Below are 55,798 nucleotides of genomic sequence, written 5' to 3'. Positions count from 1 at the left end.
AGGGCGATCTGGATCACGCCCGCGTGTGTCCTGGCGAACGAGAACATTATCGCTAATGCGGTAAGCGCCATGATCGACATCCAGTTAGCGCTGAGCCGCGGCTTGATGCCCTCGTGCAACAGTGATGCGGTCAAGATGCCACAAAAAAAAGCGGCAGGAAGGCACCACAGGTCAGACTGCGTTGTGAGAATCAGGGCGAACGACGCGGCCAGACCGACGACCGCAAAAGTCAGGTGCATTCTCAGCTGAATAAATATTGCAGTGATGATCAGTGAGAAGTAAAACCACCATTCATATTTGATACTCCATGTGACTCCCATCAGGATGAATATAGTCCACGGGAATCCATTAATCGGTTTCATATCGTCGTTCAGGCCGAGCGCGAACCACCGGCCCAGATTCGAGACCATTGAATCCAACGGTTCTCGCAGTTCAAAGCCGGTTCGCCAGAATACGATGAGAGTCATTGCCAGAATGGAAAAGACGTAAAGCGGGCCGATCCTGAAAAGACGACCGATATAAAGTCCTTTCCAGTCCGGTCGGCCGTCACGCTTCAATAGGCGCGTCCAGAACAGGTAGGCTGTGATCATGAAAAAGAGCATCACCGCGACGCCGCCGAGCGGTCTGTAGAAAAGGGAGTCGCTCGCGATCCATTGGCCATTCGCCTGGTAGTTATAGCTGATCAGGCCGTGGTAGATCATGACGGACAGAGCCAGGAATCCGCGCAAGCCGTCGATGGTGACGACTCTCCCGGAGTCTCCACCGACAGTGTCCACAAACCTGAATATGGGCAGCGCAAACAGGCAGCACAACGCCGCCATGACGACAAAGTACGGCGCGATATTGTAGAGGCCCATGTCCCATATCTTTCTTAGGATCGGTGCGGACGAGTCTACATGAATTGGTAAGGATTTCAGCGGCTCGAGCGCAGGCATGGCGCGGCCGCCCGGTCCGGCTTCTTGCAGAAATTACGATTGAGTTCGGGTCGTTTGCGAGCCCCGTAGCGACCCGAAGAATTTCAGCGGTAAGCTTCAGTAGGCATTTGCAAGCGGCGTCGTGAGAAACCACAACGCCGCTTTTGTTCTACCGCACGGATCGCGGCAACCATCGTCGCATGAACTGCGAGCCTCAATGACTCCGCCCGCCATGCCCGCCGCCACCACTCCACGAGCTGCCGCCGCGCGATCCACCATAACCGCCGCCATGCCAGCCGCCACCGCCGTGGCCGCCATGCCAATCACCGCCTCGCCAGTGCCCGCCGCCGCCGTGGTAGCAGCAGGAGCCACCCCAGCCGCCCCAGATCCCGACCGTGCCATACACCGGCGCATACGGTGCGTATGGCGCGCCGTACGCATAACCATAGTCCGGGTAATAGGGTTGCGCGTAGCCGTAGTCATAGCCGGGCGCGACCGCGCATCCGCTCACGCCCGCTGCAATCGCCAGCCATGCCATCGATGCAAAGAGTCTGCTCACGATCGTCTCCCGTCCCCATACGTCCTCACTAAAGAGTCAGAAAGATCGCGCGCCCGGGAGTTCAGCCGTATTTGTGTCCTCGCGTTACAGCGCGGCCCGCGCCGTTAGCGCTTGCGCAAAGGCTCGATCAGCGACGACAAACCGTTGTGGTCGATCTCATGCATCAATGCAAGCAGCCGTCCGATCTCGCCGGGCGGAAAGCCCTGACTCGCGAACCAGTTGAGGTAATGGCCGGGCAGGTCGGCGATCAGGCGGCCCTTGTACTTGCCGTAGGGCATGACGCGCGTGACCAGCAACTCGAGGTGTTCGGGATTCATCGTGATTCGATCGACGCAAGGAAGGTTGAGCGCGGCGCATCTTCAGCCGCCCGCGACGACGGCATTTTAGCTGTGCTGCAGGCATCGCGCGGGCGTGGTAACGTCAGCGGTTTATGTTCATACAACCGATAGGACAGGTTCAATGGAATACCGCAGACTCGGCGATTCGGATGTACAGGTCAGCCTGATCGGGCTCGGCACGATGACGTGGGGCGAGCAGAACACCGAGCAGGAGGCGCACGCGCAGATCGACTACGCGCTCGATCACGGCGTCAACCTGATCGATACGGCGGAGATGTATCCGGTGCCGCCGCGCGCGGAAACGCAAGGCTCCACCGAGCGCTTTATCGGCACCTGGCTCGCGCAGCATCGCAGCGCACGCGAGAAGATCGTGCTGGGCACCAAGATCGCCGGACCCGCGCGTCAGCCGCACAATCCGCGTCATATCCGCGGCGAAACCAATCAGTTCGACCGCAAGAATCTCACCGAGGCGCTCAACGACAGCCTTAAGCGCCTGCAAACCGATTACGTCGATCTGTACCAGTTGCATTGGCCCGACCGCAACACGATGACGTTCGGCCGCCCGGCCTATCCGTGGGTCGACGACGAATACACGGTGCCTATCGAGGAAACGCTCTCCGTGCTCGCCGATTTCGTGAAGGCGGGCAAGGTGCGCCATGTCGGCGTCTCCAACGAAACGCCGTGGGGCGTCGCGCAGTTCCTGCGCGCGTCGGAGAAGCTCGGCTTGCCGCGCATCGTGAGTATTCAGAATCCGTACAGTCTGCTCAATCGCACTTACGAAGTCGGGCTCTCCGAGTACGCGCATCGCGACAACATCGGCTTGCTCGCGTATTCGCCGCTCGCGTTCGGCTGGCTGTCGGGCAAGTATGAAGGCGGCGCGCGTCCGGCAGGCGCGCGCATTTCGCTGTTCGAGCGCTTCCAGCGCTACAGCAAGCCGCAAGCGGTTCAGGCCACCACGCGCTACGTCGAGCTGGCGAAGCGGCATGGTCTCTCGCCCGCGCAGTTCGCGCTCGCGTTCGTCAACAGCCGGCCGTTCGTGACGAGCAATCTGATCGGCGCGACGTCGCTCGATCAGTTGAAGGAGAACATTGCGAGCGTCGACGTCAAGCTCTCGCAAGACGTGCTCGATGAAATCGACGCGTTGCATCAGTTGCAGCCGAACCCGGCGCCCTGAGTTCGCACGGACATGCAACGAAAGGCAAATGTGCCTGCCTGTCGGCAAATCACGACCTAAACTGTGGTGAGCAGTACGGGCTTGTCCTTCTTATCCGGCACGTCGTAAGTTAACGGCGCGCGCGAATAATGCGACTCGGCCCGTGAATCGGCAGCCGCGGCGGTTGTTCCGCCGCGCTGCACAAAACACAGCACCAGGACCAGGACATCGAATGGCTCAACAAAAAACAAACCCAAAACTCGAGCAGGCGCTGACGCGCGGGGATCTTGCAATCCGTCAGGCGAATTCGGCGCGGGCGACTGCGTTGCTGCGCGCGCTGGCCAAGATGATCGTCGAGGCGTCGGCGACCATCGGCGTGGAAGCGTTCACGCTGATCCCGGACGGCGACAAGATTTACGATCCCGCCGACGGCCTGTGGCCGCAAGAGCTGCAAATCTCGCTCGACGGTCCCGTGGAAGACGCCGATCCCGACGAGATCCGCACCGTGCGCCTGATCGCCGACGACCCCGGCACCGTGTTTCGCGTGGAGTGGCAGCGTGCCGATGGCAAGATCGGCCGGCACGAAGGCGGCCCGTTCGCGACGGTCGCGTTTATCTCGGACGTCGACATTCCGTGGACCGACGACGAAGACTGAGTCCGCGGCATCGCGATCATCGTCATGCACGTTCATTCGCGGGCGCCGGCTCCTTTGGAGGAACGCGCGCGAAGCCGTCCGCTACTTCATCATCCTGCGCCGGAACAGCACCGCCGACACAATAAAGCCGCCTACCGCATAAACCGTCAGCACGACGACATGCGATAACGCGTTATCGAGCGGGCGCGCCAGCATCGCCGGGCGGAGCAGATCGACGGCGTGCGCCAAAGGCAGCACTTGCGCCGCGCCGCGCGCCGCCGCGGGCAACTGCGAGATCGGGAAGAACACGCCCGAAAGCAGCAGCATCGGCGTCAACACCAGCGTCTGATAAAACATGAAGAAGTCATACGACGGGGCGAGCGCGGTCACCACCATCGCGACACTCGCGAACGCCAGTCCCGTCAGTACGATGACGGGCAGCGCCAGCAGCATCGACGGAAAATTGGCGTAGCCGAGCGCGCCCGCCACGAGCATGATGGCCACGCCCGATAGCACCGACTTGCTGGCCGCCCAGATCACTTCGCCGAGCACGATGTCGCCGAGCGTCAACGGCGTGTGCATGATCGCTTCCCACGTGCGCTGCACGTGCATGCGCGAGAAGCCGGAGTACATCGACTCGAAGCTCGCCGACATCATCACGCTCGACGCGACCGTGCCCGCGGCGAGGAACGCGATATACGACACGCCGTCCACGCGGCCGACCATCAATCCGAGACCGAAGCCGAGGCCGAACAGGTAGATCATCGGATCGGCGAGATTGCCGAACATCGACGCGAGCGCGAGCTTTTTCCACACGAGGTAGTTGCGGCGCCACACGGCGATCCAGTTGACCGCGTTGGCGGGCAGTGCGGCGAGCAGCGCCTGGCTCGGCGGCTTCGCTTCGTTGCTTCGGTAGGTGCGTGCATCCATTGCGTGTCTCGTGCGGGGTTTGGTGCCGTGATTCTCTAGTGTCTCTTTCGGTGTCTCGTGTCGGATCGACGAAAGTCAGTCCTGCATCTCGCGGCCCGTGAGCCGCAGGAACACATCCTCCAGATTCGCCGGACGATGCAGATAGCGCAGATCCGCGCGCTGCTTGAGCCGCGCGTGCACCGGCGCCGCGTCGTTCACATAACAGAAAAGCGTCTCGCCGCTGATTTCCGTGCGCTGCGCGAGCGGCGCGAGCTCGTCGCGCAACGCGAGCGGATCGGGGCCGAAAATCTCGATCACGTCGCAACCGATTTCCGATTCGATCAGCGCCCTCGGCGCGCCTTCCGCGATCTTGCGTCCTTCTTCGATCACGCACAGCCGGTCGCATAACCGCTCGGCTTCCTCCATGAAATGCGTGGTCAGCAGGATCGTCTTGCCGCGCGCGAGCAGCGAGCGCAGCCGCTCCCAGATCAGATGCCGCGCCTGCGGGTCGAGGCCGGTGGTCGGCTCGTCCATGATCAGCACGTCGGGATCGTTGACGAGCGCCCGCGCGAGCGTCAGGCGCCGCTTCATGCCGCCCGACAGCTCGCTCACGCGCGCGTCGGCCTTGCTTTCCAGACGCGCGAATTCGAGCAGCGACGGCACCATCGCGCGGCATTGCGCGCCGCTCAGGCCAAAGTAGCGGCCGAAGACCAGCAGGTTCTCGCGGACGGTGAAGTCCGGATCGAGGTTATCGAACTGCGGCACGACGCCGACGCGTGCCCGCGCTACGCGCGCGCGGCCAGGAATCGGCTCGCCGCACAGATGGATTGCACCGGCGTCCGGCGCGGCGATGCCGAGCAGCATGCGCAACGTGGTCGTCTTGCCCGCGCCATTTGGTCCGAGCAGGCCAAAACATTCGCCGGTGTCGACGTGAAACGACAGTCCGTCGACAACCTTCTTTTCGCCGTAGCTTTTTTCAACCTGGTCGAACTGGATGGCGGTATCGGGCATGAATGAGATCGACGTCACGGAAAAGGCGCGAATGGCCGGGAAGGCTGCTCATTCTAGGCCATCGGCTGCGAACGGGTGGCCGCTGCGGCGCGCGGTCGGAGCCGCTTCTTGCACCGCCGCATGAACGCCGCCGACGCTGTCGCAACGGCGCGAAGCTCGTATGCACAAGGCAGGGGCACGCACGAGTTGCACTTAGCGTTTTCCATCCCTTGCAAGCTGAATTGCGGCGCACCATGATTAACTCAGACCGCGCTTTTGCGGAAAGGGGAAATACCATGGCGAGCTACCAGAAAATCCTGCTGTGCTACGACGGCTCGCGTGAAGGCCGCAAAGCGCTGCGCTGCGGCGCCGATCTTGCGCTGGACCTCAAAGCGGAAACGCATCTGCTCTCGGTCGTGGACATGCGCTCGAGCATCGCGCAAAGCGCGGGCCTGCTGACCGACATCGCGTGCGGCAGCTTCGAAAAGACCGCGCGGGACATCCTGCAAGAAGGCGTGGACTGGCTGACGGAGCGCGGCGTGCGGGCTCAAGGGCACTTTGCGTTCGGCCATCCGATCGACGAGATCGCCAATCTCGCCAATGAACTGCATGTCGACCTCGTAGTGGTCGGCCACCGCTGCCGCACCGGCTTGTCCCGATGGTGGATGGGCGCGGGCAACACGCCGCTGCTCGACCGCGTGTCGTGCAGTATCCTGGTGGCGTGTTCATCGGCGCAGGAGCAGCAGCAAGAGGCGGCCTGAGCACACGGCTCGCGCTTGCGAGCTTCGCGGTGCGAGTGCGGCTGTCGAATTCGCGAACTCCAACGCCCAAGCGCCGCGCTCCCGCTCACTCGTTCAGATTGACCGCGGCCAGCTTCCATGTGAACAGGCCTTCGCGCAGGAAGATCGCGGAGTAACGCGCGTCGCCGGCGCCGTGCTGGTATGTAACGACGAATTCGTTGATGCCGCGATAGCCGGCCGTGGTTTCTGGCGGCTGCGGCTGCGGCGGCGTGGCGCCATGCGCCGCGTTCCCTTCTCCACCGGAGTTAGCGCCACTGCCGGCTCTTTGATCCGCGCCGCTTTGATCCGCGCTATTAGCGCTGCCCGGCGCTCCCGGCGCAGGTCCATTTGCCGCAGCCGGATTGCTCGCAGCCGGCGGCGCCGGCGGCCGTTCGCCCGGTACGCCGCGCGGCGGCATGCCGTTGAGCAACGCGGCCACGCCGTCGGGCGTCGCATACGCATCGACTAGTGGGCCGATCAATGCGACGCCGATCATCGCGCCGATCGCGGCCAACGGGTTGCCGTTTCCGCGCGAGTCGAGCCGCCGCGTCAGCAAACCCGTCACCTGCTGCTTGAGGCTTTCGCGCAACGCCGGGAAATCGACGTACTGATTCACCGTCTGCGCGTCGCGCGCGTCGGCGGCGCGTTTGAGGTTGTTGAGTGCGATATACGGCGATGCATAGCCAAAGCCCAAGCCGGCGATTATCGCGATGACGATCAGCGCGACGACAAGCGGACGAGCACCGCGCTTCTTGCGTATTGATACTGCTGCCATGGGCCGGGATTCTCCATCAGGTGTGATCGAACGTGGACCGGCGTTGCGCCGAAACGATCCCCACTCATGATTCCCGTTCGATGCGACGAACGACGTTTCCCGCAACGCGCCCGCACACCTTACCGCACATCAGGACTCGAACACCGCGCCCTGGACGTTGGTTTCGTCGGCGATGCAACGGTCGATCATTCTGCACACCGCGTCCATGGTGCCGACCATGATGAGCCGCGACGGCCCGTGATAAACCCGCACCGGCGCCCGGCGCGCCGGCTCCGCGGTATTGAGCCCGGAATTCAGCGACACCCGCGCGAACGCCGGCAACGACGACGGCAACAAAGACGCCTGTAAGGATGACGAAGCGGCATGCGCACCGGAGCCGTTCACCGGCGAGTCGAACAGCGACGCAGTGGCGGCCGTGGATGCTTCAATCAGTGAGCAGGGCACCAGCTTGCGCAGATGGCGCAAACGGCCGAACTGGCGAAACGGCAACAGGCGGGCAAGGCGTTCCATGAGGCTCTCCGGGCGATTCAACGTGTGTGCTGCGGTAGTGAGTGGCAGGCGAGGGTTGATCCGCCTGTGTACGGTGTACTGACAGGCGACCAACCCGGCAGGCGCGATCAGAACTCGCCGGGGCGAATCAGACCGACAGCAATGCCTTCCAGCGCGAAGTCCGCACTGCCTGTCTCGACAAAGATGTTCTCGTAATCAGGGTTCTCGGCGATCAGCTCGATACCGTTGGGCCGGCGCTTCAGGCGCTTGACCGTGACGTCGTCGCCGAGGCGGGCAATGATGATCTGGCCGTCTTTCGCCTCGCTTCTTTTCTGCACGGCGAGCAGGTCGCCGTCGAAGATGCCCGCGTCGCGCATGGACAGGCCGCGCACCTTCAGCAGGTAGTCGGGCTTGCTTGAGAACAGCGCCGGGTCGCACGCATAGTGCTGCGCGATATGTTCCTGCGCGAGGATCGGGCTACCGGCCGCGACCCGCCCGATGAGCGGCAGCGACAGTTGCATGATGCTCGGATGCGGCAGCGTGAACTGATGCTGTGTGCCGTCCTGACCAAAGTCCTGGCTGGGCAGCAGACGGATGCCGCGCGACGCGCCGGCGGCGAGTTCGATCACGCCCTTGCGGGCAAGCGCCCGCAAATGCTCTTCGGCCGAATTGGCAGAGCTGAAGCCCAGCTCGGCGGCGATCTCCGCGCGGGTGGGCGGAAAGCCGGTGCGTTCGATCGCCCGGCGGATCAGATCGAAAACCTGCTGCTGTCGTGCGGTGAGTTTTGTCATGGCGCCACTGTATGTATGAACAGGTGACTGTATTTTTATACAGTATTCGGCGCAATTCAAGCTTTACTTTAAGTTCGCGCTCAAGCACCGCGCTGCAACGTCGTCAATCGACGTCCAAACATCGGTTTGCATGCCGCAACGCCTTGTCTGGCTGTCATTACCACTTTTGCGTATTAAAAAATGAGGAAACATTATTTTTAATGATGAAAGCCCTTCGATAGACTGGCCTCCAGTCGCGCTCATGTGCACGTGACCCGACGCAAAACAACACCACTCGCAGCTTTAGCGGACCAACACGCGGAGAACAGGACATGAATCATCGCAACACGGGGCGGGCACGGACAACCCATAAGGCGCGCACGCTCATCGCCGCGCTCGCATTCGGCGCGGCGGCCGCGCTCGGCGTAATTGGCACAATCGGCCAGGCGCAAGCCGCCGACAGCACGCTGCTGAACGTTTCCTACGACCCGACCCGCGAGCTCTATCAGGACGTGAACCAGGCGTTCGGCAAGGAGTGGAAGGCGAAGACCGGCGAAACGATCACGTTCAAGCAGTCGCATGGCGGCTCGGGCGCGCAGGCTCGCTCGGTGCTCGACGGCCTGCAGGCCGACGTCGTGACGCTTGCGCTCGCCTACGACATCGACGCGCTCGCCAACAAGGGCTTGATCGACAAGAACTGGCAGAAGCGCCTGCCCGACAACGCGTCGCCTTATACGTCGACGATCGTGTTCCTGGTGCGCAAGGGCAACCCCAAGCACATTAAGGATTGGGACGATCTGACGAAGCCGGGCGTGTCGATCGTGACGCCGAATCCGAAGACCTCGGGCGGCGCGCGCTGGAACTACCTGGCCGCGTGGGCGTATGCCGCGCATCAGCCGGGTGGCAACGACCAGAAGGCCAAGGAATTCGTCGGCAAGCTCTACAAGAACGCGGGCGTGCTCGATTCGGGCGCGCGCGGCGCGACCACCAGCTTCGTGCAACGCGGGATCGGCGACGTGCTGATCGCGTGGGAAAACGAGGCGTTCCTGTCGATCAAGGAATTCGGCACGGACAAGTTCGAAATCGTCGTGCCGTCGGTGAGTATTCTGGCCGAGCCGCCGGTCGCGGTGGTGGACAAGGTCGTCGACAAGCACGGCACGCGCAAGCTCGCCGAGGCGTATCTAAACTTCCTGTACAGCCAGGAAGGCCAGGAAATCGCCGCGAAGAACTTCTACCGTCCGCGTTCGAACAAGGTGCCGGCCGAGTTGACCGCGAAGTTTCCGAAGCTGAAGCTCTACACGGTCGACGATTCGTTCGGCGGCTGGACCAACGCGCAAAAGACGCACTTTGCCGACGGCGGCGTGTTCGATTCGATCTATCAGCCGCAGTAAGTAGCATCGTCCAGGTCCGCGCCGCAACCCGGCGCGGACAGGGCAAACGCGACGCGCCGTCAGGCGTCGTGAAGGAGCGCGCCGCGGGCGCGCTTTTGGCCGATCGGGACGCCGAGGCCTGCAACACGAGCATCAACTGAAAGAGTACGAGCATGACGACGTTGACCTTCCGAAAGCCGAGCGCGTTGCCCGGTTTTGGCCTGACCCTCGGCATCACGGTGGCTTATCTGAGCCTCGTGGTGCTCATTCCGCTCGCGGCGACATTTCTGAAAACGGCGACCCTCGACTGGAGCCAGTTCGTGCGCGCGGTCAGCTCGCCGCGCGTGCTTGCTTCATACCGGCTGACGTTTTTTTCCGCGCTCGGCGGCGCGCTGATCAACGCGGTGTTCGGCTTTCTGGTCGCGTGGGTGCTGGTGCGCTACACGTTTCCGTTCAAGCGCATCGTCGACGCGGTGGTCGATCTGCCGTTCGCGCTGCCGACGTCGGTGGCCGGCATTTCGCTCGCGGCCGTTTATGCGGGCAACGGCTGGATCGGACAGTTTCTCGAGCCGCTCGGCCTGAAGGTGGCCTTTACGCCGGTGGGCGTGCTGGTTGCGCTGACGTTCATCGGCTTGCCGTTCGTCGTGCGCACGGTGCAGCCGGTGCTCGAGGAGTTCGAGCGCGAACAGGAAGAGGCCGCCGCCTGCCTCGGCGCGTCGCGCTGGCTGACGTTTCGCCGCGTCGTGCTCCCGGCGGTTTTCCCGGCGTTGCTGACGGGCTTCGCGCTCGCGTTCGCGCGGGCGCTCGGCGAATACGGCTCGGTCATCTTCATCGCCGGGAATGTGCCGATGAAGTCGGAGATCACGTCGCTTCTGATCATCACGAAGCTCGAGCAGTACGACTATGCAGGCGCGACCGCGCTTGCCGTGGTGATGCTCGTCGTCTCATTCCTGATGCTGCTTTTCATCAACACGTTGCAGTGGTACTTGCAGCGGCGCACGAGCCGCGGCGGTTCCGGTCCCGCGCCCGCAGCGAGCGTGACGAGCGTCGCGGCGATCGGCGGAGGTGTGCAATGAGCCGCCAGTCTGTCGATAGCCTCAAGCCTGGCGACGGCGCCAACAGCATTGACGCGCATGCCGTGCCCGCACGCGCGCCGCTGACTGCCGCGCGCCGGCCCGACCCCGTGACGGAGCCGCCCGTGGTGCGCTGGATTCTCATTGGCATCGCGCTACTGTTTCTCGCGCTCTTTCTCGTCGTGCCGCTCGTCGCGGTGTTTTATCAGGCGTTGAGCAAGGGGCTCGGCTTCTATCTGGAGTCGCTCGCGGACCCGGATGCGCTCGCCGCCATCAAGCTCACGGCGATCACCGCGGCGATCGCGGTGCCGCTCAATCTCGTGTTCGGCCTCGCGGCCTCGTGGTGCATCGCGAAGTTCGAGTTTCGCGGCAAGGCGCTGCTGACCACGCTGATCGATTTGCCGTTTTCCGTTTCGCCGGTGATCTCGGGTCTCATCTACGTGTTGATGTTCGGCGCGCAGGGATGGTTCGGTCCGTGGCTGCAGGCGCACAACATACAGATTATTTTCGCGGTGCCGGGCATCGTGCTCGCGACGATCTTCGTCACGTTCCCGTTCGTCGCGCGCGAATTGATTCCGCTGATGCAGGCGCAAGGCAACGACGAGGAAGAAGCCGCGCACGTGCTCGGCGCATCCGGCTGGCAGATTTTCCGCCGCGTTACGCTGCCCAATGTGAAATGGGGCCTGCTGTACGGCGTGATTCTGTGCAACGCGCGGGCGATGGGCGAATTCGGCGCGGTGTCGGTGGTGTCGGGCCACATTCGCGGGCAGACCGACACGATGCCGCTGCACGTCGAAATTCTCTACAACGAATACAACTTCTCGGCGGCGTTTGCCGTGGCGTCGGTGCTGGCGTTGCTCGCGCTCGTGACGCTGGCGCTTAAGCTGCTGGCCGAGCGTCATATGTCGGCGGAATTGTCGGACGTGCGCGACGTGCCCGCACATGCTGGTCCTGTCACGCTGCCGTCGGCGGTGTCCGCGTCGTCGTCCGCAGCGTCGGCGGCCTCGTCGTCTGGCTCCAGGCCGCTCAAAACATCAGTCTCGCAGCAACACCCGCTCAAGCAAGGAGAGCTGTAATGGGTATCACCGTACGTAACCTGCAAAAGCGCTTCGGCGATTTCGTCGCGCTCGATAACGTGTCGCTCGATTTTCCGCCGGGCGAACTGGTTGCGCTGCTCGGGCCCTCGGGTTGTGGCAAGACCACCTTGCTGCGGGTGATCGCCGGCCTCGAATACGCGGATGGCGGCCAGGTCGAACTGCAAGGTCAGGACGTCGCCAGGGTCGGCGCGCGCGAGCGCGAAGTGGGCTTCGTGTTCCAGCATTACGCGCTGTTCCGTCATATGACGGTGTTCGAGAACGTGGCGTTCGGGCTGCGCGTGAAGCCGAGGAAAGAGCGGCCGTCGGAAGCGGTGATCCGCGAAAAGGTGCATGAGCTGCTGAAGCTCGTGCAACTGGACTGGCTCGCGCAACGCTATCCGTCGGAGCTGTCGGGCGGGCAGCGGCAGCGCATCGCGCTTGCTCGCGCACTTGCCGTCGAACCGAAAGTGCTGCTGCTCGACGAACCGTTCGGCGCGCTCGATGCAAAAGTGCGCAAGGAACTGCGTAGCTGGCTGCGGCGTTTGCACGACGACCTGCATATCTCCACGATCTTCGTCACGCACGATCAGGAAGAGGCGCTCGAAGTGGCGGACCGCATCGTCGTGCTGAATCATGGACACGTGGAGCAGGTCGGCAGTCCGCAAGACGTGTACGACCATCCGCAAACGTCGTTCGTCTATGAGTTTCTCGGCGCGGCCAACCGGCTGCACGGCAAGGTCGACGCAAGGGGTTTCGTGGTGGACGGCGCGGCGTTGCCGGTTGCGATCAGCACCGACTTCAGCGGCCCGGCTTTCGCCTATGTGCGTCCGCACGATCTGCAGTTGTATCCGCAGTCGGCGGGGCACCGCGAAGGTATCGTCGTCGATGTGCGGCGTGTCGTGACGCTGGGCGGCTCGGTGCGAGTGGAACTCGCGGGCCGCGAAGGCAATCTGCTCGAAGCCGAACTCGATCGCGAATCATGGCGCGAGCTGCAACTCGCGGTCGGCGACGGCGTGACGGCCGTGCCGCGCGCGCTGCGCGTGTTTCCGGCGCAATGAGCGGCTCAGCACGCATGCGCAACCCGATTCGATCCAACGCGACCCACTCCAATAATTCAACTTTCGCTGAACCGGACACTTCAACATGAACTTCCAGCAACTGCGCTTCGTGCGCGAGGCCGTGCGTCAGAACATGAACCTGACCGAAGTGGCGAACGTGCTGTACACGTCGCAGTCGGGCGTATCGAAACAGATCAAGGATCTGGAAGACGAACTCGGCGTCGACATTTTCATTCGACGCGGCAAGCGGCTTACCGGCCTGACGGAACCTGGCAAGGCGGTGCATCAACTGATCGAGCGGATGCTGCTCGACGCGGAAAATCTGCGCCGCGTGGCGCGCCAGTTCGCGGATCAGGACAGCGGCCACCTCGTGGTCGCGACCACCCACACGCAGGCGCGCTACGCGTTGCCGAAAGTGATTCGCCAGTTCACCGAGGTCTTTCCGAAGGTGCATCTCGCGCTGCGTCAGGGCAGCCCGCAGCAGATCGCGCAGATGATCATCAACGGCGAGGCGGACATCGGCATCTCGACCGAGGCGCTCGACCGTTTCCCGGACATCGTCACGTTCCCGTGCTATTCGTGGCATCACGTCGTGGTCGTGCCGAAGGATCATCCGCTCGTCGGCCGCCCGAATCTGACGCTCGACGAAATCGCCGAATTCCCGATCGTCACGTATGACCAGGACTTCACGGGCCGCTCGCATATCGACCAGGCGTTCGCGAAAGCGGGCGCGCTGCCCGACGTGGTGCTGACCGCGATCGACGCCGACGTGATCAAGACCTACGTCGAACTCGGCATGGGCATCGGCGTGGTGGCCGCAATGGCCTATGACCCGAAGCGCGACACGGAACTGGTCGCGCTCGACACGCAGCATCTGTTCGAAGCGAGCACGACGCGCGTCGGCTTGCGCAAGGGCGCGTTCCTGCGCGCGTACGCGTATCGGCTGATCGAGATGTTCGCGCCGCAATTGACGGAGGCGGAAATCGCCGTGCAATTGCGCGAGGCGGTGTGAGCGCGCGATTGTTTAAGCGATCTGCTTAAACGATCCGCTTAAGCGATCAAAGGGTTTGTGAGGACTTCAACGGCGCGAGAGGACGGCGCATCATCGCTTACAATCGCCGCCATGAACACACTGACTTCCTCCTCTTCATCAAGCGCTGCGGCGCCGCTGCCGCGCATCGCCGTGCTGGCGACCGGCGGCACGATTGCAGGCGCCGCCGCGGACGCCACCAACACTTCCGGCTATCAGGCCGGCGTGGTCGGCGTCGAACAATTGCTCTCCGTGGTGCCGGCGTTGTCGACGGTGGCGCGCATCGCGCCCGAGCAGATTGCGAGCATCGACAGCAAGGACATGGCGATGCCGCTATGGACCACGCTCGCGCAACGCATCAACACGCTGCTTGCCGCCGACGACATCGACGGCGTCGTCATCACGCACGGCACGGACACGCTCGAGGAAACGGCCTATCTGCTGCATCTGACCGTCAAGTCAGATAAGCCGGTCGTGCTGACCGCCGCGATGCGTCCGGCGTCCGCGTTGTCGGCGGATGGTCCGTTGAATCTGCTGAATGCGGTCACCGTTGCAGCGAATGCCGCGGCGCGCGGGCAGGGCGTGCTGGTTGCGTTCAACAACAGGATTCACAGCGCGCGCGACGTGGTCAAGACGAGCACCTATGCCGTCGATGCGTTCCAGTCGCCGGAAATAGGCGCGCTGGGCTGGGTGCAGGACGGGCGCGTCGAGTTTCAGCGCAGCGTAGTGCGTCCGCATACGCGCGCGACCGAGTTCGTGATCGGCGCGAACTGGCCGCATGTGGAGATCGTCGCGAGCTATGCGGGCGTATCGCGTATCGCCGTCGATGCATTCGTGACAGCCGGCGTGCGCGGCATCGTGGTGGCGGGCACGGGCAACGGTTCGATTCACGCGTCGCTTGCGCAGGCACTCGCCGATGCAGCGTCGCAGGGCGTCGCCGTCGTGCGTTCGTCGCGCGTGGGTTCGGGGCATGTGATGCGCAACGGCGCAGCCGCCGACGATGCACTCGGTTTCGTCAGCGCCGGCTCGCTCAATCCGTACAAGGCGCGCGTGCTGTTGATGCTCGCGTTGGCCGCGGGCGGCGCGGGGCCGGTTGCACTGCAAAAGGCGTTCGATACGTACTGATCGATCTCGCGCGAGCGGCCCGATTCAAAGTCGGAAACGTGTCCCGCAGATGAACGTCAAATGACAACGCGGCGCTCAGGTCATCGACCTGGCGCCGCGTTATCGTTTGAGCTTGACGTTTGTCGCGATGGACGTCAGTCCGCCAGATCCGCGGGCAACTTGCCGCCGTTCGCCGCCAGCGCTTGCATTACCTGCTTGTGCAGCCAGACATTCATGCTCGCCGAATCGTTCGTGTCGCCGCTGTACTTCAGTTCGCGTGCGAGTTCCTTGCGATGCTCGAGGCTGCTGTCCACGCCGAGCGCCTTCAGCGTGTCGACGATCGACGTGCGCCAGTTCAACGTTTGGCCGCTCTCGCTGACGAACTGGTCCATCACGGCAGCGACGTCCACATCGGCCAGCGGCGCGGGCGCCGGTGCAGCCTGCGGTGCGGCAGCTTGCGCCGTTGCCGGGTCCGGTGTCGGCTCGACTGCCGGTGCGGGCTGGTCGGGCTTCGCTTTGCCGAAGAGCTTGTTCACGATGTCACCAAAGATGCTCATTCTGAATCCTTTGCAGATGGGTTACCGGCGCAAGCACATACCGCTCACGGGTTGAACACTGGTTGCGAGTCGTTGCAAGTCGTTTCGACTCGGGCGAACGAAGCAGGGCACATGCGCTGCAATGATCGGCAAGCCGTACGTGATCGCCGATACGCTGCAACCAGACTCAGGGAGTGTAGGAGAAAAGCGCGGACCGAAGTGTCAAAAAAGGTCGTGCCGCGGACGCGGAGTTGCAAGCAAATGCAAGCGGACTTGCGAGCCAACGTGCGAGGGAATCTGCAAAGACAGGCGCTGGCAGGCGGCGCGCATGGCGCACCTGCTGCGAGAGATTGGCGGAAAGCGCATAACGATGAATCCGACAGCCGGACACCCGACGACGACGTCTGACCGACCAAGGCTTCCCCGGCGCCGCCGGGTGCCGCTGCGGACCCCACTTTGCCGCTCTCAGCCCAGAGCGGCTCGATTTGCCCGCTCCGCCGCGATGCCGCGCGACGGAACAGGCGCCCCACATTGGATTGCCGTGACGTGCCGAAGGAAGCGGCGTCGGCGGCAATCGGTGTTACTACGCTGCTCCGCAAGCCGCGAAGCAACCTTGCGACATCAGGCCGCTTTCGCCTCGCTATCCGGCGCCTGCGCGACTTCGTAGTTGGCCATGATCTCGAGCGCGCGAACCATCGCCGAGTGATCCCACGCCTTGCCGCCGTTCGCCGCGCACACGCTGAACAGTTGCTGCGCGCTTGCGGTATGCGGCAGCGCGATGCCGAGCTTGCGTGCGCCGTCGAGTGCGAGGTTCAGATCCTTTTGATGCAGTTCAATCCTGAAGCCCGGATTGAACGTGCGCTTCGTCATCCGCTCGCCATGTACTTCGAGAATGCGCGACGAAGCGAAGCCGCCCATCAATGCCTTGCGTACACGTTCCGGGTCGGCGCCCGAGCGCGACGCAAACAGCAGCGCTTCGGCCACGGCCTCGATGTTCAACGCGACGATGATCTGGTTCGCGACCTTGCACGTTTGACCCGCGCCGTTATCGCCGATCAGCGAGATGTTCTTGCCCATCAGTTCAAACAGCGGCTTGGCCTGCGCGAACGCTTTTTCAGGGCCGCCAACCATGATCGTGAGCGTGGCCTCGCGTGCGCCGACCTCGCCGCCGGACACCGGCGCATCCAGATAGTCGACGCCGAGCGCATTGATCTTCTTCGCGAACGCCTGCGTGTCGAGCGGCGAGATCGAGCTCATGTCGATCACGAGCTTGCCCGCTGTCAGACCGGCGGCGACGCCGTCGTCGGCGAACAGCACGTTGGCCACGTCAGGCGTGTCGGGCACCATGATGATGACGATGTCGGCGGCTTGCGCGACGGCGGTGGAATCGGCCACCACGTTCGTGCTCTTGCCCAGGTCTTCCGGTACCGGATACGCGCCGTTCACGAACAGCGTGTGACCGCCCTTGAGAAGGTTGCGCGCCATATGCGCGCCCATGATGCCGAGCCCGATGAAACCGATCTTTGCCATGTGTCTGAATCTCCAGTGTTTCCAGTGTTGTTTGCGCGCCCGCGAGGGGACGTGCTTCAAAGGCGCGCTGCGCCCGGTTCGAGCAATGCGATGAAGATGAATCGCGCCTGGCTCACGCTGCCGCGTGCGCGGCGCCGCGCGTTTGCCCGGCCACGCTCTGCACCCAGACGAGGCCGGCCGTGGTGGTGGTGCGCGGCTTGTATTCGCAGCCGATCCAGCCGTCGTAGCCGATCGAGTCGAGCAGATCGAACAGGAACGGGTAGTTGATTTCGCCGGTGCCGGGTTCGTTGCGCCCCGGGTTGTCGGCGAGCTGGATGTGCGCGATGTGCGGCAGATTCTTTTTGATCGTGGCCGCGAGTTCGCCTTCCATCCGTTGCATGTGATAGATGTCGTATTGCAGGAACAGGTTGTCCGAGCCGACCGCGCGGATCACGTCAAGACCTTCGCCCGAGCGGTTTAGCGCGAAGCCCGGAATGTCGTACGAGTTGCACGGTTCGACGAGCAGCCGGATGCCCGCTTTCTTCAGTTCGCCGGCCGCAAAACGCAGGTTATCGACGATGGTGGAGCGCGCCTTGTCGGCATCGACGCCCGCGCCGGGAATCCCGACGAGGCAGTTCAGTTGCGGCACCTTCAGCGCGCTCGCATATTCGATCGCGCGGCCCACGCCTTCCTGGAATTCGCTCACGCGATCGGGCAGGCACGCAATGCCGCGCTCGCCGGCTTCCCAGTTGCCCGCAGGCAGGTTGTGCAGCACGAGCTTGAGCCGGTTCTGCTGAAGACGCTCGCTCAGCTCGGCGATCGCATACGGATACGGAAACAGGAATTCGACGGCGTGAAAGCCCGCGTCCGCCGCCGCCGCAAAGCGGTCGAGGAACGGCACTTCGTTGAAAAGCATCGTGAGATTCGCTGCGAATTTCGGCATGGTGCGTAGGTCTCGCTGGTCGGTCAGTGGAGTGGATCGTCATGCAGGCGCAACGCGGCCGCGCATCGCGCCCGCATGATCGAACCGGTGATGTCTTGCGATGTCAGTCGGCGATGCTGATCGCGGTGGGCGCGTCCTCGCGCGTCGTGGCCAGTTCCTCGAACTCGTTGATCGCGTCGATTTCGGCGCCCATCGAAATATTGGTCACGCGTTCGAGAATCACTTCGACGATGACCGGCACGTTGAACTCGGAGAGCATCGACTGCGCTTTTTGCAGCGCCGGCTTGAGTTCTTCCGGCTTGAACACGCGAATCGCCTTGCAGCCGAGACCTTCGGCCACCGCGACGTGATCCACGCCGTAGCCGTTCATTTCCGGCGAGTTGATGTTCTCGAAGCCGAGCTGCACGCAGAAGTCCATGTCGAACGCGCGCTGGGCCTGGCGGATCAGGCCGAGGTACGAGTTGTTCACGACCACATGCACGTACGGCAGCTTGAACTGCGCGCCGGCCGCGAGTTCTTCGATCATGAACTGGAAGTCGTAGTCGCCGGAGAGCGCGACGATCGGCCGTTGCGGATCGGCTGCGCGCACGCCGAGGGCAGCCGGAATCGTCCAGCCGAGCGGGCCCGCCTGGCCGCAGTTGATCCAGTTGCGCGCCTTGTAGACGTGCAGGAATTGTGCGCCGGCGATCTGCGAGAGACCGATCGTGCTCACGTAGCAGGTGTCCCGGCCGAACACCTGGTTCATCTCTTCGTAGACGCGCTGCGGCTTCATCGGCACGTTGTCGAAGTGCGTCTTGCGATGCATGGTCTGCTTACGCTGCTGGCAATCGGCGACCCACGCGCTGCGGTCCTTCAGCTTGCCCGCGGCTTTCCATTCGCTGGCCACTTCGACGAACAGTTCGAGCGCCGCTTTCGCATCCGACACGATGCCGAGGTCCGGACCGAACACGCGGCCGATTTGCGTCGGCTCGATATCGACGTGCACGAACTTGCGGCCCTTCGTGTAGACCTCGATGCTGCCCGTGTGACGGTTCGCCCAGCGGTTGCCGATGCCAAGCACGAAGTCGGACGCGAGCATCGTCGCGTTGCCGTAGCGGTGCGAGGTTTGCAGACCAACCATGCCGGCCATCAGCGGATGGTCGTCGGGAATCGCGCCCCACGACATCAGCGTCGGGATCACCGGCACGCCGACGGTTTCCGCGAACTTGACGAGCAGGTCCTCGGCGGCTGCGTTCAGCACGCCGCCGCCGGAGACGATCAGCGGCTTCTCGGAATCGTTGAGCAGCCTGAGCGCGGCCTCGATCTGCTTGCGCGTCGCCTTCGGCTTGTAGACCGGCAGCGGTTCGTAGGTGTCGATATCGAATTCGATTTCGGCGAGCTGCACGTCGATCGGCAGATCGACCAGCACCGGACCGGGGCGGCCCGAGCGCATCAGATGGAACGCCTGCTGGAACACGCGCGGCACGAGCGCCGGCTCGCGCACCGTCACCGCCCACTTGGTGACGGGCTTGGCGATCGACTCGATGTCGACGGCCTGGAAGTCTTCCTTGTAGAGACGCGCGCGCGGCGCCTGGCCCGTGATGGCCAGAATAGGAATCGAGTCGGCCTGGGCGGAGTAGAGACCGGTGATCATGTCGGTGCCGGCGGGACCGGACGTGCCGATACACACGCCGATGTTGCCGGGCTGCGCCCGCGTATAGCCTTCGGCCATGTGCGACGCGCCCTCCACGTGACGCGCGAGCACGTGGCTGATGTTGCCGGCCTTGCGCATCGCCGAGTAGAACGGGTTGATGGCGGCGCCCGGCACGCCGAACGCGGTGTCGATACCTTCTTTTTCGAGCACCAGCACGGCGGCGTCGACGGCTCTCATCTTGGCCATGAATATCTCCTGAATGTCTTGGGAATTGGCGATTAAGGCTGTTGAACGCACTTTAGGCTCGACCTAAAGGTTTGATAAGATCAGTCCGCGTCGCTTATTTCGAAACAAAAAGTATGGAATGCCGGAGGGCGGGGCGACGCGGGCAAAAAAGCGTGAGGAGACAGACATGGACCGCTTCAAGCAGATCGAAACGTTTGTGCGTGTCGCGGACGCAGGCAGCCTCGCGGCCGCCGCGCTGGAAGAGGGCGTGTCGCCGGTGATTCTCGGGCGGCGCATCGACGCGCTCGAAAAGCGCCTCGGCGTGAAGCTGATGTACCGCTCGACGCGGCGGCTCGTCGTCAGCGAAGACGGCGCCGCGTTTCTCGAGCGCTGCCGCGGTCTTCTGACCGAGTGGGATCAGGCGGAAAACGAACTGAGCGCGGGGCGGCGGGCGGTGAACGGCCACCTGATCGTGTCGGCGCCGGCCGCGTTCGGCCGCAAGCACGTGGCGCCGCTCGCGCCCGCGTTTGTCGCGGACAAGCCGGAATTGCAGGTGTCGTTCAACCTGACCGACCGTGTGGTGGACCTGGTGCGCGAGGGTTACGACCTGTCGATCCGCATCGGCGGCGCGGTCGACCCGAACTTCGTCGCGGTGAAACTGGCGTCGAACCGGCGCGTGGTCTGCGGCACGCCCGAGTATTTCCGCCAGCACGGCAAGCCGAAAACGCTCGAAGATCTGCCGCGCCACAACTGCCTCGCGTTCAATCTGCAAGGCGGGCAGAACCGCGGCTGGTATTTCCGCCGCAACGGCAAGCTCGTCACGGTGCGCGTGGGCGGCACGCTCGACTGCAACGACGGCGAACTGCTGCACCGCTGGGTGTCCGAAGGACTCGGCCTCGGCTGGCGTTCCACGTGGGAAATCCAGCAGCAGCTCGCGCGCGGCGAACTCGAAACGGTGCTCGACGAATTCGCGCTGCCCGACTACGACATCCTCGCGGTCTACCCGCAACAGCGCTACGTGCCGGCCAAGGTGCGCTATTTCATCGATTATCTGAAGGAGATTTACGCGAGCGACGATTACTGGAACCGGCCCGCGTATTAGCGCTATTTCAGGTTCTGCCGCGGTTTTTTGTCAGCGGCGCGCCGCGGCGGGAATAAACTCGGCGCATGGCCGGTTATGCGATGTGAAGCTTGACGACGAACCGCACCGTATAGCCGCACATGCCCTGGAGGGCCGAGGTGGTCCAGATCGATTCAGACGCCGATTCAGACGCTGACCGCGCGAACGGCGAGACCGATGCCGCGCGCAGCCGCCGTTTCCAGCAGCTCGCGCTGCCGCATCTGGACGCCGCGTACAACCTCGCGCGCTGGCTGTGCGGCAATCCGAACGATGCCGACGACGTCGTGCAGGAAGCCTTCATGCGCGCGTTCCGCTTTTTCGACACGTTTCGCGGCGATTCGGCGCGGCCGTGGCTGCTCGCGATCGTGCGCCGTACCTGGTACACCGAGTGGCGGCGGCGCGCGTCGTCGCATGAAACAGTGGAGTTCGACGACACGATGGACGACGCCACCTTCGAGGGGTGGAGCGCGGGCGGCGCCGATCCACAGGCGCTCCTGATCCGCGACGAGGACGCGAAGCGCGTGCACGAGGCGCTCGCGCTGCTGCCCGTCGAGTATCGCGAGGTGCTGATTTTGCGCGAACTGGAAGAGATGGGTTATCGCGAGATCGCTCAGGTCGCCGATGTGCCGATCGGCACGGTGATGTCGCGGCTGGCACGCGGGCGGCGCAAGCTCGCGGCGCTCCTCGGCGAACCGCGCGACGGGGCCGGCGCGCCGAGCGCGTCGGTGACCCCGCTTCGGGCCGTGGCCAACGGCAGATCGCTCAACAACCGCGGCGGCGCGTCCGCCGGCAACGCTCAGGAGACGCCAGATGGACTGTAACGAAGCGCGGCCGCTCCTCGATGCGAACGCCGATCGCGAATTGCCCGCGCCGGACGCACGGCGCGTCCAGCAGCATATCGAGAGCTGCGAGGCTTGCCGGCGCGAAAGCGAGAACCTCCGGACGATGAGCCACGCGCTGCGCACGGCGCCTTATCATCGCGCGCCGCAGTCGTTGCGCTCGCGCATTCTGGCGGGCTTGCCGGAGACGCAAAGCGCGGCGGAAGACGCTGGAGCGCGGGGTGCGGGCGCTGAGGCGGAGCAGGCGGGGCGCGCGCCGGCGCCGCAGCCGTTGGGCGGCGAGCGGCCGCGCAGGCTAGGCGATGGTTTGCGCGATCGGATCGACAGATGGTTCGGCGGGCGTTCCGCCGAGGGTGGACATGGCGCATGGGGCGCGGCGAGCCGCCCGGCGACGCCTCGTGGCGTGGCAGCGCCGTTCGCGTCCGGCTGGCTCCTGCCGCTCGTCGTCGCCTTCGGCGCGCTGGCCGTCACAGTGACGCTCAACCTGCGCCGTCCCGCGGACTTCGCGCCATTCGCCGACGAACTCGTGGCGAGCCACGTGCGCGCTCAGGTGTCGGGTCGCGACATCGACGTGATTTCGACGGACCGGCATACCGTCAAGCCCTGGTTCAACGGCCGGCTGGATTATTCGCCGCCGGTCGAGGATCTCGCGGCGAGCGGGTTCGCGCTGGAAGGCGGGCGGCTCGATTACCTCGCGCATCGACGGGTCGCCGTGCTGGTCTACCGTTACCGCAAGCACGTGATCGACGTCTACGTGTTCCCGCAGACGGGCGGCACGGACGGCGGCGCGCCGGCCACGCTTACCCGCGAAGGCTATTCGCTCGCTCATTGGGACGCCGAGGGCATGACCTGGTGGGCGATCACGGACGCCGCGCCCGACGCGCTGAGCGGTCTCGAAACGGCGTTGAAGGCGCGCTTGGCGGCCGGCAGCGCGCGCACCGAGAGCGGTTGAGCCGGCGCGGCAAGCCGGCGCCCGCACCGGGGCGCGTTCGCTAAATGCCTGAAAACACGCCCGAACCGCGTGCTGGCGCGGTTCGATGCCTTGCAACCCGGCCCCAATCGGGCTACAATCTTCGGCTTCTCACTTGCCACACCGGTTCGACGCCCGGGTGGCTTCTATCCATAAGTCAGCACAAGGAGTGTGTATGCGTCATTATGAAATCGTCTTTATCGTGCATCCCGATCAGAGCGAGCAGGTGCCCGCCATGATCGAGCGTTACAAGAGCACGATCACCTCGCACGGTGGCCAGATCCACCGTATCGAAGACTGGGGCCGTCGCCAACTGGCCTACATGATCGAGAAACTCGCGAAGGCTCACTACGTCTGCATGAACATCGAATGCGACCAGACCACGCTCGACGAGCTGGAACACGCGTTCAAGTTCAACGACGCAGTTCTGCGTCACCTCATCGTCAAGATGAAGAAGGCCGAAACCGGCCCGTCGCCGATGATGAAGGAAGTGCAGCGCGAAGAAGCCAAGAAGTCGGCTGCTACGCAACCGTCCGAAGCGCAGGCTTAAGACACCCAATTTAAGCTACCAGAGCACAGCGCGCCGCTCTTGCCAAAGGCTACATGAACCGGCTGCAACTTACGGCCAGCGTCGTCGAACGCGAACCGGTGCGGTACACACCCGCCGGCGTTCCGATTGCAGGCTGCACGTTGCAGCACCGCACGGAAGTCGTCGAAGCCGGGATTGCCCGGCAAGTCGAACTGACCATGCAGGCAGTAGCCGCAGGCGAGGCGAGCGGTAAGCTGGAAAGCTGTCCGATGGGCGTCGAAACGCTCTTCACAGGCTTCCTGGCTAAAAAGCACCGCAACGCGAGAACTCTGGTATTTCACATCACAGCATTGCAGGACATTGGAAAGGACTGAACATGCCCCGCCCGACTGGTAAGAAATTCGACAAGCGTCGTCAGCAACAAAATCCGCTCTTCAAGCGCAAGAAGTTCTGCCGTTTCACGGCCGCTGGCGTCGAGTACATCGACTACAAGGACATCGAAACGCTGAAGGACTTCATCGGCGAAAACGGCAAGATCACGCCGGCGCGTCTCACGGGTACGAAGTCGCACTATCAACGCCAGCTGGATACGGCAATCAAGCGCGCGCGTTTCCTCGCGCTCGTGCCGTACACCGACCAGCACAAGGCCTAACCCGACGACGCGATAAGGAGCATCCGAATGCAAATCATTCTTCTGGAAAAAGTCGTCAATCTGGGCAACCTGGGCGACATCGTGAAGGTCAAGGACGGTTACGCACGTAACTTCCTGATCCCGAACAAGCAGGCTCGCCGTGCAACGAAAGAAGCGCTGGCTGAATTCGAAGTCCGCCGCGCCGAACTCGAAAAGATCGCCGCTGAAAAGCTGGCTGCTGCTCAAGCTCAAGGCGAAAAGCTGGCTGGCTCGACGGTTCAGATCGGCCAGAAGGCCGGCGTCGACGGCCGTCTGTTCGGCTCGGTGACGAACGCTGACATCGCTGAAGCGCTGGGCAAGCAAGGCTTCGCAGTGGAAAAGGCGCAAGTGCGTCTGCCGGAAGGCCCGCTGAAGCTGGTGGGCGACCACCCGATCCAGGTTTCGCTGCACACCGACGTGGTTGTGGACGTGACGGTGTCGGTTCTTGGCGAGCACGTTTAAACCGGCTGCGTCGAGCATCCGATAGTATCGGCCAGGAAGTTGCTGGCTAAAGGCAGGGGCCGGGCAACCGGCCCCTGTTTTTTTGTGCGCGTCAAATTGATTTCCTGCTGGCCGCGGTCGCCTCATTTCCACGATAATCCCTCTCCATGAACGCACCGTCCAAAGATCCCCAACTCGAGTCGCTGAAAGTCCCGCCGCATTCGATCGAGGCCGAGCAATCGGTGCTGGGCGGCTTGCTGCTGGATAACGCCGCGTGGGACCGCATCGCCGACTTTCTGTCGCAAAGCGATTTCTACCGCTACGACCACCGCATCATCTTCGAGCACATCGGCAAGCTGATCGCGGCCACGCGTCCGGCCGACGTGATTACCGTGTACGAAGCGCTCGGCACCTCGGGCAAGGCGGAAGAGGTCGGCGGGCTTGCCTATCTGAATGCGCTTGCGCAAAACACGCCGAGCGCGGCGAATATCCGGCGCTACGCCGAGATCGTGCGCGATCGCGCGGTGCTGCGCCGGCTCGTTTCGGTTGCCGATGAAATCTCGGCAGACGCCTTCAATCCGCAAGGCAAGGAAGTCCGGCAACTGCTGGACGAAGCGGAGTCGAAGGTGTTCTCGATCGCCGAAGACGGCGCGCGCGGCACTCAGGGCTTTCTCGAAATCGGGCCGCTGCTCACCGAAGTGGTGGAGCGCATCGATACGCTTTACCACACGGCCAATCCGAGCGATGTGACGGGCACGCCGACGGGCTTCGTCGACCTTGACCGCATGACGTCGGGCATGCACGGCGGCGAGCTGATCATCGTCGCAGGGCGTCCGTCGATGGGTAAGACAGCGTTTTCGATGAATATCGGCGAATACGTCGCGGTCGAATACGGCTTGCCGGTCGCCGTGTTCTCGATGGAAATGCCAGGCTCCCAGCTCACCATGCGTATGCTCGGCTCGGTCGGCCGGCTCGACCAGCACCGCATGCGAACCGGCCGCCTGACCGACGAGGACTGGCCGAAGCTCACGCACGCCGTGCAGAAAATGAGCGAGGCGCAGATTTTCATCGACGAAACCGGCGGTCTGAATCCGATGGAACTGCGCTCGCGCGCGCGGCGGCTTTCACGCCAGTGCGGCAAGCTAGGGCTCATCATCATCGACTATTTGCAGCTGATGAGCGGGTCGTCGTCCGGCGAAAACCGCGCGACCGAAATCTCGGAGATTTCGCGTTCGCTCAAGAGTCTCGCGAAAGAACTCGACGTACCGGTAATTGCTTTGTCCCAGCTCAATCGCGGCCTCGAACAGCGTCCGAACAAGCGGCCGATCATGTCCGACTTGCGCGAATCGGGCGCTATCGAACAGGACGCCGACGTGATCCTCTTCATTTACCGCGACGAAGTGTATAACCCGGACAGTCCGGATAAAGGCACGGCGGAAATCATTATCGGCAAGCAGCGGAATGGTCCGATCGGGCCGGTTCGGCTCACGTTCCACGGCCAATTCACGAAGTTCGACAACTTTGCCGGCGCGCAGAATTTTTACGGCGAGTAGCGTGGTGAGTAGCACGGCAAATAAAGCGGCGAGCAGCCGCGAATCGATGACGTAGCACGAAAGCCGCGACCAAAAGCAGCGCCGAAGCAATGGCGCTGTTGTAACCGCGCTTTGCAAAGTGCGACATCGATCCTGCAACGGTACAATATGGCGGTTTTATGTCAGCCATTATGTGACCAATTTTCGGGATCCCAATGTTCGGTCGATTCATGCCCACCGAGGGCAAGTTTTTTGATATTTTCAACGCGCATGCAGAGTGCATCGTCTCGGCGAGCCGCGAACTCGAACTGCTGATCGACAATCTGCAGGACGCGGAAACCCACAAGCAAAACGTGCAAAAGGCCGAAAAGGCTGCCGACAAGCTCACGCACGAAACCATCGACCTGCTGCACAAGACGTTCATCACGCCGCTCGACCGCGACGAAATCCACAAGCTCATCACCACGATGGACGACATCCTCGATCTGATGGAGGACGTCGCCACCGCCATTTCCCTTTACGACGTGCAGTCGGTCACGTCCGAGGCGAGCCAGCTCGCGCACATCTGCACGGCGACGTCCGAGCGCGTGCAGTTCGCGGTGAGACTGTTGTCGGACATGAAGCAGGCAAGCCAGATTCTGAAGGCGTGCGAGGAAATCGACCGGCTCGAATCCGAAGCGGACCGCGTGCTGCGCGCGGCCATGTCGAAACTCTTTCGCGAAGAGGACAACGTCAAGACGCTTATCAAGCTGAAGGCGATTTACGAATTGCTCGAAACGATCACCGACAAGTGTGAAGACGTAGCGAACATCATTGAAGGCATCGTGCTGGAAAACGCATAATGCAATCGATACAACTCGCTATCTGGGTGGTCGCCGCCCTGGTCGCCGTCGCGCTGATTTTCGACTTCATGAACGGCTTTCACGACGCGGCGAATTCGATCGCCACCGTCGTGTCGACCGGCGTGCTGAAGCCGCAGCAGGCGGTCGCGTTCGCCGCGGCGTTCAACGTCATCGCGTATTTCGTGTTCCACCTGAAAGTCGCCGCGACGGTCGGCAAGGGCACGATCGACCCGGCCATCGTCGATCACTACGTGATTTTCGGCGCGCTCGTCGGCGCCATCGGGTGGAACGTCATCACGTGGCACTACGGCATTCCGTCGAGTTCGTCGCACGCGCTGATCGGCGGGCTCGTGGGCTCGGCGCTCGCCAAGTCCGGCTGGGGCTCGCTGAATTTCGACGGGCTCATGAAGACCGTGACGTTTATTCTCGTGTCACCGCTGCTCGGCTTCGTGCTCGGCTCGTTCTTCATGCTGGCCGTGTCGTGGATCTATTTCCGCACGCCGCCAAGCAAGGTCGACCGGCGCTTCCGCCGGCTGCAACTGGTGTCCGCCGGTTTGTACAGTCTTGGGCACGGCGGCAATGACGCGCAAAAAACCATCGGCATTATCTGGATGCTGCTGATTGCGACCGGCTATGCGTCGTCGCTCGCCGATGCGCCGCCGTTGTGGGTGATCGGCGGCTGCTATCTGTCGATGGGCGTAGGAACGTTGTTCGGCGGCTGGCGAATCGTCCGAACCATGGGGCAGAAGATTACGAAGCTGAAGCCGGTTGGCGGTTTTTGCGCGGAATCGGGCGGGGCGATTACGCTGTTCACCGCCTCGTGGCTCGGTATTCCGGTGTCCACGACGCATACGATCACCGGCGCGATCGTCGGCGTCGGAGCGACGCAGAAGCTGAGCGCGGTGCGCTGGGGCGTGGCCGGCAACATCGTGTGGGCCTGGATTCTGACGATCCCGGCTTCGGCGGCGCTCGCCGCCGTCGCATGGTGGCTCGGCCACCATTTCCTGTAAGTTTCACGGCCTGCCGGCGGGGGACGCTGTGGTCGTCCGCCCGGTAGGCGTAACACAGCGTGGCAGCGGTGCAGGTCAACGGCTCTACCGCCGCGGGCGGATGAACGGGCCAAGCCCAACGCCTAGGCTCAACGGCCAAGCTCAACGGCCAAGCTCAACGGCCAAGCTCAACGGCCAAGCTCAACGGCCAAGCTCAACGGCCAGGCTCAACGCCTCACCTCATATCAACGGCGCGCTCGCACCATCCATCGGCACGATCGCGCCCGTCACATAACTCGCGCGGCGGCTCGCCAGAAATAGCGCGACGTCCGCGATTTCCTCCGGTTTTGCATAGCGCCCGAGCGGCACCTTCGCCTGTCCGCGCGCCAGCGCTTCCGCGCTCCCGATGCCTTGCTGCGTCGCTTCCAACTGGACTGCTTCCTCGACGCGCTCGGTCAGCGTCGCGCCCGGATTGATCGCGTTGATCCGGATGCCGTAACGCGCGTAGTAGTGGGCGAGGCCGACCGTGGCGAGCATCAGCGCGGCATTCGCGGCGCCGCCGGCAATATGGATGTCGCTCGCGATCTTGCCGCCCATGCCGATGATATTCACGATCGTCCCCGGGTCGCCGCCATCGCCTCTTTTCGCGCGCTCCGCCATGCGGCGCAGCACTTCCTGCTGCGGGTAGATGTACGGGAAATACTTGGCTTCCATCGTGGCGCGAAACGCGTCGGCATCGAGCGTTTCGGGGTCGTAGCGGCGCGCCGCGCCGGCGCTGTTGACCAGCACATCGATCGGGCCGACGGCGGTAGTCACTTCCTCGACGATGTCCGCGGCGCTGTGCGGTTCGTGCAGATCGGCGCGCGTGCGATGCACGTGCAAGCCTTCCTGTTTCAGCTGCTCGTAGGCGCGCGCCAGGTTGGCGGGATCGCGCGAAACGATCGCGACCTTCGCACCTTCGATCGCGAACGCGCGGGCACACGCAAAGCCAATGCCCTTGCTGCCACCCGTAATCAAGACCACTTTTTCTTTCAGCCCGAGATCCATTGTCGTCACCCGCTTCGGAAGAATACCGATGACGATAGCAGATCGGCGGCGTCCGCGTGCTGACCGAGCCAGGCTGCGCGCGGTGTTTCTGGACGTGCCGATCGGACAAATTCGATTCATCGCTGGGACATTGTGTGCGCGTTGAGTTCGCGTATTTATCAGCATTGCGAAGCAGATTGACCGCACTGCAGATGGCGGATGCTTTGTGCTCCAGGCAACTAACCAGCATGTATAAGGGCGCGCGCGTTGGCGCGTGCTGGGGTCGCCGCTTTCGCTAGAACTTGCCGTTGGCGAAACGGGCGATCGGGTCGTCGTTGGTCTGCGAAGGAGCGGGTGTGGGTCGCGAGGCCGTCGAGGCGCGCATGATTTGCACGGCGCCGTCATCCGCCTGTGCTTCACCTGCGCGCTGGGCTTGCCCCGTTTGTTCAGTCTGCTGTGCGAGGCGCGCCTGGCGGGCGGCGATCGAAGCCGGTGGCGGCGGTTCGAAAGCGTCGGCGGCTGCATCGATGGCGTCCGGTGTAGCGGCGTTTGCCGTCTGCGGCATCGCGCGCGCTGTGGCTGTCGATTGCGCTTGAACGGGCGTTCCACTGCTGCCGCTGTCGCTGCCATAGCCGCTTGCCCGCGTCGACGCGACCGGCGTCGGCGAGACGGCGCCGGCCGCGCGGGCCTGCAATTGCGCTGCGGTCATCGCGGGCGGCGGCGGCTCGAACGGATCGGCTTGCGGCGCGCGGGTCGCTGCCGTTGAGACCGTCGAGAGCGCGGCCGAATCGCCAGTCGCGTTCGATGTCACTCGCGGTTGTCCGGTAACCCGAGCCGTGGTGGTTTGCGAAAGTCCAGCATCGGCGGCGTAGTCCGAACCCGTCTTCGCCGTCACAGATGGCGTATTCGCGGCGCCCGCGCGGGCACCGCCTTGATCACTGCCGTAGCCAGTCGCAGCGGAGCGCTCCGGCTGCGGCGCCGCAGCCTGATAGCTCGGCGCGTCGAACGGCGCCGGCTTGGCGGCCGGGCCGGCCATACGGCGGATGCCGTCGAAGCGCTTTGCCCAGTACGGATTGGTCAGGTAGTCGAGCCGCACGGTGCCGCCCGTCGACGGCGCATTCACGAAGCGCAGCTTGCCCACGTAGATGCCCACATGCGAGTGCGGGCGCCCAGTCGTGTTGAAGAAGATCAGATCGCCCGGCGCTATCTCGTCGGGTTCGACCGATTCGCCGCGTCCGCTCATATCCGCGGTCGTGCGCGGCAAATTCACCGAAGCCGCGCGCGCGACCACGTAGCGAACCAGGCCGCTGCAATCGAAGCCGCTATCGGGCGTGTTGCCGCCCCAGCGGTAGGGCACGCCGACGAGGCTCATCGCCTGAATGGAAATCTCCTCGCGGCCGATGCTGTGGTCCACGAAGTTCGGAAAGCCCGGCGGCGGCGGCCGATACGCCCCGTTTGCGACGACGACGGAGCTTCCCGCGCGCGACGACGTCTTCTGCGGCGCGCCGGCACACGCGGCGAGCAGCACGACGGTCAGTAGCGAGAGGGCGAGTCGGCGCATGAAAGGGAAGGCGGTAAACGCTCGTTTAAAGGCGGACGATGTTCGGATGGTAGCCGGTGAAACGCGCAACCGGCAAGAATTCTTGACAAATTACTTGAAGTTCACGCGCTAAGTGTTGCCTGCCAAAGACGCCGCGGCCATAAAAAAACCGCGCCCCGGCAAAGCGGGGCGCGGCTTGAGCGGTAACCGGCCTGACGGCCAGCCGATTGATCTTTAAAGGATTTCCGACGCGTAATCGGCGAGGCGCGAACGCTCGCCGCGCGCCAGCGTCACATGCCCGCTGTGCGCCCAACCCTTGAAACGGTCGACCACGTACGTCAGACCCGAACTGCCTTCCGTCAGATAAGGCGTGTCGATCTGCGCGATATTGCCGAGGCAAATGATCTTCGTGCCCGGCCCGGCGCGCGTGACCAGCGTCTTCATCTGCTTGGGTGTCAGGTTTTGCGCCTCGTCGATGATCAGATACTTGTCCACGAACGTCCGGCCGCGCATGAAGTTCATGCTCTTGATCTTCAGGCGCGAACGGATCAGTTCCTGGGTCGCGGCGCGGCCCCATTCGCCTGCGGCGTCGTCGGTTTTCTGCAGCACTTCGAGGTTGTCGTCGAATGCACCCATCCACGGCTGCATCTTTTCCTCTTCAGTGCCGGGCAGGAAGCCGATGTCCTCGCCGACGGGTACGGTCGCGCGCGTCACGATGATCTCGTTGTAGCGCTTGTCGTCGAGCACCTGCGCGAGCCCCGCCGCGAGCGCCACCAGCGTCTTACCGGTGCCGGCCTGGCCGAGCAGCGTGACGAAGTCGATCTCCGGATTCATCAACAGGTTCAGCGCGAAATTCTGCTCGCGGTTGCGCGCGGTGATGCCCCACACGTTGTTCTTGTGATGGCCGTAGTCGCGCAGCGTTTGCAGCAACGCCGTCTTGCCGTTGAGTTCGCGCACGAGCGCATGAAACGCCGGCTCGCCGTTCTGCGGCTCGAGATACACGAACTCGTTGACGAGCATCGACGGACACAGCGGCCCGGTCACGCGGTAATACGTGGTGCCGGTCTTGGTGTCCTGCCAGCTCTCCATGCCCTTCGCATGGCGGGTCCAGAAGTCCTGCGGCAGCGCGCGGATGCCCGAATACAGCAGATCGCTGTCCTCGAGCACCTGGTCGTTGAAGTAGTCTTCAGCGGGCAAGCCGAGCGCATGCGCCTTGATGCGCATGTTGATGTCTTTCGACACCAGCACGACCTGGCGATCCGACCGGTCGCGCTGCAACGCGCGCACCACGCCGAGAATCTGATTGTCGGCCTTGCCTTCCGGCAAGCCCTCGACCGGTTCGATCGCCGTCAGCTTCGTCTGGAAGTAGAGGCGCCCGGAAGCCTCGCGGCTGCCGAGCCGCGCGAGCGAAATGCCGTCGGACATGTTGCCCGCGTTCGCGACCAGCGCGTCGAGCGTGCGGCTCACCTGACGGGCGTTACGCGCGACTTCCGACATGCCTTTCTTGTGGTTGTCGAGTTCCTCCAACGTCATCATCGGCAGATAGACGTCGTGCTCCTCGAAACGGAACAGGCAGCTTGGATCGTGCATCAGCACGTTGGTGTCGAGCACGAAGAGCTTTTGCATCTCGACCAACTGGGCGTCCGTGCCGCGTTTTTTGCTCGTGCCGCGCGCGGTTGGCGCGACAGTGGGCGCGCTGGCCGCGGGTTGCTTCGCGCTTGGCTTGCGCGCGATGGCCGGCTGCGGTTCGGCGGACGGCTCGACAGCGGGCTCGGCCTGCGGACGCGCTGCGGGAACCGGCTGCAGCAGCGCGGCGGTTTGCCGGGTCTTGCGCCCGGAGCCCGACGCGCCGCGTGACTGCGCGGCCTCGCCTGCGGCGGACGCGGTGGCGGCAGCCGACGATGCCGGCACCGGCCGCAAGGTGGTCGCGGCATTGGCGGCGTGCGCCATGGGCGTGGCGACATTCGCGCGGCCGTAGTCGGCCGGCTCCGCGGATTCTCCCTCGGCCTGTTTCTTCGCGGCGGAGCGCGCCGGCGTGGCGGGCTTGGCCTTGTATTCGTCAGGGGGCAGGAGATTGCCGAGCTTGCTCGGGGGGGTAGGCAAAGGCATGGTTTCCCTCGAAATTATCGGGTCGCATATCGTGCGCCGCCTGTCGCATTCTGCCGGTGCCGATGTTGCGCACGCAGTTTGCGCCCGGAGGCGCGCATTCGGTCTAGAGATGCCGGTTCGCCTGGTCTTCGATCGGCTCCTTAACGGAAACGCGCGGCCGAATGAACGAACGGCTGCGCGCAATTAAAAAAGCCGCCGCCCCGTCGTACGGGGCAAGCGGCTCGCCTACGGTGTTCGCGTTGCGCCTGACGACTCCGCCAGTCCCGATGAGGGCGACGACGGCGATATGACCGTCAAGTCTTGCGCAGCGACGAAAAATTTGGGGTGGACAGGCACTCATTGCAACCCAATATAACGCGCCTCAAAGCGCTTGTACAGCCTCCAGAATTTCGTCGACATGGCCCGGCACTTTCACGCCGCGCCACTCCTGCCGCAGCACGCCGTCAGCGTCGATGAGGAACGTGGAGCGCTCGATTCCCCGCACTTCTTTGCCATACATTTTCTTCATTTTGATGACGCCGAAGAGCGCGCACAGTTTTTCTTCGGGGTCCGAGATCAAGGGGAAGGGCAATTCGAGCTTCGCCTTGAAATTGTCATGCGAGCGCAGGCTGTCGCGCGAGACGCCCAGAATTTCGGCGCCGGCTTTCTTGAACTTCGGATACAGATCGCGAAACTGCAGACCTTCGGTCGTGCAGCCCGGCGTGTTGTCCTTCGGATAAAAGTACAGCACCACCTTCTTACCCCGCAGGCCGGACAGCGTGATCTCGCCTCCGGTAGCGGCAGCGGTGAAGTCGGGGATGGGTTTATCGACTGCGATGGACACGAGGTTCTCCGGTTGTTATGGTCGGCGTGCGCGTTATGGCGGCGCGGGCCTGGCATCGAAACTTTTTGGGGGAGGGGCTACCGGTGCGCGCATAGTCTCGCGTGGCGGCTGGGCATCAGGGCAGTCTGCCGGCCTTAATCGAACAGCAACCGAATGGCAACGAAGGCTGCGTCGACTGGAAGCGCGCCGACCGACCCGTCACGGCTGGACGATCAACTCGCCGGAGCGCCCTGGAATTTCGCCCCACGTAACAGGGTACGATGGCAGCGCGCCGCGGTCCAGCGCCGCGTAATAGTCGCCCATGGTCGCAAACGTATGGCCTTGCGCGCGCCAGCCGTTCAGCAACTGTTCGAAGATCGGCGCGAGCTTTTGTCCTTCGAGTTCCGCGTGCAGCGTGAAGACCTGATCGTGCGGATTGTTTTCCGTGTGCTTCAGCATGAACGCGGCCACGTTGTGTTCGTCCACGCCGTTCACGCCGAGCACTTCGTCGAGCGTGGGCAACGTGGTCGGCATCTGCACATGCGCAAGCGTCTTGCCGTCGACGACCGGCAGATACGGCGAATGCCCGCGGCCGTCGGACGCGTAGTGCATGCCCCACGCGTCGATCTGCTCGAACGCGTGGCCGTTCATCTGCCAGCCGGCCGCGCCATGCGTGAGCGGCGGCGCGCCGAAAATATCGACGAAACGATCATGGCTTTGCTGCATTTGCGCCGCGGTCCACGCGCGATCTTTCGAGCGCACGTTGTCCTGCCAATAGACGTGGTCCCACGTGTGAATGCCGCATTCGAAACCGGCTTCGTGGATCGCGCGCATCTCCGCCGACGCCTTCACGCCGATATCCGGCCCCGGCAGCAGCACGCCGTACATCAGTTGCCTGATGCCGTAGTGCTCGACCACCGACGTACGCGACACCTTCTTCAGAAAGCCCGGCCGCAGCACGCGGCGCATCGCCCAACCGGTGTGGTCGGGCCCGAGGCTAAAGAGGAAAGTGGCGCGCGCCTTGAAGCGATCGAAAATACGCGCGAGGTTCGGCACGCCTTCGCGTGTGCCGCGCAGCGTGTCGACGTCGATCTTCAGGACGATACGGGCCAAGGATCAGCCCTTATTGCTGTTCGACGAGCGCGCGTGCTTCGGCGACGTGGCCGCGATACGCTTCGAAAATCTTGCGCAGCGCTTCGTCGAAGGTCGACTTCGGCGCCCAGCCGAGTTCCTGCATCGTGTTGTCGATCTTCGGCACGCGGTTTTGCACGTCCTGATAGCCCGCGCCGTAGTACGCGCCCGACGACGTCTCGACCAGTTGCACTTTTTTCGCGGTCTCTGCGTACTCAGGGAATTCCGCGGCCAACGTCAGCATCTTGTGCGCGAGTTCGCGCACCGAGAAGTTGTTGGTCGGATTGCCGATGTTGTAGATCTTGCCCGTCGCGACGCCGTTCTTGTTGTCGATGATCTTCATCAGCGCGCCGATGCCGTCGTCGATATCCGTGAACGCGCGTTTTTGCGCGCCGCCGTCGACGAGGCTGATGTTCTCGCCGCGCACGATGTGGCCGAGGAACTGCGTGACCACGCGCGAGCTGCCTTCCTTCGGCGTGTAGATCGAGTCGAGGCCCGGGCCGATCCAGTTGAACGGACGGAACAGCGTGAAGTTCAGGCCCTCCATGCCGTAGCCCCAGATCACGCGGTCCATCAACTGCTTCGAGCACGCGTAGATCCAGCGCGGCTTGTTGATCGGGCCGTACGACAGTTGCGATTCTTCCGGATCGAACTGCTCGTCCGTGCACATGCCGTAGACCTCGGACGTCGACGGAAACACGAGGTGCTTGCCGTACTTGACCGCCGAACGCACGATGGGCAGGTTCGCCTCGAAGTCGAGTTCGAACACGCGCAGCGGCTGCTTCACGTAAGTGGCGGGCGTCGCGATCGCGACCAGCGGCAGAATCACATCGCACTTCTTGACGTGATATTCGACCCACTCCTTGTTGATCGTGATGTCGCCTTCGAAGAAGTGCATCCGCTCATGATTGATGAGATCGCCCAGACGTTCGGTCTGCATGTCCATCCCGAAGACTTCCCAATCGGTCGTTTCGAGAATGCGTTTGGACAGGTGATGGCCGATAAAGCCGTTCACACCCAGGATCAGGACTTTCTTCATAAAGGTCGGGGAGTTTGAATGAGCTGGGCGAATTCGGCCGGAGTGACGACAGTTTCGGTGCCGTCGTGCTGGTGCCGCAATTCGTGGATGGCGATCGCGCGACCGTCGCCGCATATCGCGAAAACGGCATTATCGCTTACGTGCAGGCCCGGCGGCAAATCCGGGCGAAGCGCGCCGGGTGTCGCGAGGCGTGCGCGCGCAACAACAAAACGCCGGCCGCCGACGTCGGTAAACGCGCCCGGATAGGGCGGCGCGACCGCGCGAATCAGGTTGTAGACCTGCTGCGCCGGCTGGCTCCAGTCGATGCGGCCGTCTTCCGGCTTGCGCCCGCCGTAGTAGCTGCCGTGCGACAGATCGTTCGGCAGATGCGGCGCCTCGCCCGCCAGCAGCGCGGGCAGCACGCGCCACAGGGTCTGCTCGGCGGCCACGGTGACTTTGTCGAACACTTGCGCGGCGGTGTCGTCGGGCAGGATCGGCACCGGCGTTTGCGCGACGATCGCGCCCGCGTCCGGCTTGGCGGCCATTTCGTGCAGCGTCGCGCCGGTTTCGGTTTCGCCGTGCAGCACCGCCCAGTTGGTCGGCACGCGGCCGCGGTATTTCGGCAGCAGCGAGCCGTGCATGTTGTAGGCGCCGCGCGCGGCGAGCGCGAGCACGTCGACCGGCAACATATGGCGGTAGTAGAACGAGAAGATGAAGTCCGGCCGCGCCGCGCTCACCGCCGCGCGCAGTTCCGGGCTTTTCGGATCGGCGGGCCTCACGACGGGAATGCCGTGCTCGGCCGCCACGCTCGCGACGCTGCCGAACCAGATGTTCTCGGTCGGACTGTCTTCGTGGGTGACGACGAGCGCCACGTCCACGCCGCGCGCGAGCAGCACCTGCAGGCAGCGCACGCCGACGTTGTGATACGCGAATACGACGGCGCGCGGTTTCATCGGTTCGGGCCCTGGTCGCGGTGATCGCGCTGGTCGCGCTGGTCGACAATCGGCGCCGGTTGAACAGCCTGCACGACGGTTTGACGCGGCATGTCGGCCACCGCCGTGCCGTTGCGCTCTTCGAGGATGGTCTGCACCAGATAACGCGGACGCGCGCGCACCTGCTGATAAATCCGCCCGATGTACTCGCCGAGCAGCCCGAGCGCGAAGATGATCACGCCGAGCAGGAAGAACGTAATGGCGAACAGCGTGAACACGCCCTGAACTTCCGCGCCGATGATGAAGCGGCGAATCAGCAGCAGCACGAACAGCGCCGCGGAGCCGAGCGACAGGATGACGCCGATGAACGACAGCCACTGCAGCGGCACGACCGAGAAGCCGGTCACGAGGTCGAAGTTCAGGCGGATCAGCGAATACAGCGAATACTTCGATTCGCCCGCGAAGCGCTCTTCGTGCGCCACTTCGATCTCGACCGGATTCTGCGCGAACGTGTACGCGAGCGCCGGAATGAACGTATTGATTTCGCCGCAGCGATTGATCGTGTCGATGATGTGCCGGCTGTAGGCGCGCAGCATGCAGCCCTGGTCGGTCATCTTGATGCGCGTGATGCGCTCGCGCAGACGGTTCATCGCGCGCGAAGCCTTGCGGCGCCACAAGCTGTCCTGGCGTTGCAGGCGAATCGTGCCGACGTAGTCGAAGCCTTCACGCATCTTCGAGACCAGCTTGCCGATTTCTTCCGGCGGGTTTTGCAGATCGGCGTCGAGCGTGATGACGATCTCGCCGCGCGACTGCTCGAAGCCCGCGAGAATCGCCATGTGCTGCCCGTAGTTGCCGTTCAGCAGGATCACGCGGGTCGTGTCGGGGCGCGCGCGGAACTGCTCGGCGAGCAGCGCGGGGGATTTGTCGCGGCTGCCGTCGTTGATGAAGATCACTTCATACGACGTGCCGAGCGCGTCGAGCGCCGGATAGAGCCGCGCGAAGAGCGCGCCCAGCCCGGCTTCCTCGTTGTACACCGGAATGATGATCGACACTTCCGGTGTGACGGCGCGTTGTTCCGTATAAATCATTTCCGCTTATTTTCCGTATTGTTCGCAAATTTCATTGACTGCGCGGCAGACGCGCTGCACGTCGCCTTCGTTCATCAGCGTGAAGAGCGGCAGCGTGACGTTCGTCGCGCCGAAACGCTCCGCGTGCGGGAACATGCCTTCCGTAAAGCCGCGCGCGCGATACAGCGAGAACAGGTGAATCGCAGGATAGTGCACGCCCGAGCCGATGCCGCGGTCTTTCAATTGACTCATGAAACCCGCGCGGTCGATGGAAAGTTTGTCGAGCGGCAGCGTGATCTGGAACATGTGCCAGTTGCTGTTCTCGAAGTCGGCGAACGGCAGACCGACGCCGAGCTTCTCTGCCGCGCCGCCCTCGAAGCCGGCGAAATACGCGCGCGCGAGTTTCCTGCGCTGCGCGAGAAAGCGTTCCAGATGCGGCAATTGACCGAGGCCGACGCGCGCGGCGACGTCCGTCAGGTTGTACTTGCCGCCGAGCACGTCGCAGTCCATGCCGTCGAAACCCGTGCGTGTGATGCCTTGCAGCCGGTACTTTTGCGCGAGCACGGCTTCGTCCTCATTGTTCAGCACGAGCGCGCCGCCTTCGATCGACGTGAGGTTCTTGTTCGCGTGAAAGCTGAACGAGACCATGTCGCCGATCGCGCCGATGCGCTTGCCGTTCCATGTCGAGCCGAACGCCTGCGCGGCGTCTTCGACCACGCGCAGCTTGTGCGCGCGAGCGATCGCGTACAGGCGGTCCATGTCGACGGGCAGGCCGGACAGATAGACGGGGATCAGCGCCTTGGTGCGCGGCGTGATCGCCTGCTCGAGCTTGTCGAGGTCGATGTTGCGCGTGACCGGGTCGATGTCGGCGAACACCGGCGTCGCGCCGACCTCGTAGATCACGTTGCTCGTCGACACCCACGAGGCGGGCGTCGTGATCACTTCGTCGCCTTCGCCGACGCCTGCAATGCGCAGACCGATTTCGAGCGTCGCCGTGCCGGAATTGAACGTGCGCACCGGACGGCCGCCGCAGAATTCGGAGAGCGCCGCCTCGAATTTCTGGTTTTGCGGGCCCGTGGTGATCCAGCCGGAGCGCAGCACATCGGCTACGCCCTGAATCGTTTCTTCGTCGATTTCCGGTTTGACGAACGGCAGGAAGGGCAGAGACGCAACGGTTGACTGGGTCATGAATGCTTCGCTCGATCAATGAGGCCGGGGCCCGAACGGCGCTGTGGAAACACACTGCGCGCGATTCGAGGCCAAGGCCGAAAAAGGGTGCAACCGCGGAGCATACCGCGATGAACCTTACATTTTGCTTGGCCGGCATGGATGCCGGCTTACGCTGTCTTTACCCCGGCGTTTGCCGCGGCGTTTGCCACGGCGTTCTACGCGACGCGCCTAGCTGCGCGCAAGTATCACCACGCCGACCAGAATCACGCCGATGCCGACGAGCTTGTGCACCGACAGCACTTCGCCGAACAGATACCACGCGGCGAACGCATTGACGATGTAGCCGAGCGACAGCATCGGATACGCGATCGACACGTCCACGCGCGACAGCCCGACGATCCACACCACGACGCTGATCACATAGCACGCCAGCCCGCCGATGATCGGCGGCTGCGTCGCAAGTCGAAAGGCGATCGGCAGGATGTTCGCACGGGTGAATTCGAAGTGTCCAACGGCATTCGTACCGGCTTTGAGCAACAACTGCGCACCGGCGTTCAACGTGACGCCGGCAAGAATGCAAAAGAGGGAAATCGGATTCATCGAATGTTCAGGTCCTGATATGGGGTCACTGCTGCGGTTTTTCCAGCGCCGCGGCCGCCGCGCCCGCCGTTCCCGCCGCGAGCGGCTTCATCACGACGACGCGGCGCGAATCGCGCGCGATGACCTGCATCGGCAGGCCCTGCTTGAGAAGCGTGTCGTAGGTGGACGGCGGAATGAGCGCGAGCGCGTAGCGGTCGGCCTTCCAGCGCTCGACCCATGCCTGCACCGAAGGCAGCCATTTCTGCGGTTCCACCGAAACGCCGAACGCCAGTTCGTCGGGATGCTCGACCATCGTCATCGTATGGCCGATGTAGAACGGCAGCGTGTGATCCAGCACGCCGACCGAGTAGAACGGCGTGTCGGCGGGCAGTTTCGCCATCTGCGCCTTGATCGCGGGCGCGAGCGGCGCGCCGGAACTGAGGCGGCCGAACACGTCGTGGCCCGTCCCGGCGATCATGCCGAGCAGCAGCCATGCCGCGCCGAAACTGGCGATGGCGCCGAGACTGCTCGCGCGGCCACGGCGATTCAGCCACAGCGCGGCGAGCGTCAGCACGAAGGCAACGGCGAGCGCCGCGAGCACCCACGTGCGGTACTCGGCATACAGCTCGGCCGGATTGCGCGCGCTGCCGAAGCGCGGCAGGAACAGCGAGGCAAACGCGGCGACTACGAGAAACAGCACATAGCCGGTCAGATGGCGGCGCAACTGCTCGCGCGTGACGAGCGGCAGATACATGCCGATCAGCAGCGCGATGGCCGGCGCGATCGGCAGCGTGTACGACAGCAGCTTGGAGTGCGACGCGCTGAAGAACAGGAAGATGAAGCCGATCCAGACGAGCATCATCGTGACGGGCGCGAAGCCGTTCGGCTGACGCGGCAGACGCCACGCGTGACGCACGCTTTGCACCGTCACCGAAAGCCACGGCAGGAAACCGATAATCAGCACCGGCACGAAGTAATAGAACGCTCCGGGGCGGTTCTGCTCAGGCGTCAGATAGCGCTTGAACTGCTGGACGATGAAAAAGAAATTGAGGAATTCCGGATTGCGCTGCTGCACCAGCACGAACCACGGCGTGACGATCGCGAAGAACACGATCAGGCCGCCGATCAGATGCAGGCGCTTCCACACCGCCCAGTCGCGCGCGATCAGCGTGTAAAGCACCAGCACCGCGCCCGGCAGAATCACGCCGACGAGACCCTTGGACAGGACCGCGAGCGCCATCGAGCCCCAGCACAGCCACATCCAGCCGCGCTCGCACGAAGTCTTGAGGTTGGGGCGCTGCGCGAGCAGCAACGCGCAAAGCGTGAGCTCCATCCAGAACGACAGGCCCATGTCGAGCGTGTTGAAGTGGCCCATCAGGTTCCAGTACGGCGAGGTCGCCAGCACGAGCGCGGCGAACACGCCGGTCGCCGCATTGAACACGCGCGCGCCGGTGTAGCCGATCAGCAGCACGCCGGCAAAGCCGGTCAGCGCCGTATAGAGCCGCGCCTGCCATTCGCCGATGCCGAACCACGCGAACGTCAGCGCGTTCGCCCAGGTTTGCAGCGGCGGTTTCTCGAAGTACTTGTAGCCGTTGTAGCGCGGCGTGATCCAGTCGCCGGTGACGAACATCTCGCGGGCCATTTCGGCGTAGCGGCCTTCGTCGCTCGGCAGCAGATGGCGCCAGCCGAGCGGCACGAACCAGATGACGGCAAGGGCGAGCACCAGCAGCAGGATGGCGGTGCGGTTGAGCGGTAGCCTCGACGGCGTATCGTTCATGGATTCAAACCTTTCTGGCGACGCCGCTCGCGCGGCGCCGCGTTGTTATTCGGAGATGGCGGCACGCAGCCGGCCTCGCGCGGATGGCGCGCAGTGTACGTGATCGGGCGTGACGCGGCGAGGGCGAGCCTGGGCGCGCGCGGGAGGCGCGTCGGCTGCCGCGCTAGCCTTCGATCAGCAGCGCAGCCGCAACCTTGCGGCCCTCGGCCATCAGAATGTTGTACGTGCGGCAGGCGGCCTTGAAGTCCATGGTTTCGACGCCGATGCGCTTCGCGGTGAGCGCCGCCGTCAGGCGCGGATGCGGAAAGCGCAGCCGCTCGCCGCTGCCGAATATCACGACCTCGGGCGCGGGCTCGACCAGCATCGCGAAAAGCTCGGCGCTCAACTGCTCGAAAGACGTAACCGGCCAGGGGATGACAGGCGCGTCCGGCAGCACGAGAAGGCTGCCCGCGTGACGCACCAGATTGATTTCGACATAGCCGGCGCCGTAACCGGTGACGGTATTGAGGGCGCCGCTGGAATCCTGATGTAATTTCAAATTCGTTTTCCGAAGTCGTCGCGAGACATCATGCGTGTTGAAGGCCTGATCGCACGAGGGGCGAGCAGGGCGGTTCTACACGAGTGGGACAGGAAAGGGCCCAAAAGGCTCCCGTTACGCCTGGTGCATTGCGGAAGTCGGCCAAAATCCGCTAAATTATAACTTTTTAGCCGCCTCGCGGCGCCCCTGCTCATGCGCCGTCACAAGTGGCGCTAGGGTTCGGGGTGCGACCCACCGGCTACCTACCTGGTTCCGCCCGCTTTCGTCCACCATGGGCGGCCCGACCCCGGGCGGCCCCGCGGCGTTGCCGCACCCGAATTCCGCAATCGGCGAGCCTGCCCGGTCCGTCGATTTGTTCGCCCGAGCCGGTTGGCCGAGCCGTTCGCCGCCAGCCCCGAGCTCAAGCCTTGAAGCCCTCAATGCCCTTTAACCGGGACATTAACCAGGATGAAGTGCCCGCCGTGAAACCGATTCTCAAATCCAACAAGTTGTTGAATGTCTGCTACGACATTCGCGGGCCCGTCCTCGAACATGCGAAGCGGCTCGAAGAAGAAGGCCATCGCATCATCAAGCTGAACATCGGCAACCTGGCGCCGTTCGGCTTCGAAGCGCCGGACGAAATCATTCAGGACATGATCCTGAATCTGCCTGGTTCGTCCGGTTACTCGGACTCCAAGGGCGTGTTCGCCGCGCGCAAGGCGATCATGCATTACACGCAGCAAAAAGGCGTGCACGGCGTCGAACTGGACGACATCTACATCGGCAATGGCGCGTCCGAGCTGATCGTGATGGCGCTTCAGGGGCTGCTGAACGACGGCGACGAAGTGCTGCTGCCCGCGCCCGACTATCCGCTGTGGACCGCCGGCGTGAGCCTCGCGGGCGGCACGCCCGTGCACTACATCTGCGACGAATCGAACCGCTGGATGCCGGACCTCGACGACATCCGCGCGAAAATCACGCCGAATACGCGCGCGCTCGTCGTCATCAATCCGAATAACCCGACCGGCGCGCTGTATTCCGACGAACTGCTGCTCGGCCTCATCGAAATCGCGCGCCAGCACGGTCTCGTGATTTTCGCCGACGAGGTCTACGACAAGATCGTCTACGACGGCAAGACGCACACGTCGATGGCCGCGCTGTCCGAAGACGTGCTGACCGTCACGTTCAACAGCCTGTCCAAGAGCTACCGCTCGTGCGGCTACCGCGCCGGCTGGATGTTCATTTCGGGTCTCACCGGCGAAAACCGCCGCAACGCGAAAGACTATTTCGAAGGGCTCGGCATTCTCGCTTCCATGCGCCTGTGCCCGAACGTGCCAGGCCAGTATGCGATCCAGACCGCGCTCGGCGGCTATCAGAGCATCAACGACCTGATTGTGCCGAGCGGGCGCCTCTACAAGCAGCGCGAACTCGCGTACGACATGCTGACGGCGATTCCGGGCGTGAGCTGCGTGAAGCCGGAAGCGGCGCTCTACATGTTCCCGCGCCTCGATCCGAAGATTTATCCGATCGAGAACGACCAGCAGTTCATCCTCGACCTGCTGCTCGAGGAGCGCGTGCTGCTCGTGCAGGGCACCGGCTTTAACTGGAAGACGCCGGATCATTTCCGCGTCGTGTTCCTGCCGAACGTCGACGATCTGGCCGATTCCATCAACCGGATCGCGCGCTTCCTCGACGGTTATCGCAAACGTCACACGGCGTAGCGCACAATACGGTGCGCGAAGCGTGATCTGTCCGCTGCGCGCACCGGCCAACCGGCACCCGAATTCCCTTAATCACTACACGACACCACGCTGCATGGAACCGATCAAAGTTGGACTGCTGGGCTTCGGCACGGTAGGCAGCGGCACCTTCACGGTACTGCGCCGCAATCAGGATGAAATCAAACGTCGCGCGGGCCGCGGCATCGAGATTGCGCGCATCGCCGTGCGCAATCCGGCCAAGGCGACGGCGGCGCTCGGCGCGCAAGCCGCGAGCGTCGCGCTGACCGACGACTTCAACGCGGTGGTCGACGATCCGTCGATCGACATCATCGCGGAAATGATCGGCGGCACCGGCGTGGCGCGCGACCTCGTGCTGCGCGCAATCGGCAACGGCAAGCACGTGGTCACGGCCAACAAGGCGCTGCTCGCCGTGCACGGCACCGAGATCTTCGAGGCGGCGCGCGCGAACGGCGTGATGGTCGCGTTCGAGGCGGCCGTCGCGGGCGGCATCCCGATCATCAAGGCGCTGCGCGAAGGCTTGACGGCCAATCAGATTCAGTACATCGCGGGCATCATCAACGGCACGACGAACTACATTCTTTCGGAAATGCGCGACCGCGGGCTCGACTTCGCGACCGCGCTGAAGGCCGCGCAGGAATTGGGCTACGCCGAAGCCGACCCGACCTTCGACATCGAAGGCATCGACGCCGCGCATAAGGCGACGATCATGAGCGCGATCGCGTTCGGCGTGCCGGTGCAGTTCGACCGCGCGTATGTGGAGGGCATCAGCAAGCTCGCCGCGATCGACATCAAATACGCCGAGGAACTCGGCTATCGCATCAAGCTGCTCGGCATCGCGCGCCGTACCGACAAGGGCATCGAATTGCGCGTGCATCCCACGCTGATCCCGGCCAAGCGTCTGCTCGCCAACGTGGAAGGCGCAATGAACGCGGTCGTCGTGCACGGCGACGCGGTCGGCACCACCCTTTACTACGGCAAGGGCGCGGGCGCGGAGCCCACGGCGTCGGCGGTCGTCGCCGATCTGGTCGACGTGACGCGCCTGCACACGGCCGACCCCGAGCATCGCGTGCCGCATCTGGCTTTCCAGCCGGACCGTCTGTCGAACACGCCGATTCTGCCCATCGACGAAGTGACGAGCGGCTATTACCTGCGTCTGCGCGTTGCCGACGTGACCGGCGTGCTGGCCGACATCACGCGCATTCTGGCCGACACGGGTATCTCGATCGACGCGCTGCTGCAGAAGGAATCGGAACAGGTCGACGCCAACGGCAAGGGCGAGACCGACATCATCCTGATCACGCACGAAACGGTCGAAAAGCACGTCAACGCGGCGATCAAAACGATCGAAGCATTGAAGACCGTTGTCTCGCAAGTCACGAAGCTGCGCATGGAAGCGCTGAACTAGGCCAACTATGAACTACCTGTCAACGCGCGGCGCCGGAGCCGGCGAGCGCCACACCTTCTCCGAAATCCTGCTTGGCGGTCTCGCGAAAGACGGCGGCCTCTATCTGCCGGCCGACTATCCGCGCGTCAGCGCCGACGAGCTCACGCGCTGGCGCACGCTGCCGTACGCGGACCTCGCCTTCGAAATTCTGTCGAAGTTCAGCGACGACATTCCCGCCGAAGACCTGCGCGCGCTCACGCGCAAGACGTACACGGCGGCCACGTACAGCAACGTGCGCGACGACGAAAGCGCCGCGCAGATCACGCCGCTCAAAACGCTTGGCGTCGAAAACGGCGCGCCGCTGTCGCTGCTCGAACTGTCGAACGGTCCGACGCTCGCGTTCAAGGACATGGCGATGCAGTTGATCGGCAACCTGTTCGAATACGCGCTCGCGAAGCACGGCGAAACGCTGAACATTCTGGGCGCGACTTCGGGCGACACCGGCAGCGCCGCCGAATACGCGATGCGCGGCAAGCAGGGCATTCGCGTGTTCATGCTGTCGCCGCACAAGAAAATGAGCGCGTTTCAAACCGCGCAGATGTACAGCCTGCAAGACCCGAACATCTTCAATCTCGCGGTCGAGGGCGTGTTCGACGACTGCCAGGACATCGTGAAAGCGGTGTCGAACGATCACGCGTTCAAGGCGCAGTACAAGATCGGCACGGTCAATTCGATCAACTGGGCGCGCGTCGTCGCGCAGGTCGTCTACTACTTCAAGGGCTACTTCGCGGCGACGAAGAGCAACGACGAGCGCGTGTCGTTCACGGTTCCGTCGGGCAACTTCGGCAACGTGTGCGCAGGGCACATCGCGCGCATGATGGGTCTGCCGATCGAAAAGCTCGTGGTCGCCACGAACGAAAACGACGTGCTCGACGAGTTCTTCCGCACCGGCATCTATCGCGTGCGCAAGGCGGCCGAGACGTATCACACGAGCAGCCCGAGCATGGACATTTCGAAGGCGTCTAACTTCGAGCGCTTCGTGTTCGATCTGCTCGGCCGCGATCCGTCGCGCGTGCTGCAACTGTTCCGCGACGTCGAGGAAAAAGGCGGGTTCGACCTTGCGGCGAGCGGCGACTTTGCGCGCGTGAAGGAGTTCGGTTTCGTGTCGGGCCGCAGCAGTCACGACGATCGCGTCGAGGCGATCCGCGACGTGTTCCAGCGCTACGACACGATGATCGACACGCATACCGCCGACGGCCTGAAGGTCGCGCGCGAACATCTGCAGCCGGGCATTCCGATGATCGTGCTGGAGACCGCGCAGCCGATCAAGTTCGGCGAAACGATTCGCGAAGCGCTGCTGCGCGAACCGGAGCGCCCGGCGGCGTTCGCGGGACTGGAGTCGCTGCCGCAGCGCTTCGAAGTGTTGCCGGCGGACGCGCAGCGCGTGAAGGACTTCATTGCCGCGAATACGGGCGCCTGAGTATCGAAGGGCGGGTCGGCGCCAGCATCGCCGACCCGACAAGGCTCGCCGTTGGCCCGCTACAATGCTCTTTTGACCAGCGGCCTGAAACCACAGATGTCCACTCCCACGCCCCGCGCTCCGATGCTCGCCACTGCCGACGCACTCGCGACCCTGCTCGGCGCCGCGCGCGCCGTCGACGGCAGCGAGTCGGTTCCGACGCTCGAAGCGTCGGGCAGGGTGCTGTCGGCCGACGTCGTGTCGCCGCTCGACGTGCCGCCCATGAACACGAGTTCAATGGACGGCTACGCGATCCGCACCGCCGACCTGACGGCTCACGGCAACCGCCGCCTGCCGGTATCGCAACGCATTCCCGCCGGCCACGCGCCCGAGCCGCTGAAGCCCGGCACGGCGGCGCGCATTTTCACCGGCGCGACCGTGCCGCCGGGCGCGGACGCGGTCGTGATGCAGGAGCAAACGGAAGCCGCCGCCGACGAAGTCACTATCCTGCACAGCCCGCAGCCGGGCGAATGGATTACCGCACAAGGCGCGGACATCCGCAGCGGCTCGGTGATCCTGCCGGCCGGCACGCGGCTCACGCCGCAGGCGCTAGGGCTCGCGGCGTCCGTCGGTTGCGCGGAACTGCCCGTGCGCCGTCGCGTGAAAGTCGCCGTGTTCTTTACCGGCGACGAACTGACCATGCCCGGCGAGCCGCTCAAGCCCGGCGCGATCTACAACTCGAATCGCTTCACGCTGCGTGGCCTGCTCGAGAAGCTCGGCTGCGAGGTGAGCGATTTCGGCATCGTCGCCGATAGTCTGGATGCGACGCGCGCCACGCTGCGCGAAGCCGCGCAGGCGCACGACCTGATTCTGACGTGCGGCGGCGTGTCGGTCGGCGAGGAAGATCATGTGAAGCCGGCCGTCGAAGCGGAAGGGCGCCTCGCGATGTGGCAGATCGCGATGAAGCCGGGCAAGCCGTTGGCGTTCGGCGCGGTGCGCCGCGGCGCGGACAGCGGCTCGGCAAAAGATTCAGCGGCAGCTCCCGCTGCCCCTTCAGCCGAGACGTTTTTCATCGGCCTGCCAGGCAACCCGGTATCGAGCTTCGTCACCTTTCTGCTGTTCGTGCGTCCGTTTATTCTGCGTCTTGCCGGCGTGCAGGCCGTCGTGCCGCGCGCGCTGTCGCTGCGCGCGGACTTCACGCAGAGCAAGGCCGATCGCCGCAACGAATTCCTGCGGGCGCGCATCAATGCGGAGGGCGGCCTCGATCTGTTCCCGAACCAGAGCTCGGCCGTGCTGACGTCGACGGTATGGGGCGACGGGCTGATCGACAATCCGCCCAATCACGCGATCAGCGCGGGCGAAACCGTGCGCTTCATCCCTTTTTCCGATTTGCTGAATTGAGGCCGGCTGAGCCGGCGGCATCCCATGAAGATTCAACTGCGATATTTCGCGAGCGTGCGTGAAGCGCTCGGCCTGGCCGACGAAACCGTCGAGGTGCCCGAGGGCATCGCGACCGTCGGCGACGTGCGCGCATGGCTGCGCGTGCGCGGCGGCATCTGGGCCGACACGCTGGCCGAAGGCCGCGCGCTGCGCATGGCCTGCAATCACGTGATGACCGACGCCGGCACGCGCATCACCGAAGGCTGCGAGGTCGCGTTCTTCCCACCCGTCACGGGCGGTTGAGCCGCAAGGAGCCCGCTATGCCCGTTCGTGTCCAGACCGAAGATTTCGATCTCACCGCCGAGGTCGCCGCGTTGCGCGCCCGCAATCCGAAGGTCGGCGCGGTGGCGTGTTTCGTCGGCACGGTGCGTGATCTGAACGACGGCAGCACCGTCGAGGCGATGGAACTCGAGCACTATCCGGGCATGACCGAGAAGTCGCTTGAAGCGATCATCGTGAGCGCGCGCGAGCGCTGGCCGGGCATCGAGGTGCTGATCGTGCACCGCGTCGGCAAGCTTTATCCGCTCGACCAGATCGTGCTGGTCGCGACCACCGCTTCACATCGCGGCGACGCGTTCGCGTCGTGCGAATTCGTGATGGATTATCTGAAGACGCAGGCGCCGTTCTGGAAGAAGGAAAAAACTGAGGCGGGCGAGCGCTGGGTCGACGCCCGCGTGACCGATGACGCGGCGCTTGCGCGCTGGGGCATCGAGTCGGGCAACGGCGGGTTGGAGTAAGCGCCGGGCGCTCGCTCGGCACGGCGCCAACCGCTCTCACTCGTCCCGCGATTTACCGATAATGCGCGTCGGAAACGGTTCCCCGGCGGGCCGTGCGGGAAGATGCGGTTCGTCGTCCGCCCGAGGCCGCTTCGGCGCCACGCGTTCGAGCAGCGCCTGCTGTTCCGCCGGAATCTTGTAGTCCCAGCCGAAGCGGCTTAGCTGCAAGCTCTGCGCGATACGCAGCGCCGGTTCCATGAAGCGCACGGCCGCAGCCGGCTCGTAGCGCGATTCGACGGTGTCGAGAAACAGGTACAGCCAGCGGCTGAAATGCTGCGGTTCGATTCCCTCGAGCGGCTGATGCGCCTGCTGCACATTGCCGCGGTACTGCTTCGCGCCGAGCACGAGACTCGCCCAGAACGTGCACATCTTCGGCAGATGGTCGTCCCAGCGGCCCGCGAGCGTTGCGTCGAACACCGGCCCGAGCAGCGGATCGGCGCGCACGCGGTCATAAAACGCGTACACCAGCTCGCGGATGTTCGTTTCGGTAGGCTCGGCGGCGCGCTCGACAACCGGCGCGGCCGGAAAAGACGGTTTCATGCGGGTTCCAGAAATATGCGACGATTGCGCTGCGATTCGTCAAAGCGCGCCACAGGGCGCCACCGGGCGTCCGGAACTGCCATAAAAACTACCAGTTCCGCGGAAGTCAGCTCAAAATAGCGCGCTTTTGGTGTGAATAGGCGCGGCGCGAAACGTTACCATTGGCGTCGAAGGCCCGGATTCATCGATGCAGCATAAATTAAACATGTGCCAGCCCTGCATCTTATGGCGAAGCCGCGGCCCCCGGCAACCCTTGCATCGACGCGGTTATCCCACGGATCGCGGCTTGCGCTCATTGTGATACTGCAACCATGAGACTGACCGATTACACCGATTATTCGCTGCGCGTCCTTTTATACCTCGCTATTCGCGGCGAGGGCTTGTCGACCATTCAGGACATTTCCGACGCGTACGGCGTCTCCAAGAACCACCTGATGAAGGTGGTGCAGCAGTTGAGCGAGCTCGGCTGGGTGGAAACCGTGCGCGGCCGTAACGGCGGCTTGCGGCTTGCCGAGCGCACCCGCAAGCTGACGGTCGGCGAGATCGTGCGCGCGACCGAAAGCGACTTCGCGCTGGTCGCGTGTCTGCCGGACCAGAACGGCGAACGCCGTCCTTGCGTCATTACGCCTCAATGCCGGTTGCGCAACGTGCTCGAGGCTGCGCGTAATGCCTTTCTCGCCGAACTCGATCGCCATACGATCGATGAAGTCGCGGGTCCGCAAGGGCCGTTGGCGGCCTTGCTCGGCATCCGCACGGTGATCCCGGTCGTGCCGGCGGTGCCCGTCGAGCCGGCGAGCGACAACCCGCTGCCGGTCGCCTGAACGCGGCTCGCGCGAAGCGTCGCGCATTTTTCTTCGCGTGCAACGTTAAAAACTACGTCCTGAGGACAAAAAAGCGCTTGAAACCTGAATAAAACGCCTCATTTTGGTGGTAATCGAAATTGGAGGTCTCGCATGAGAATCGACAAACTCACCACTAAATTCCAGGAAGCGCTGGCGGACGCGCAGAGTCTCGCGGTCGGCCATGACAATCAATACATCGAACCGGTTCACGTCCTCGCGGCGCTCGTCGCGCAGCAGGACGGGTCCGCGCGTTCGCTGCTGTCGCGCGCCGGCGTGCACGTTCAGGCGCTGCAAACCGCGCTCGACGACGCCATCACGCGTCTGCCGCAAGTTCAGGGCACCGACGGCAATGTGCAGATCGGCCGCGAGTTGACCGGACTGCTAAACCAGGCCGACAAGGAAGCGCAGAAGCTCAACGACACGTTCATCGCGAGCGAAATGTTTCTGCTCGCGGTCGCCGACGACAAGGGCGAGGCCGGCCGCATCGCGCGTCAGCATGGCTTGTCGCGCAAGTCGCTCGAAAGCGCGATTGCGGCGGTGCGCGGCGGCTCGCAAGTGCACAGCCAGGACGCCGAAAGCCAGCGCGAGGCGCTGAAGAAGTACACGGTCGACCTGACCGAGCGCGCGCGGGCCGGCAAGCTCGACCCGGTGATCGGCCGTGACGACGAAATCCGGCGCGCCATTCAGATCCTGCAGCGCCGCACCAAGAACAATCCGGTGCTGATCGGCGAGCCGGGCGTGGGCAAGACCGCGATCGTCGAAGGGCTCGCGCAGCGCATCGTCAATGGCGAAGTGCCGGAGACGCTCAAGGGCAAGCGCGTGCTGTCGCTCGACATGGCCGCGTTGCTCGCCGGCGCAAAGTATCGCGGCGAATTCGAGGAGCGCCTGAAGGCCGTGCTGAACGACATCGCGAAGGACGAAGGGCAGACCATCGTCTTCATCGACGAAATTCATACGATGGTCGGCGCGGGCAAGGCCGAAGGCGCGATGGACGCGGGCAACATGCTGAAGCCGGCGCTCTCGCGCGGCGAGCTGCATTGCGTCGGCGCGACCACGCTCGACGAATACCGCAAGTACATCGAGAAGGATGCCGCGCTCGAGCGCCGCTTCCAGAAGGTGCTCGTCGACGAACCGACGGTCGAGGCCACGATCGCGATCCTGCGCGGCTTGCAGGAAAAGTACGAACTGCATCACGGCGTGGACATTACCGACCCGGCGATCGTCGCGGCGGCCGAGCTGTCGCATCGCTACATCACCGATCGTTTCCTGCCGGACAAGGCAATCGATCTGATCGACGAAGCCGCGTCGAAGATCAAGATGGAAATTGATTCGAAGCCCGAAGAAATGGACCGGCTCGACCGTCGGCTGATCCAGTTGAAGATCGAACGCGAAGCCGTCAAGAAAGAGAAGGACGAAGCGTCGCAAAAGCGTCTGCAACTGATCGAAGAGGAAATCGAGCGGCTCGATCGCGAGTATTCGGACCTCGAGGAAATCTGGACCGCGGAAAAAGCAGCAGTGCAGGGCAGCGCGCAACTGAAGGAAGAGATTGACAAGACGCGCGCGGAAATCACGCGTTTGCAGCGCGAAGGCAAGCTCGAGAAAGTCGCCGAACTGCAATACGGCAAGCTGCCGGGTCTCGAGGCACAGCTGAAGGAAGTCACGCAGGCCGAGGCGAAGGAGCAGAACAATCCGACGCGCCCGCGCCTGTTGCGTACGCAGGTCGGCGCCGAGGAAATCGCGGAAGTCGTGTCGCGCTCCACCGGCATTCCGGTCTCGCGGATGATGCAGGGCGAGCGCGAGAAGCTGTTGCAGATCGAAGACAAGCTGCATGAGCGCGTGATCGGCCAGGACGAGGCGATCAGCGCGGTGGCCGACGCGATCCGCCGCTCGCGCGCGGGTCTGTCCGATCCGAACCGTCCGTACGGGTCGTTCCTGTTCCTCGGGCCGACCGGCGTGGGCAAGACCGAGCTGTGCAAGGCGCTGGCGGCGTTCCTGTTCGATTCGGAAGATCATCTGATCCGTATCGACATGAGCGAATTCATGGAGAAGCACAGCGTCGCGCGTCTGATCGGCGCGCCGCCGGGATATGTCGGCTACGAAGAGGGCGGTTATCTGACAGAAGCGGTGCGTCGCAAGCCTTATAGCGTGATCCTGCTCGACGAAATCGAGAAGGCGCATCCGGACGTGTTCAACGTGCTGCTGCAAGTGCTCGACGACGGCCGTATGACCGATGGGCAAGGGCGTACCGTGGACTTCAAGAACACGGTGATCGTGATGACGTCGAACCTGGGTTCGCAGGTCATCCAGGCGATGGTCGGCGAGCCGCAGGAAGCCGTGAAGGACGCGGTGTGGACGGAGGTGAAGCTGCACTTCCGCCCTGAGTTCCTGAACCGGATCGACGACGTCGTGGTGTTCCATGCGCTCGACCGCTCGAACGTGCAGTCCATCGCGCGGATTCAGTTGCAGCGTCTGCATGACCGGCTCGCGAAGCTCGACATGCAACTGGTGGTCTCCGACGAGGCGCTCGAGCACGTCGGCAAGGTCGGCTACGATCCGCTGTTCGGCGCGCGGCCGTTGAAGCGTGCGATCCAGCAGGAGATCGAGAACCCGGTCGCCAAGCTGATTCTGGCGGGCAAGTTCGGTCCGAAGGATGTGATTCCGGTCGAACTGGAAGACGGCAACCTCGTGTTCGAGCGCGTGGTGCATTGAGCCACACGTCACGAGCGGTCTCACGCGCGGTAACCAAGCGCGCGTAGATGGCAAAGCGGCAACGAAGGTGACTTCGTTGCCGCTTTTTTTTGCTGCTCCGTGGCCGGCAGGAGTGGTTCGCTTGCTTCAGCGGTCCGCTCGGTGCGTCGAGGCGCGCTTCAATCGCTCATGCCGCTCGCGCCAGCCCGATTTCGCTTAGGCCGTGCCCTTGCCGAACAGCGCCGACAAACCGCCGAGCGCGCCCAGCACGGTCGTTGCGTTCAGCTTGCCTTCGGCGGGCACTTCGCCTTCCGGCGTGGCCGCGTTGACCACGTGCGGCAGAATTTGCGCGAGCAGGCCGGTGACCTGATCCGGTTGCACGCCGGCTTTCGCGGCGAGGCCGGCGACGGCGTCGGAACCGAGCACGCTATGCAGCGCGTCGGCGGCGATCGGCTGATTCTCGCCGTTGCTGACCCACGACGATGCGACCTCGCCGAGGCCCTTTTCCTGGAAGCGCTGGATCAGGCCGTTCAGCCCGCCCGGCTGACTGTTGACGAATTCGAGTGCGGCTGTGATCAGCGCTGCCTGGCCGCCGCCTTCGGGCGATTTACCGACCAGGGAACCGAGGGTATCGAGTAGGCTCATGATGGGTCTCTCTTGAATGCCGGCACGTCGATGACGGGCCGGCGGGTGAGGCGCCGCGCGGCTGCGCGGCGTCGAGGGGAAAGAAGGTAGTGCGTGCGGTGCGGTGGTGCCCGTGGTGCGCCAACTGTGCCGGCTGCACTGGGTGCGCCCACGGCGCAAACATCGCTGCGCGGCGCACTGCCTTGCTGTTCGATCAATGTCCGACACGGTTTGCATCGGACGGGTTCTTCATGCGCCGCCGGAAGCCGCCGCTGCCGACGCGGCTTTGCTCTTCTTCGCTTTCTTCTTCGATGCTTTGGCGCCGGACGCGTCGGCCGGCGCGCTCGCGGCCGTGGCGGCGGTGGCCGTGGTTGTGGCGGTAGTAGCAGTGCCCGCAGGCGCCGATGCCGCTGCAGCCTCCTTAGCCTTCTTCGACTTGGATGACTTCGAGGACTTCGACGCCTTAGCACCCGAAGCATCCGCAGGCGTGGCCGGCGCCGCGGTTGCCGGCGTTGTGGCCGCGGTCGCGGTCGTATTAGCCGCGGGCGCGGCCTTCGTCTCCGTCGGCTTCGTGGCCGCGGACGGCGTGGCCGCAGGTTTGGCGGCCGCTTTTGCGCCCGTAGGCGGCGTCGACGAGCCGTTGATCGTCAGGCCCGCCGCTTCCAGATTCACGACCGACTTGCTGCCGATGCCCTTGACGCGCGCGGCCAGATCGTCGGCGTCCTTGAACGGGCCGTTCTTGCTGCGTTCTTCGATGATCGCCTTCGCATGCGCGGGCCCGATGCCCTTGACCGATTCGAGCGCCGCCTGGTCGGCGGAGTTGACTTCCACTGCTGCCGCGAATCCGGCCGACAGCGAGAACGCGAGAGCAACGCAAAGCATCACGAGCTTTTTCAGCATGGCAAGCACTCCATTGGGGGCAAAAAGTTAGCCGGAAACGGGCGACGCATCGCTCAGCAGGCGCTGCGCATAAGCATAGGACAAATGCGCCCCTTTATTTGCGAACGCCGACGATTTATACCGATCGATTGATGGCAAGTAAATCGCCATGAACAATCTTTAAACCTTTTGCCTCGATATAAGGCGGTTGTGCGCCGATTGCTCACATCGTCCGCGCGCGCGTGGCCGTGTCGACGAATGAGCGGCAATAAACGACAGCGCGAATGACAGCGCGGCGCGCTTGACTTAGAGTGCACTCGAAGTCCTAACCTGAGTCCTGTCATGTCGAAAACGTCGAACGCACTCACCATCGGGCAGGTCGCCGAAACCATCGGCGTCTCCACGCACACGCTACGCTATTACGAGCAGGCCGGGCTGATTCGCGCGGTCGGCCGCACGCAGGCGGGGCATCGCCTGTACTCGCCGGCCGACCTCGACTGGCTGCGGTTCTTGATGCGCCTGAAGGCGACCGGCATGCCGATCGCCGGCATGCAGGCCTTCGCGGCGCTGCGGGCCGAGGGTCAGCAGACGATGGGCGCGCGTCGCGACCTGCTCGCCGCGCATCGCGATGCGGTGCTGGCGCGGATCGCCGAGTTGCAGACGAACCTCGGCGCGATCATCGACAAGATCGCGTATTACGAAGGCGAAGCGGCCGGCCAGACGCCCGCGGCGGGCGGCCGGACACGGCGGATCGACGACACGTCATCCCTATCACACTCGGAAAAGGACTCACCATGGACCACGCACAAAACGACCGCTACACGCAAGGCTGGAACAAGCTGAGGGAAATCGACGGCTCGGCGGGCGAGCAGGTCATCGCCGCGCTCGCGCCGATCGCACCGGACTTCGCGCGTCTTTTGATCGAATTCGGTTTCGGCGATATTTACAGCCGTCCGCAGCTCGATTTGCGCGCGCGCGAAATTGCGACGATCGCTTCGCTTGCCACGCTCGGCTGCGCGCAGCCGCAGTTGAAGGTGCATATCGAAGCAGCGCTGAATGTCGGCTGCTCGCGCGAGGAAATCGTCGAAGTGTTCATGCAGATGGCGTTGTATGCCGGCTTTCCGGCGGCGCTGAACGCGCTCTTTGCCGCACGCGAGATTTTCGAGCGGCATGATCGGGAGGCGGGAGGGGCGGAGGCGCGGGTTGAAGCGGCGGATGCGGGTTGAAGCGGTGGATGCGGGCCGCGTATTTGAGCGGCTGCGTTTAGTCGTCGCCTGGAACCGGCGTTCGGAACCTGCGCTCAACACACGCACTGCACCTATGCCCGGCCCGCCCGCGCCCGGTACGGGGGGCGGACATAGAAACAATCCGCGCTTTCAACCAACCGCACCGCAGTGCGACCGCCCGCGACTTCCACCATCAAACCCCAGCATCCGCCCGCAACGCCGCGGCCGCGCGCACGTGCCGCCTGCTGACCACTCGCCAGTAAAGCAGCAAGCCGATGCCGGCAATCGCGAGGCTCGCGGTATTGGCCACCCAGAAGCCGCGTGCGCCGGTCAACCACGGCGGGATCGTGCCGCTCACATTGAAGCCGAGCAGATAGCCGCCGCCGAGCCCCACGCCCCATAGCGCCACCGCGTAGATCACGGTCGGCACGACCGCGACCTTGTACGCGCGCAGCACGAACGCGGTGGTGATCTGCAACGCGTCGAACGCGTGGTAGCACACGACGATCAGCACGAGCGGCATCGCCGCGGCCACGACTTGCGCATTCGGCGTATAGCCTTCGATCACATACGGGCGCAGCGCGAGCACGATGACGCCGTAACAGCAGGCGATCGCGACGGCCATCATGATGCCGTGCCGCGACAGCGTGCGCGCCGCTTCCGGGCGATGCGCGCCGAGCGCCTGAGCGACGAGCGTCGACGAAGCAATGCCGATCGACAGCGGCGTCATG

The 55,798-nt window shown here is 63.9% G+C and carries 57 protein-coding genes (2 of these 57 running past the window's edge); 29 read left to right on the top strand and 28 right to left on the bottom strand.

Features of this window, described 5'->3' with window-relative positions; genetic code table 11:
- The 3 genes from P0D87_RS01505 to P0D87_RS01495 all read right to left on the bottom strand — a co-directional run.
- Positions 1-857 carry the 5' portion of an acyltransferase family protein gene (locus P0D87_RS01505; protein WP_035570657.1) on the bottom strand. The gene continues 382 nt to the left of window position 1, outside the view, so the window shows 857 of its 1,239 coding nt (coding positions 1-857); it begins with the start codon at positions 855-857; the stop codon falls past the left edge of the window.
- A 271-nt stretch (positions 858-1,128) separates the two neighbouring features.
- Positions 1,129-1,473: a hypothetical protein gene (locus P0D87_RS01500; protein WP_029971355.1), complete on the bottom strand. Its 345-nt coding sequence runs from the start codon at positions 1,471-1,473 to the stop codon at positions 1,129-1,131.
- A gap of 104 nt (positions 1,474-1,577) precedes the next feature.
- A complete protein-coding gene (locus P0D87_RS01495) occupies positions 1,578-1,790 on the bottom strand; it encodes a DUF3820 family protein (protein ID WP_006048800.1) in 213 nt (70 codons plus the stop codon).
- A gap of 142 nt (positions 1,791-1,932) precedes the next feature.
- Here P0D87_RS01495 and P0D87_RS01490 point away from each other — a divergent pair, with 142 nt between their 5' ends.
- Both P0D87_RS01490 and P0D87_RS01485 read left to right on the top strand, forming a co-directional pair.
- Positions 1,933-2,985, top strand: a complete 1,053-nt coding sequence (locus P0D87_RS01490; protein WP_053857994.1) for an NADP(H)-dependent aldo-keto reductase — start codon at positions 1,933-1,935, stop codon at positions 2,983-2,985.
- Positions 2,986-3,196: 211 nt separating this feature from the next.
- Complete coding sequence (locus P0D87_RS01485; RefSeq protein ID WP_006048802.1) at positions 3,197-3,619, top strand: hypothetical protein; 423 nt, start codon at positions 3,197-3,199, stop codon at positions 3,617-3,619.
- Between the two features lie 81 nt (positions 3,620-3,700).
- Here P0D87_RS01485 and P0D87_RS01480 read toward each other — a convergent pair whose 3' ends face one another.
- Both P0D87_RS01480 and nodI read right to left on the bottom strand, forming a co-directional pair.
- On the bottom strand, positions 3,701-4,528 hold the full coding sequence (locus P0D87_RS01480; RefSeq protein WP_053857995.1) for an ABC transporter permease: 828 nt from the start codon (positions 4,526-4,528) through the stop codon (positions 3,701-3,703).
- Between the two features lie 75 nt (positions 4,529-4,603).
- Positions 4,604-5,518 (bottom strand): nodulation factor ABC transporter ATP-binding protein NodI, encoded by a 915-nt coding sequence (gene nodI, locus P0D87_RS01475; protein ID WP_006048804.1) that lies wholly within the window; start codon positions 5,516-5,518, stop codon positions 4,604-4,606.
- A gap of 275 nt (positions 5,519-5,793) precedes the next feature.
- Here nodI and P0D87_RS01470 point away from each other — a divergent pair, with 275 nt between their 5' ends.
- Entirely contained in the window at positions 5,794-6,258 is a 465-nt protein-coding gene (locus tag P0D87_RS01470; protein ID WP_053857996.1) for a universal stress protein, read from the top strand.
- Positions 6,259-6,343: 85 nt separating this feature from the next.
- On the opposite strand, the gene P0D87_RS01465 is transcribed toward P0D87_RS01470, so the two are convergent.
- The 3 genes from P0D87_RS01465 to lexA all read right to left on the bottom strand — a co-directional run bounded on the left by P0D87_RS01465 (position 6,344) and on the right by lexA (position 8,331).
- A complete protein-coding gene (locus P0D87_RS01465; RefSeq protein ID WP_171799831.1) occupies positions 6,344-7,051 on the bottom strand; it encodes a DUF2939 domain-containing protein in 708 nt (235 codons plus the stop codon).
- A 129-nt stretch (positions 7,052-7,180) separates the two neighbouring features.
- Positions 7,181-7,561 (bottom strand): hypothetical protein, encoded by a 381-nt coding sequence (locus P0D87_RS01460; protein WP_006048807.1) that lies wholly within the window; start codon positions 7,559-7,561, stop codon positions 7,181-7,183.
- Positions 7,562-7,668: 107 nt separating this feature from the next.
- The gene (gene lexA, locus P0D87_RS01455; protein ID WP_006048808.1) at positions 7,669-8,331 is read right to left on the bottom strand and encodes a transcriptional repressor LexA; all 663 of its coding nucleotides are present in this window, start codon (positions 8,329-8,331) and stop codon (positions 7,669-7,671) included.
- A 311-nt stretch (positions 8,332-8,642) separates the two neighbouring features.
- Between lexA and P0D87_RS01450 the strand changes: the two genes are divergently transcribed.
- From P0D87_RS01450 to P0D87_RS01425, 6 genes are all read left to right on the top strand, one after another.
- Positions 8,643-9,701 (top strand): sulfate ABC transporter substrate-binding protein, encoded by a 1,059-nt coding sequence (locus P0D87_RS01450; RefSeq protein ID WP_053857998.1) that lies wholly within the window; start codon positions 8,643-8,645, stop codon positions 9,699-9,701.
- Positions 9,702-9,853: 152 nt separating this feature from the next.
- A complete protein-coding gene (gene cysT, locus P0D87_RS01445) occupies positions 9,854-10,756 on the top strand; it encodes a sulfate ABC transporter permease subunit CysT (RefSeq protein ID WP_006048810.1) in 903 nt (300 codons plus the stop codon).
- Positions 10,753-11,829: a sulfate ABC transporter permease subunit CysW gene (gene cysW / locus P0D87_RS01440; protein ID WP_053857999.1), complete on the top strand. Its 1,077-nt coding sequence runs from the start codon at positions 10,753-10,755 to the stop codon at positions 11,827-11,829. Before cysT ends, cysW begins: the two co-directional genes overlap by 4 nt.
- Positions 11,829-12,887 (top strand): sulfate/molybdate ABC transporter ATP-binding protein, encoded by a 1,059-nt coding sequence (locus tag P0D87_RS01435; protein ID WP_053858000.1) that lies wholly within the window; start codon positions 11,829-11,831, stop codon positions 12,885-12,887. Before cysW ends, P0D87_RS01435 begins: the two co-directional genes overlap by 1 nt.
- 85 nt (positions 12,888-12,972) lie before the next feature.
- Positions 12,973-13,899 (top strand): CysB family HTH-type transcriptional regulator, encoded by a 927-nt coding sequence (locus P0D87_RS01430; RefSeq protein ID WP_006048813.1) that lies wholly within the window; start codon positions 12,973-12,975, stop codon positions 13,897-13,899.
- A 111-nt stretch (positions 13,900-14,010) separates the two neighbouring features.
- Entirely contained in the window at positions 14,011-15,042 is a 1,032-nt protein-coding gene (locus P0D87_RS01425; protein ID WP_053858001.1) for an asparaginase, read from the top strand.
- Between the two features lie 134 nt (positions 15,043-15,176).
- Here the strand turns inward: P0D87_RS01425 and P0D87_RS01420 are convergent, their stop codons facing one another.
- From P0D87_RS01420 to gcl, 4 genes are all read right to left on the bottom strand, one after another.
- Positions 15,177-15,578 carry a DUF3597 domain-containing protein gene (locus P0D87_RS01420; RefSeq protein WP_053858002.1) on the bottom strand — a complete coding sequence of 134 codons (402 nt, stop codon included), beginning with the start codon at positions 15,576-15,578 and terminating at the stop codon, positions 15,177-15,179.
- Between the two features lie 600 nt (positions 15,579-16,178).
- Positions 16,179-17,087 (bottom strand): 2-hydroxy-3-oxopropionate reductase, encoded by a 909-nt coding sequence (locus P0D87_RS01415; RefSeq protein WP_006048817.1) that lies wholly within the window; start codon positions 17,085-17,087, stop codon positions 16,179-16,181.
- 112 nt (positions 17,088-17,199) lie between these two features.
- Positions 17,200-18,009: a hydroxypyruvate isomerase gene (hyi, locus tag P0D87_RS01410; RefSeq protein WP_053858003.1), complete on the bottom strand. Its 810-nt coding sequence runs from the start codon at positions 18,007-18,009 to the stop codon at positions 17,200-17,202.
- A gap of 103 nt (positions 18,010-18,112) precedes the next feature.
- Complete coding sequence (gene gcl / locus P0D87_RS01405) at positions 18,113-19,888, bottom strand: glyoxylate carboligase (RefSeq protein WP_053858004.1); 1,776 nt, start codon at positions 19,886-19,888, stop codon at positions 18,113-18,115.
- Between the two features lie 166 nt (positions 19,889-20,054).
- On the opposite strand from gcl, the gene P0D87_RS01400 reads away from it, so the two are divergent.
- The 10 genes from P0D87_RS01400 to P0D87_RS01355 all read left to right on the top strand — a co-directional run bounded on the left by P0D87_RS01400 (position 20,055) and on the right by P0D87_RS01355 (position 27,820).
- Complete coding sequence (locus P0D87_RS01400) at positions 20,055-20,969, top strand: LysR family transcriptional regulator (RefSeq protein WP_006048820.1); 915 nt, start codon at positions 20,055-20,057, stop codon at positions 20,967-20,969.
- A 137-nt stretch (positions 20,970-21,106) separates the two neighbouring features.
- Positions 21,107-21,808: an RNA polymerase sigma factor gene (locus P0D87_RS01395; RefSeq protein ID WP_053858005.1), complete on the top strand. Its 702-nt coding sequence runs from the start codon at positions 21,107-21,109 to the stop codon at positions 21,806-21,808.
- Positions 21,798-22,778, top strand: coding sequence for an anti-sigma factor family protein (locus tag P0D87_RS01390; protein WP_053858006.1), 981 nt, complete (start codon positions 21,798-21,800; stop codon positions 22,776-22,778). Before P0D87_RS01395 ends, P0D87_RS01390 begins: the two co-directional genes overlap by 11 nt.
- Before the next feature lie 193 nt (positions 22,779-22,971).
- Positions 22,972-23,346, top strand: a complete 375-nt coding sequence (gene rpsF, locus P0D87_RS01385; RefSeq protein ID WP_006048823.1) for a 30S ribosomal protein S6 — start codon at positions 22,972-22,974, stop codon at positions 23,344-23,346.
- 53 nt (positions 23,347-23,399) lie between these two features.
- Positions 23,400-23,699 carry a primosomal replication protein N gene (gene priB / locus P0D87_RS01380; RefSeq protein ID WP_006048824.1) on the top strand — a complete coding sequence of 100 codons (300 nt, stop codon included), beginning with the start codon at positions 23,400-23,402 and terminating at the stop codon, positions 23,697-23,699.
- 2 nt (positions 23,700-23,701) lie between these two features.
- The gene (rpsR, locus tag P0D87_RS01375) at positions 23,702-23,977 is read left to right on the top strand and encodes a 30S ribosomal protein S18 (protein WP_006048825.1); all 276 of its coding nucleotides are present in this window, start codon (positions 23,702-23,704) and stop codon (positions 23,975-23,977) included.
- Positions 23,978-24,004: 27 nt separating this feature from the next.
- A complete protein-coding gene (gene rplI, locus P0D87_RS01370; protein ID WP_006048826.1) occupies positions 24,005-24,457 on the top strand; it encodes a 50S ribosomal protein L9 in 453 nt (150 codons plus the stop codon).
- A 146-nt stretch (positions 24,458-24,603) separates the two neighbouring features.
- Complete coding sequence (locus tag P0D87_RS01365) at positions 24,604-25,989, top strand: replicative DNA helicase (RefSeq protein WP_006048827.1); 1,386 nt, start codon at positions 24,604-24,606, stop codon at positions 25,987-25,989.
- 194 nt (positions 25,990-26,183) lie between these two features.
- On the top strand, positions 26,184-26,810 hold the full coding sequence (locus P0D87_RS01360) for a DUF47 domain-containing protein (RefSeq protein ID WP_006048828.1): 627 nt from the start codon (positions 26,184-26,186) through the stop codon (positions 26,808-26,810).
- On the top strand, positions 26,810-27,820 hold the full coding sequence (locus tag P0D87_RS01355) for an inorganic phosphate transporter (RefSeq protein ID WP_006048829.1): 1,011 nt from the start codon (positions 26,810-26,812) through the stop codon (positions 27,818-27,820). The genes P0D87_RS01360 and P0D87_RS01355 overlap by 1 nt, the downstream gene beginning before the upstream one ends.
- A 219-nt stretch (positions 27,821-28,039) precedes the next feature.
- On the opposite strand, the gene P0D87_RS01350 is transcribed toward P0D87_RS01355, so the two are convergent.
- The 12 genes from P0D87_RS01350 to P0D87_RS01295 form a co-directional block, all read right to left on the bottom strand.
- On the bottom strand, positions 28,040-28,846 hold the full coding sequence (locus P0D87_RS01350) for an SDR family oxidoreductase (protein WP_006048830.1): 807 nt from the start codon (positions 28,844-28,846) through the stop codon (positions 28,040-28,042).
- Between the two features lie 274 nt (positions 28,847-29,120).
- A complete protein-coding gene (locus tag P0D87_RS01345; RefSeq protein WP_171799832.1) occupies positions 29,121-30,386 on the bottom strand; it encodes an NlpC/P60 family protein in 1,266 nt (421 codons plus the stop codon).
- 213 nt (positions 30,387-30,599) lie between these two features.
- On the bottom strand, positions 30,600-32,474 hold the full coding sequence (locus P0D87_RS01340; RefSeq protein ID WP_053858008.1) for a PhoH family protein: 1,875 nt from the start codon (positions 32,472-32,474) through the stop codon (positions 30,600-30,602).
- Positions 32,475-32,835: 361 nt separating this feature from the next.
- Positions 32,836-33,297: a peroxiredoxin gene (locus tag P0D87_RS01335; RefSeq protein WP_053858009.1), complete on the bottom strand. Its 462-nt coding sequence runs from the start codon at positions 33,295-33,297 to the stop codon at positions 32,836-32,838.
- A 198-nt stretch (positions 33,298-33,495) separates the two neighbouring features.
- Positions 33,496-34,389 carry a polysaccharide deacetylase family protein gene (locus tag P0D87_RS01330; protein ID WP_029971368.1) on the bottom strand — a complete coding sequence of 298 codons (894 nt, stop codon included), beginning with the start codon at positions 34,387-34,389 and terminating at the stop codon, positions 33,496-33,498.
- Positions 34,390-34,399: 10 nt separating this feature from the next.
- A complete protein-coding gene (locus tag P0D87_RS01325; RefSeq protein ID WP_006048835.1) occupies positions 34,400-35,446 on the bottom strand; it encodes a bifunctional UDP-4-keto-pentose/UDP-xylose synthase in 1,047 nt (348 codons plus the stop codon).
- Positions 35,443-36,378, bottom strand: a complete 936-nt coding sequence (locus P0D87_RS01320) for a formyltransferase (protein WP_171799833.1) — start codon at positions 36,376-36,378, stop codon at positions 35,443-35,445. Before P0D87_RS01320 ends, P0D87_RS01325 begins: the two co-directional genes overlap by 4 nt.
- Positions 36,375-37,445, bottom strand: coding sequence for a glycosyltransferase (locus P0D87_RS01315; protein WP_053858011.1), 1,071 nt, complete (start codon positions 37,443-37,445; stop codon positions 36,375-36,377). Before P0D87_RS01315 ends, P0D87_RS01320 begins: the two co-directional genes overlap by 4 nt.
- Positions 37,446-37,451: 6 nt before the next feature.
- Positions 37,452-38,612, bottom strand: a complete 1,161-nt coding sequence (locus P0D87_RS01310) for a DegT/DnrJ/EryC1/StrS family aminotransferase (protein WP_053858012.1) — start codon at positions 38,610-38,612, stop codon at positions 37,452-37,454.
- Between the two features lie 210 nt (positions 38,613-38,822).
- A complete protein-coding gene (locus P0D87_RS01305; RefSeq protein WP_006048839.1) occupies positions 38,823-39,194 on the bottom strand; it encodes an SMR family transporter in 372 nt (123 codons plus the stop codon).
- A gap of 25 nt (positions 39,195-39,219) precedes the next feature.
- On the bottom strand, positions 39,220-40,950 hold the full coding sequence (locus tag P0D87_RS01300; protein ID WP_053858013.1) for an ArnT family glycosyltransferase: 1,731 nt from the start codon (positions 40,948-40,950) through the stop codon (positions 39,220-39,222).
- A 163-nt stretch (positions 40,951-41,113) separates the two neighbouring features.
- Positions 41,114-41,488 (bottom strand): Mth938-like domain-containing protein, encoded by a 375-nt coding sequence (locus tag P0D87_RS01295; protein WP_006048841.1) that lies wholly within the window; start codon positions 41,486-41,488, stop codon positions 41,114-41,116.
- Between the two features lie 452 nt (positions 41,489-41,940).
- Here P0D87_RS01295 and P0D87_RS01290 point away from each other — a divergent pair, with 452 nt between their 5' ends.
- The 6 genes from P0D87_RS01290 (at position 41,941) to P0D87_RS01265 (ending at position 48,229) form a co-directional block, all read left to right on the top strand.
- Complete coding sequence (locus P0D87_RS01290) at positions 41,941-43,188, top strand: pyridoxal phosphate-dependent aminotransferase (RefSeq protein ID WP_029971373.1); 1,248 nt, start codon at positions 41,941-41,943, stop codon at positions 43,186-43,188.
- 94 nt (positions 43,189-43,282) lie between these two features.
- Positions 43,283-44,614, top strand: a complete 1,332-nt coding sequence (locus P0D87_RS01285) for a homoserine dehydrogenase (RefSeq protein ID WP_053858014.1) — start codon at positions 43,283-43,285, stop codon at positions 44,612-44,614.
- Positions 44,615-44,621: 7 nt separating this feature from the next.
- Positions 44,622-46,073: a threonine synthase gene (thrC, locus tag P0D87_RS01280; protein WP_006048845.1), complete on the top strand. Its 1,452-nt coding sequence runs from the start codon at positions 44,622-44,624 to the stop codon at positions 46,071-46,073.
- 123 nt (positions 46,074-46,196) lie between these two features.
- A complete protein-coding gene (locus P0D87_RS01275) occupies positions 46,197-47,453 on the top strand; it encodes a molybdopterin molybdotransferase MoeA (RefSeq protein ID WP_053858015.1) in 1,257 nt (418 codons plus the stop codon).
- A gap of 24 nt (positions 47,454-47,477) precedes the next feature.
- Positions 47,478-47,735, top strand: a complete 258-nt coding sequence (gene moaD / locus P0D87_RS01270) for a molybdopterin converting factor subunit 1 (protein ID WP_006048847.1) — start codon at positions 47,478-47,480, stop codon at positions 47,733-47,735.
- Positions 47,736-47,752: 17 nt separating this feature from the next.
- Entirely contained in the window at positions 47,753-48,229 is a 477-nt protein-coding gene (locus P0D87_RS01265) for a molybdenum cofactor biosynthesis protein MoaE (RefSeq protein WP_006048848.1), read from the top strand.
- A 36-nt stretch (positions 48,230-48,265) separates the two neighbouring features.
- Here P0D87_RS01265 and P0D87_RS01260 read toward each other — a convergent pair whose 3' ends face one another.
- On the bottom strand, positions 48,266-48,808 hold the full coding sequence (locus P0D87_RS01260; protein ID WP_053858016.1) for a group III truncated hemoglobin: 543 nt from the start codon (positions 48,806-48,808) through the stop codon (positions 48,266-48,268).
- A gap of 311 nt (positions 48,809-49,119) precedes the next feature.
- Here P0D87_RS01260 and P0D87_RS01255 point away from each other — a divergent pair, with 311 nt between their 5' ends.
- Together P0D87_RS01255 and clpB are read left to right on the top strand one after the other, a co-directional pair.
- Positions 49,120-49,629, top strand: coding sequence for an Rrf2 family transcriptional regulator (locus tag P0D87_RS01255; RefSeq protein WP_006048850.1), 510 nt, complete (start codon positions 49,120-49,122; stop codon positions 49,627-49,629).
- A gap of 132 nt (positions 49,630-49,761) precedes the next feature.
- A complete protein-coding gene (gene clpB / locus P0D87_RS01250) occupies positions 49,762-52,359 on the top strand; it encodes an ATP-dependent chaperone ClpB (protein WP_006048851.1) in 2,598 nt (865 codons plus the stop codon).
- Between the two features lie 195 nt (positions 52,360-52,554).
- Here the strand turns inward: clpB and P0D87_RS01245 are convergent, their stop codons facing one another.
- Together P0D87_RS01245 and P0D87_RS01240 are read right to left on the bottom strand one after the other, a co-directional pair.
- Positions 52,555-52,983, bottom strand: a complete 429-nt coding sequence (locus P0D87_RS01245; protein ID WP_029971378.1) for a YidB family protein — start codon at positions 52,981-52,983, stop codon at positions 52,555-52,557.
- A 228-nt stretch (positions 52,984-53,211) separates the two neighbouring features.
- A complete protein-coding gene (locus P0D87_RS01240) occupies positions 53,212-53,862 on the bottom strand; it encodes a ComEA family DNA-binding protein (RefSeq protein WP_171799836.1) in 651 nt (216 codons plus the stop codon).
- Between the two features lie 321 nt (positions 53,863-54,183).
- Between P0D87_RS01240 and P0D87_RS01235 the strand changes: the two genes are divergently transcribed.
- A complete protein-coding gene (locus P0D87_RS01235) occupies positions 54,184-54,684 on the top strand; it encodes a MerR family transcriptional regulator (protein ID WP_053858018.1) in 501 nt (166 codons plus the stop codon).
- Positions 54,636-55,067 carry a carboxymuconolactone decarboxylase family protein gene (locus tag P0D87_RS01230; RefSeq protein WP_006048855.1) on the top strand — a complete coding sequence of 144 codons (432 nt, stop codon included), beginning with the start codon at positions 54,636-54,638 and terminating at the stop codon, positions 55,065-55,067. Before P0D87_RS01235 ends, P0D87_RS01230 begins: the two co-directional genes overlap by 49 nt.
- A 193-nt stretch (positions 55,068-55,260) precedes the next feature.
- Here the strand turns inward: P0D87_RS01230 and P0D87_RS01225 are convergent, their stop codons facing one another.
- A protein-coding gene (locus tag P0D87_RS01225; RefSeq protein ID WP_029971382.1) for an MATE family efflux transporter crosses the window boundary here: on the bottom strand, positions 55,261-55,798 show its final stretch. 842 nt of this gene lie beyond the right edge of the window; only the last 538 of its 1,380 coding nucleotides appear in the window; the start codon falls outside the window, past its right edge; the stop codon is at positions 55,261-55,263.

Source organism: Paraburkholderia sp. RL17-368-BIF-A (assembly GCF_046054045.1).
Classification (GTDB): Bacteria; Pseudomonadota; Gammaproteobacteria; order Burkholderiales; family Burkholderiaceae; genus Paraburkholderia; species Paraburkholderia graminis.
Note: the sequence above shows the minus strand (reverse complement) of the source record. Positions and strands in the feature narration are given on the sequence as shown.

Bases quoted from the DNA above. Each gene is read 5' to 3' on its own strand.
- P0D87_RS01495 (WP_006048800.1), bottom strand. From the start codon at position 1,790: ATGAATCCCGAACACCTCGAGTTGCTGGTCACGCGCGTCATGCCCTAC.
- P0D87_RS01490 (WP_053857994.1), top strand. From the start codon at position 1,933: ATGGAATACCGCAGACTCGGCGATTCGGATGTACAGGTCAGCCTGATC.
- P0D87_RS01485 (WP_006048802.1), top strand. From the start codon at position 3,197: ATGGCTCAACAAAAAACAAACCCAAAACTCGAGCAGGCGCTGACGCGC.
- P0D87_RS01480 (WP_053857995.1), bottom strand. From the start codon at position 4,528: ATGGATGCACGCACCTACCGAAGCAACGAAGCGAAGCCGCCGAGCCAG.
- nodI (WP_006048804.1), bottom strand. From the start codon at position 5,518: ATGCCCGATACCGCCATCCAGTTCGACCAGGTTGAAAAAAGCTACGGC.
- P0D87_RS01470 (WP_053857996.1), top strand. From the start codon at position 5,794: ATGGCGAGCTACCAGAAAATCCTGCTGTGCTACGACGGCTCGCGTGAA.
- P0D87_RS01465 (WP_171799831.1), bottom strand. From the start codon at position 7,051: ATGGCAGCAGTATCAATACGCAAGAAGCGCGGTGCTCGTCCGCTTGTC.
- P0D87_RS01460 (WP_006048807.1), bottom strand. From the start codon at position 7,561: ATGGAACGCCTTGCCCGCCTGTTGCCGTTTCGCCAGTTCGGCCGTTTG.
- lexA (WP_006048808.1), bottom strand. From the start codon at position 8,331: ATGACAAAACTCACCGCACGACAGCAGCAGGTTTTCGATCTGATCCGC.
- P0D87_RS01450 (WP_053857998.1), top strand. From the start codon at position 8,643: ATGAATCATCGCAACACGGGGCGGGCACGGACAACCCATAAGGCGCGC.
- cysT (WP_006048810.1), top strand. From the start codon at position 9,854: ATGACGACGTTGACCTTCCGAAAGCCGAGCGCGTTGCCCGGTTTTGGC.
- cysW (WP_053857999.1), top strand. From the start codon at position 10,753: ATGAGCCGCCAGTCTGTCGATAGCCTCAAGCCTGGCGACGGCGCCAAC.
- P0D87_RS01435 (WP_053858000.1), top strand. From the start codon at position 11,829: ATGGGTATCACCGTACGTAACCTGCAAAAGCGCTTCGGCGATTTCGTC.
- P0D87_RS01430 (WP_006048813.1), top strand. From the start codon at position 12,973: ATGAACTTCCAGCAACTGCGCTTCGTGCGCGAGGCCGTGCGTCAGAAC.
- P0D87_RS01425 (WP_053858001.1), top strand. From the start codon at position 14,011: ATGAACACACTGACTTCCTCCTCTTCATCAAGCGCTGCGGCGCCGCTG.
- P0D87_RS01420 (WP_053858002.1), bottom strand. From the start codon at position 15,578: ATGAGCATCTTTGGTGACATCGTGAACAAGCTCTTCGGCAAAGCGAAG.
- P0D87_RS01415 (WP_006048817.1), bottom strand. From the start codon at position 17,087: ATGGCAAAGATCGGTTTCATCGGGCTCGGCATCATGGGCGCGCATATG.
- hyi (WP_053858003.1), bottom strand. From the start codon at position 18,009: ATGCCGAAATTCGCAGCGAATCTCACGATGCTTTTCAACGAAGTGCCG.
- gcl (WP_053858004.1), bottom strand. From the start codon at position 19,888: ATGGCCAAGATGAGAGCCGTCGACGCCGCCGTGCTGGTGCTCGAAAAA.
- P0D87_RS01400 (WP_006048820.1), top strand. From the start codon at position 20,055: ATGGACCGCTTCAAGCAGATCGAAACGTTTGTGCGTGTCGCGGACGCA.
- P0D87_RS01390 (WP_053858006.1), top strand. From the start codon at position 21,798: ATGGACTGTAACGAAGCGCGGCCGCTCCTCGATGCGAACGCCGATCGC.
- rpsF (WP_006048823.1), top strand. From the start codon at position 22,972: ATGCGTCATTATGAAATCGTCTTTATCGTGCATCCCGATCAGAGCGAG.
- priB (WP_006048824.1), top strand. From the start codon at position 23,400: ATGAACCGGCTGCAACTTACGGCCAGCGTCGTCGAACGCGAACCGGTG.
- rpsR (WP_006048825.1), top strand. From the start codon at position 23,702: ATGCCCCGCCCGACTGGTAAGAAATTCGACAAGCGTCGTCAGCAACAA.
- rplI (WP_006048826.1), top strand. From the start codon at position 24,005: ATGCAAATCATTCTTCTGGAAAAAGTCGTCAATCTGGGCAACCTGGGC.
- P0D87_RS01365 (WP_006048827.1), top strand. From the start codon at position 24,604: ATGAACGCACCGTCCAAAGATCCCCAACTCGAGTCGCTGAAAGTCCCG.
- P0D87_RS01360 (WP_006048828.1), top strand. From the start codon at position 26,184: ATGTTCGGTCGATTCATGCCCACCGAGGGCAAGTTTTTTGATATTTTC.
- P0D87_RS01355 (WP_006048829.1), top strand. From the start codon at position 26,810: ATGCAATCGATACAACTCGCTATCTGGGTGGTCGCCGCCCTGGTCGCC.
- P0D87_RS01350 (WP_006048830.1), bottom strand. From the start codon at position 28,846: ATGGATCTCGGGCTGAAAGAAAAAGTGGTCTTGATTACGGGTGGCAGC.
- P0D87_RS01345 (WP_171799832.1), bottom strand. From the start codon at position 30,386: ATGCGCCGACTCGCCCTCTCGCTACTGACCGTCGTGCTGCTCGCCGCG.
- P0D87_RS01340 (WP_053858008.1), bottom strand. From the start codon at position 32,474: ATGCCTTTGCCTACCCCCCCGAGCAAGCTCGGCAATCTCCTGCCCCCT.
- P0D87_RS01325 (WP_006048835.1), bottom strand. From the start codon at position 35,446: ATGAAGAAAGTCCTGATCCTGGGTGTGAACGGCTTTATCGGCCATCAC.
- P0D87_RS01320 (WP_171799833.1), bottom strand. From the start codon at position 36,378: ATGAAACCGCGCGCCGTCGTATTCGCGTATCACAACGTCGGCGTGCGC.
- P0D87_RS01315 (WP_053858011.1), bottom strand. From the start codon at position 37,445: ATGATTTATACGGAACAACGCGCCGTCACACCGGAAGTGTCGATCATC.
- P0D87_RS01310 (WP_053858012.1), bottom strand. From the start codon at position 38,612: ATGACCCAGTCAACCGTTGCGTCTCTGCCCTTCCTGCCGTTCGTCAAA.
- P0D87_RS01305 (WP_006048839.1), bottom strand. From the start codon at position 39,194: ATGAATCCGATTTCCCTCTTTTGCATTCTTGCCGGCGTCACGTTGAAC.
- P0D87_RS01300 (WP_053858013.1), bottom strand. From the start codon at position 40,950: ATGAACGATACGCCGTCGAGGCTACCGCTCAACCGCACCGCCATCCTG.
- P0D87_RS01285 (WP_053858014.1), top strand. From the start codon at position 43,283: ATGGAACCGATCAAAGTTGGACTGCTGGGCTTCGGCACGGTAGGCAGC.
- thrC (WP_006048845.1), top strand. From the start codon at position 44,622: ATGAACTACCTGTCAACGCGCGGCGCCGGAGCCGGCGAGCGCCACACC.
- P0D87_RS01275 (WP_053858015.1), top strand. From the start codon at position 46,197: ATGCTCGCCACTGCCGACGCACTCGCGACCCTGCTCGGCGCCGCGCGC.
- moaD (WP_006048847.1), top strand. From the start codon at position 47,478: ATGAAGATTCAACTGCGATATTTCGCGAGCGTGCGTGAAGCGCTCGGC.
- P0D87_RS01265 (WP_006048848.1), top strand. From the start codon at position 47,753: ATGCCCGTTCGTGTCCAGACCGAAGATTTCGATCTCACCGCCGAGGTC.
- P0D87_RS01260 (WP_053858016.1), bottom strand. From the start codon at position 48,808: ATGAAACCGTCTTTTCCGGCCGCGCCGGTTGTCGAGCGCGCCGCCGAG.
- P0D87_RS01255 (WP_006048850.1), top strand. From the start codon at position 49,120: ATGAGACTGACCGATTACACCGATTATTCGCTGCGCGTCCTTTTATAC.
- clpB (WP_006048851.1), top strand. From the start codon at position 49,762: ATGAGAATCGACAAACTCACCACTAAATTCCAGGAAGCGCTGGCGGAC.
- P0D87_RS01245 (WP_029971378.1), bottom strand. From the start codon at position 52,983: ATGAGCCTACTCGATACCCTCGGTTCCCTGGTCGGTAAATCGCCCGAA.
- P0D87_RS01240 (WP_171799836.1), bottom strand. From the start codon at position 53,862: ATGCTGAAAAAGCTCGTGATGCTTTGCGTTGCTCTCGCGTTCTCGCTG.
- P0D87_RS01235 (WP_053858018.1), top strand. From the start codon at position 54,184: ATGTCGAAAACGTCGAACGCACTCACCATCGGGCAGGTCGCCGAAACC.
- P0D87_RS01230 (WP_006048855.1), top strand. From the start codon at position 54,636: ATGGACCACGCACAAAACGACCGCTACACGCAAGGCTGGAACAAGCTG.